The following is a 54,158-nucleotide window of genomic DNA, read 5'->3' on the forward strand; positions in this document are numbered from 1 at the left end:
CCAGCCGGGCCCGTGCCCACAATCAGGGGCTTTTCTTTCGGGATCGCGATTTTTTCTAAATTGAATTCAGGAATGTTAAGGGTTTCGCCCTTTTCAGCGACCTCAACGGAATAAACGAAATGCGGGGAGTGAGCGCGTCGGGCGTCGACGCTTTGTCTCAGGATGCGGTAGGGGCCATGTTCTGGCATCATCCACTGAAGTTTTTCTTCCAGGTCCTGATCAATAGGAATTTCGATATTGTTGAATATCTTCGCCATTTTTACCTCGCGGGCACCTGTTAAGCGCCAAGCCGATGAATTATTTGAGGACCAACGTATAACAGATTGTTCCGCCCGTGACAAAGGGGGCAGGGTCAGATAGATAATTTATATATGTCAGCAATCACTCGTATTTTACCTAAAAGAAGCCTCAGCCGACTTGTCGGAAAAATCATGCACTTTCAAGGGCCTAAATGGTGGGCACACCTCTCAGTTAAAGCCTTCGCCGGGTGGTATAATATCGCTCTGGATGAGGCTGAAAAGGCTTATACCGAATACCCAAGCATTGGGGAGTTCTTCATCCGTAAATTAAAACCCGGGATTCGCCCGATCGCTAACACCTGGGCCGTACATCCGGCCGACAGTGTGATCACCCAGGCTCAGACAATTGAGAAGGGAACTCTGATTCAGGCAAAGGGCCATACCTATGAGCTTAAAGAGTTCACCATGGATCCAGACGCCTATAAAAAATGGGATGGCGGGTTCTTTATGACCTATTACCTTTGCCCGACGGACTATCACCGCATGCACTCGCCAGTGGATGGTGGCATCAGCGACGTTCGTTATATGCCGGGTGAGTTGTGGCCGGTGAACGAATGGTCCACGACAAATGTAAAAGATTTGTTTTCGATCAATGAGCGTGTTTTGGTGGAAATCCAAACGGACATGGGACCTGTGGGAGTGGTTTTTGTTGGAGCCACCAACGTCGGTCACATTGTTCTTAGTTTCGATGAAACGATCCGCGGAAACCAAGCCGGAGTTCCTGAATATCAACACAAAAAATACTCGCCAGCATTGACGGTCAAGCGCGGTGATGAACTGGGAATGTTCCGCATGGGTTCCACAGTTGTGATGTTGTATCCGCCATCATTCAATCAAAAATTCAAAGGCCAGATGAATCTCGGCCCAACTGTGCGAGTGAACGCTGCACTGACACAAAATTAGTAGTATTAAAAGCGCGAGCTGATGTTTCGCGCTAAAAGCGCGAGCCCACATACAGACCGGCGGCTTGCGAAAAGAACGACATATCCATCGTACGCAGATCCACATTCACGGGCTGCGTGTGACCGATGATCGTCATGTACCAAGGGCCCCAGTCATAACCGACAGCCATCTTCGCCTGCACCCACCACGTGTACTTTAAATTATCCCAGCGAGTAGTGGTGGTTTCGTAGAGTTGCTTTTGTGGACCTGCCTGGGCACTGCCAAACATCGCAATATAAAAACGTTTCCACTGCCACACGTAAGAGGTTCCCAGTCCCAGCGCCATACTCTGATAGTTGCCTTTTACCAAAGTCGCATCCTCGCCGTAATCCGAAGGATTTCCCTGTGGTAAAAACGGCGTGGGATTTTCAATTTCGACCTGTGACAGACCCAGTAAAGTGTAAAATGCAAGTCCGTCAGAGGAAGGCTTTTTCCAATTCGGTCCAAAGGCTTCCAAGGCACTGACGCCATAATAAGCCCACTCGAACTGCGCCTGCACCATGGAAATTTTTAAATCCGGCAAAGAGTACTCATCGGTGGTGATGAAGCCATCGTTGTTGGCACTGGCTGTGGGGCCCTGATTGAAACCCTTGTAGCGTTGATAAATAAATTCAGCACCGAAGCGGCCGTTGAAGTAGCGCAACTGATAGTCTTCGGCAGAGGTGGCTACCTTATCGTTCTTGGCCGCCCCGTTGGCAACGTTTGCCTCAAGAGAAATCCCTAAAGGACGATTGGACCAACCCAAGGCAAAACCGGGAGGTGTGTTGGGCTCCAAAGCCACGTTGTGATCATTGCCCGCACCCGACGTGGTGGCTTTCAATGTTTTGATGATCATCCCGGCTTGGATGGAGTTTTCGTACTCTTCTTTTTCGATTTTTCTGGGAGTTTTTTCAGTGGGTGTTGTTGCTACAGGGGAAGGCTTTGGTTGAGGGCGTGCGCGGCGGTTGGCTTGGGCCGACACCGGGCCTGCGGCAAGGAGAATCAAGGTAAAGGCTGTAAAGAAAAGCGATATCTTAATAAGCAAAAACTCACTCCGTTAAGACCTTATTCTACAAGGTGAGCGGAGTGAGTTTAAAGATAAAATCTGTCAACAGTCGTAACTGGACCAGTCTTTATGCGGGGTAAGCGCATTCCGTCAGTGGAGTCTCTGCCACGGAAACGCGGGTTAGGATCGGTAGTACTTTCTTGGCATGATCATAAAGCCATTTTGCCAGAAGCTCAGAGGTTGGATTCTCAAGGCCCGGCACTTCATTCAGCACGCGATGGTCGATCTGTTGAAGGATCGGTTTCATGGCGGCTTGGATGTCGTTGTAGTCTATGACCCAACCGACTTTTCCATCCAAGGGGCCCACCAATGTCAGCACGATTTTAAAGCTGTGCCCATGCATGCGAGAGCACGGATGGCTTTCTGGCAAATGGGGCAGGAAACGGGCGGATTCGATTTGAAAATGCTGCTTCAGTTCAAAATTCATGTTATGGATATTACCACTAGGGAGAAATATGTCCACGACCACCTTGCATTTGGCCAAACAAAATTTCAAATTTTCAGCCGCGCATTTTCTTATCTTTGATGAAAAGCATGCTGAAAAGCTCCATGGCCACAACTATCAGGTCAAAGTGGATATCAAGGCTCCTGCGGACGAGGCTCAGCATTCAGAAGGCTACTTTATGGACTTTAATGTATTTAAAAAATACATCAAGGCGGCCTTGGATCGCTGGGATGAAATCGTTTTGCTGCCTGCGAAACATCCCGACATGAAGTTTAAAAAAAACGATAAATCGCTGGAAGTGACTTTCCGCGATCGTTTTTATGTTTTCCCATTAAATGAAGTGATTCTTTTGCCGGTCACCAATACCAGCGTGGAAAACCTGTCACGTCTTCTGGCAGAGGATTTTCATAAGGAATTTACCAAGTACGGTGTGCAAGCTGTGTCGGTGACGGTTGAAGAAACTGCGGGGCAGGGTGCCTCAACAACAGTTCCCCGTTAAGGGTTCAGCAGGCCTGAACTTACTTCCAATGGCGTGAGTTCACGCACCACTCGGTAACGCCAAAAACAAATACGTCCACCTTCACTCAGGCGCTGTTGCAGGCGCTCCTCGACCAGATCCGGATTGCCGTCGCAGTCCAAATGGGCAAAGTCCCCAAAAGAATCCACGTGTGTCACATTCCAGGAGTAAGGTGATTTGTCGCGGGCTTGGAAGTTTCGGTTTACACTCAGACCCGGGCTCAAAGCGATTCGCGCCACGACGATTTTCTCAAGGTCGGGGTTTTGAATTTGCTCGCGGGCGGTCGCGATCGTTTCGCTGTCGTCGAGGCCAATAACATAAGAACCGTTCTCGCTCGGGGACTTGGTCGAAATCATGAAGTACTTTTTGCCCGCATCCACTTCCAGAGGTATCGGCGTCAGGGCCAGGGGCGGACTTTGTTTAAGATCATCACCATAAAAGACTTCACTGTGCAGTCGGCCCGATGAAGCAATCTCGATGCGAGCAACGCTGCGGTTAAAGCTCCACTTTAAGTTTGCAGTGTCATAGTGAGTGCTGATGCGCAGGGATTTTTCTTCAAGTTGAACACCGGCAAGGTCATAAGACTTCAATGTTACATCAATGGACTTCAAGTAAAGGTTTAACAGGGACATTTTGACTGAGGTTTGTCCCGCAGGAAGGTAATGTGTAACTTGAGGTGAGGTGACGGAACTGAGCAATATCTTTTGTTCTTCGCAAATCGCCGTGAACTTAAGAGCTCCGGCCGTGGCTGCCTTGAGCGAGAAACCCCGGTCGTCCGACAAGAACGCAGAGCCCGCGATTTTCATTTCAGAGTGGGCTTCTATTTCCTGATAGCGTTCTTTGACCCCGCCGTTCATATGAACTTGAGTCCACCATTTTTCAGGTTCCTGGGATTTATTTTGCACCAAAATTTTTATGTCTTCGCGAGGGCAGAATCCCGGCACATAAAACGTTTCCGCAGCAAGGGCTGCGTGGTTGAAAAGCAAGGCTCCGATGATGAGGCTCAGTGGTTTGATTTGCATCTAAAATTAGATCGGAGTTAGGGGTCTAAACTTGATCTAACCTATTAAAATCACGACCATTGTCTTCGATTTCGCCTCACGTTTGTGAAAACCATTATCAACTGGTTTTCAATGGTCTGGGTCGGGGGTAAAGAGCTTCCTTTTACGCCTCTAAAAACTTAACTAATAAAGCACCATTTCAGAGGGAAAAGATGACTTTGTTAGATGCCAAATTGAAGCCCGGTCAGACCGTTGAAATCCTAAAGATCGCGGGAGAGGACTCTTTGCGCGAACGCCTTCATGAAATGGGTTTGTCTGCGGGGATGGAAGTCACGATTTTAGGGCGAGCACCGTTTGGTGGCCCGTTGTTGATCCGATTCAAAACCAGTTTTATGGCTCTACGAAGTGAGGAGGCCGCATGCGCCCAAGTAACGCTGAAGCCATAGATTCCACCACAACCAACCGCGAACAACGCATTGTCGCCTTGGTCGGAGCTCCCAATTCCGGCAAAACAACTCTGTACAACTGGCTGACTGGATCACGTTTTAAAACTGTGAACTATCCAGGAGCCACGGTCGAGTACTCGCTGGGTAAACTTGCGCCTCACTTGGGGCAAGGTGTGTTGGCGATGGATACGCCGGGCACGTACAGTCTGCATCCAAAAAGTGCCGACGAAATCGTAACGATTAAATCCATCTATGAAAATCCTGAATTCGGTGAAGCCACCGGCGTGATTGTGGTTCTGGACGGAACTCAGTTGTCCCGTCATTTGCAACTGGCATTACAGGTGAAAGAAACCGGCTTCCCAATGATCGTGGTTATTACCATGTCAGATCTGCTTCGTCGTGAAGGCATTGAGCTTGATCTGGAATACTTGCGCAAAACTCTGGGTTGTCCAGTATTGCAGTTTGATGGTTTGTTGGCTGGCGGCTTGTTGGAAGTTGTTGCAGAGGTGCAAAAGCTTCCGTTGAATGTGAAGCCACAGCGTCCGCAAGTTTGGAATTTTGATCTTATGGATCAAAAAATGAAAGAGTGCGATCGCATCGCCAAAGAGGCTCTTTCTCATAAAACAGAAAAACCCGAGGTTCGACTGAACCGCATTGTGGCCACGACTGAGAAGCTGGATCGTGTGCTTTTGCATCCATGGTTTGGTTTGTTAATTTTTATCGCTGTGATGAGTACTCTGTTTTCTTCGATCTTCTGGGCGGCGGCACCGTTCATGGATTGGATCGATGGCGGATTTAGCTTTGTAAATGAATGGGTGGCAGGCTTGGGGCCTGGGACATTGTGGGCGGACTTCCTGGCAAACGGCGTGGTTTCCAGTTTCGCAGCTTTCATGGTTTTCGTGCCGCAGATTTTTATTTTGTTTCTGGGGATCGGATTGCTGGAAAGCTCCGGTTATCTGGCCCGTGCAGCGACTTTGATTGATCGTCCGTTTTCAGCACTGGGTATGAGTGGTCGTTCGTTTGTTCCGATTTTGTCAGGTTTTGCCTGTGCGATTCCGGCCATTATCGCGACTCGCAATATCTCCTCCAGTCGGGATCGTTGGATTACGTCCTTCATCATTCCACTGATGACGTGTTCCGCGCGTCTTCCGGTGTATGCGTTGTTGATTGCCTTCCTATTTCACGGGGAGTCTCCGTGGCTCGCGGGATTGACTCTGGCCCTGCTTTATCTGGGCTCCATCATTGTCGGTGGTATCGCTGCGGGAATTGTGAATAAGTTCCTGCCTAAAAAAGACAACTCGTTCTTTATGATGGAACTGCCGATTTATCGTCGTCCAAAAATGCGTGTGCTTGTGCATCACGCCGTCACGCGCACGTTGAACTATGTGAAGCGTGCCGGGCCGATTATTTTCGTATTTGCCGTGCTTATCTGGTTTGGAACGAATTTCCCGAATTACCAAATGGAAGACGCCCATCAAAAGCTTGAGCAGTCCTACGTGGGGCAGCTGGGGAAAGTGATTGAACCCGTGGTTCATCCGATGGGTGTGGACTGGCGCGTGGGTGTGGGGATGATTTCTGCCTTCGCAGCCCGTGAGGTGTTTGTTTCTTCGTTGGCGGTGACTTTTAATATTACCGATGAAAACGAAGACTCCATGCAGGATTCCTTGCTGACTCAGATGAGTACGGCGGTGAACAGTGCCGGGGAGAAAATATTTACGGTCAGCAGTTCGATAGGTTTGATGATCTTCTTTATGATCGCTTTACAATGTATGACCACTGTTGCCGTGCAAATGCGCGAAAGTGGTTCTGCTAAAATGGCCATCGGGCAATTGATTGTATTTAACGTTGCCGCCTATGTGTTAGTCGTTATTGTCGTTCAAGGGTTGCGCGCTCTCGGAGTTCCGTAACGATTCAAACTCTGCCTGTTGCGTGCTTTGTTGGTGCGCAATAGGTACAGAACGTCTTGTCAAAATCTTAAATTGCGCTATCGTTTAGATATGAAAAAATCAAATCTACTTCTGTGTGCATTAGCTTTTTGTATGTTCGGTTGTTCTACGTTTAAGCCTAAGGTGAACGAGGCGGATATCAATGCGGAAGCTGCCAAATCCTATGCTGAAGTCAAAGCCAAATCAAAAATATCCACCAATAAAGAATGGACAGCGATGGTGCAACGAGTGGCAGATCGTATCGCAAAAGCTTCCGGAGAAAACTTCCAATGGGAAGTGGTCTTGATTGAAAGCCCCGAGGTGAATGCATGGTGTATGCCGGGGGGGAAGATGGCCGTTTATACGGGAATCATGCCAGTCCTAAAAACAGAAGGGGCTTTGGCCGCTGTCATGGGCCATGAGGTTGCGCATGCAACTCTTCGCCATGGAATGGAAGGCTATATTCGTGCAAAACAACAAAGCTACGCCGGTGTGATTATCGCAGGAGCAACTGTTATCGGTGGTCAGATGATGTGTAAAACAGATGATTGCCGCCGTACGACTGCTCTTGCTGGTGTCGCCGCCGGTTTTGCATTGACGTTCCTAGAAAGAAAATTCAGTCGGGGAGATGAATCGGAAGCCGATAAGCAAGGTCAGATCTACATGGCCAAAGCAGGCTATGATCCTGCTGAAAACCTGCAACTCTGGGATCGTATGAATGCCGCACAAAAAGGCTCCGCACCGCCGGAATTTATGTCGACGCATCCTTCAGATCAGACTCGCAAAGGAAATCTGACAAAATGGCTGCCTGAGGCAGAGTCTGTCTATGCGCAGTCGCCACAAAAATACGGCGTCGGCGCCTCGATCCGCTAGATTCGTTGATATAAGTCAGTGAAGTGTTTCAAGGTGTTGGGCCAATTGTGATTATGCAGGGCCCAGTCACGGCCTTTGTCGCCGTGTTTTTTCGCCTTATCCGGATTCTTTAAGTAATAGCGAATGCAATCAGCCAGGGCCTGGCCAGAACGTGGTTCTGCCAGAATGCCGCGCTCAGTACCGCCGACTTGTTCAGGGGTGCCGCCCGCATTGGTGCCGATCACAGCTTTTCCCATCATCATCGCATCAATCACACTCAATGAATAAGTCTCGTTATAGGAAGCCAAAGAGAACACATCCAAGGCGTCGATGTAGGGAATGTATTCGCGCTGAAAAGGAATCTGCTGCAAGTGTCCCTGCAAGCGACCGCTGGAAGAGCGGGACTGAATCCATTCATAAAGTGCCTGGGATTCTTCTTCGTAAGTGGTTTCGCCACTTTCATTGTGGCCCACGATGGTGCGATCCCCAATGATCCAAATTTGCACCTTCTTAAGTTCTTCATCTGACAGATAGTCCAAGGCCTCAGCCAATTCGCGCACGCCTTTTTGGGCGTCAATACGGCAGAGAGTGCCGACCACCATCTGGTCCGCTTGCACGCCATACTGGGCGCGAATAGCATCACGCTTTTCCGGGTGTGGAATGAATTTTTCGGTGTCCCGGCCATAGCGAATCAGTTTTAACTTCTTCGGATCAATCGGAAAATTCTTTTTAACGTCCTTCAGAATGTCCTCTGAGGAACTGCATAAAGCATCAACGCGCTTAAAAAGAGCGCGGTGAACGAAGTCCCTTTTGGGAAGGGCATTCATATACAGATTATAAATATGTCGGACGTCCTGATTAAACCAGCGAGCCAGGCACGAGGACCACATGTCCAGACGTGTGTGCGAGTGCAGGTGAGTGATCTCGTGCTCACGCATTGCCTTGCGAATAAGTTTTGCTTTCGCAAGTTTGGAAAGTTTTGCCTGAGAAACGGGGAGCACGCGAACGCCTGCAGCCCGCAGTTCCTTGATGATCCGGGAGTCCTCAAAGCATAACACCCATTGCTCCACCGATGTTTTTTGCAGTTTGCAAATCAGCTCTGTGGAGTAGAGTTCAAGTCCACCCCAGGAATATGAATGTATAACGTGCAAAAGACGAATCGGTTTCATGGCAGAGCTCTTTGCTTACAGGTTTTTGTAAAATGCGTGCACTTTATCCAAAACGAAAGAAACTTCTTCCTTGGTCAGATCCGCATACATCGGCATGCGTAGCAGGCGATTGGCCAAATCATCAGTGACCTTCATGGAGCCCGCCACGCGACCGAATTTCATTCCCGCCGGAGCAGAGTGCAAAGGCACGTAGTGAGTCGTTGACTGGATTTCATTTTCTTTCAAATAAGCCCACAGTTTCCCGCGCTCTTCAGGTGATTTACAAATGAAATAGTAAATATGTGCATTGCCTTGGCAATCAGCCGGTACATGCATGCGAGTCAAATGACCTTGTTTTTCCAGATCGGCCAAGCCCTGATGGTACTGATTCCAGTGGGCCAGGCGCTGAGCTGTGATTTTTTCGCCATCTTCAAGTTGCGAATACAGGAAAGCCACAGCCAATTCAGATTGCAGGTAAGATGAACCCTTATCCTGCCAGGTGTATTTATCCACTTGGCCGTTTAAGAACTGCTGACGGTTGGTGCCTTTGTCGCGCACGACTTCGGCGCGGGCTACGAAGCGCTTGTCATTGATGACCAAAGCTCCGCCTTCGCCGCAAACGATATTCTTGGTTTCATGGAAGCTGTAGGCGGCCATGTGCCCCCAGGCTCCTGTGGGTTTTCCCTTAAAAGAGGAAAAGATCGCCTGTGCGGCATCCGCCACCACGATGAAACCGTGCTTTTCAGACAAAGCCATGATGCGATCCATTTCGCAGGCAACACCTGCGTAGTGAACCGGCATTACCACTTTGGTTTTTGCGGTGATGGCTTTTTCCATGGCATCGACATCCATATTCAAAGTCTTAGGATCGACATCCACGAAAACGGGTGTAGCTCCATAGAGTGCGATTACGTTGGCCGTGGAAGTAAATGTAAATGAAGGCAGTATCACTTCGTCGCCAGGACCGATGTCGGTCAAAACCATGGCCATCTCCAAAGCGGATGTGCAGCTTGGCGTGATGACGGCCATTTCGCATTTCAGGTGATTTTTAAACCATTCGACAACTTTTTTGTTGAAAGCGCCTTCGCCGGAAAGTTTGCGATTGGCAATGGCTTGCGCGATGTATTTTTCTTCGTTGTGACTATGTGGGGGCAGATTAAATGGAATTTTCATGCCCCACAATATTAGTACTAATTCTAAACGGACGGCAACCGATTAAAAGCCGTCCGTGGTGCCTACTTTGCGTGGACCATCGTCATCAAAAGGAATCATGTCAGCTGCGGTGCTGCTCTGCGCCTTTTTTGCGACAACCGGAGTGGCTGCTTTCGTCACATGTTTCTGAGCAGGTTTTGCCTTGAATGCCACCACATTGTTGACCGGTTTCTGAGGGCGATCGTCGAAGCGGGTTGGAGCCTCGGATTGTTCTTCATGGGCGCCGGTGACAACCTGATTCAGGTTATCCACCAGACGACGCATCAGTTCCGCTTGCGCCGAAATCTCTTCTGAAGAGGCTGCGATTTCTTCAGAAGAAGCCGCATTGCCTTGAACGCTGGCATCCAGTTGGTTCATGGCCTGGGAGATCTGGGAAATGCCTGTGGTTTGCTCAGAGCTTGCCGCAGATATTTCGGTATTCAGATCAGAGACCTTCTTAACTGATGTCACGATAGTGTTTAGAACTTCGGCAGAGCGGTCGGCGACTTTGGCACCGTTTTCCACTTGTCCAACGCTCTCCTTGATTAATGAGGAGATGTCTTTTGCTGCCACCGCAGAACGTTGTGCCAGGGCACGAACGGCCTCAGCCACCACGGCGAAACCTTTACCTTGTTCTCCGGCGCGGGCTGCTTCAACAGCCGCATTCAATGCCAAAAGATTCGTTTGGAAGGCGATATCGTCGATCACACCAATGATCTCTTCGATCTTTTTTGAAGACTGAGAGATGCCTTGCATGGATTGAATAAGCGCGGCCATTTCTTTTTGACCGTCTTCAGCAGAGTCTTTTGATGTTTGCGACAAAGTGGCTGCCTGTTTTGCGTTGTCGGAATTCATTTTGACCATGGAAGACATTTCCTCCAGGGACGCAACAGTTTCCTCAAGTGAAGCTGCAGATTCAGTGGAAGCCGTGGAGAGTGTTTGACCCGCCATGGAAAGCTGGGAAATCGCTGACACCACCTGGCCACCGGATTCTGTCAATTTCGACGCAATATCACTGACAGTGTTGGAAACACGGTAGGCGATCCACATTAGAATACCAAAAAGGGCAAAGGCACTGAACGCGGAGATTAAGATCAACATCTGAGTGAGCGCTTTGCGATCCTTCATCTGTTGTTCATTTTGTGCGGTGGCTTGTTCCTGGTAGTGCTTGAAGTTCTTTTCAGACATCTTTTGAACTTCCTGAGCCATGATGTGCCACTCGCCACCATTTAAAGAGGTGCGGGCTTTTTCGTCATCTTCGGGAGTTTGCTTTGTCAGCAAGCCCATCAAAGTCTCAGTGGTTGCATAGAACTTGTCTTTGTTGGATTTTACGCCTGAATAGTTTTTTGCTTCAGTTTCATCGAATGGAGTTTTTTCGTAGTAGGCTTGCGCCTCTTTAAAGTCATCCCAGGCTGCGGTGGTTTTTTTGATAAACACTTCGCGCGAAGGGCCATGGGTACCAAGTGATGCCCAGAAGAAGTAACCCACGCGTGCTCTTTGCATCGCAAGCTGTCCTAGTGAATCCATATTAGGAACCATGTCTGTATATGCAGAGTTCAACATTGTTCCCAATTTGTTTGTACTATTGAGTGCGATCACAGTGATCACTGCAAATGCGGCGACAGGTAAAAATGCTGAGAACAACAATTTTCCACGCAGACCACGAAACCAAGATTTCAAACTATTCATAAACTAGGCTCTCCATCGATACTTCTTTATCGAATTTTTACTGGATTCACTTAACTCGTGTTTTTGTGAGACGAAGGATTCAGACTTTGGTGTTGCGGTGTGACTAACAAAAGTTACTGCCGTGCGACAGGACTAAAGTTTTATATTTGTAATTGTCCCCAAAGTAAGGGTAGCATTTTTTTCAACGTCTAGACTCAAGGAGGGGAGTAGTCATGACAAATAAGGTATTGCTACGCGGTTTGGCTGCAGTTGCATTGATCGCAACAGTTGGTTTCACGACTCAGCATTCACATTCAGAAGGTTGCCACGGATTCGTTCCTGAAAACAGCATGTACATTCCAGTTGGAATGTTCGCTACAGGTGGTATCACTCAAGAACAATTTAACGATGTGATGGATCGTATTGAAAAGATCTACACTCCAGAAGTAGAAGCTGCCGGTGATAAACTGCGCGTTAATCGCTTGTGGACTGATGGAACTGTAAATGCGTCTGCGCAACGTTCTGGTAACACACGCATCCTTAATATGTACGGCGGTTTGGCTCGTCACCAAGCAATTGGTTACGAAGGTATGGCTTTGGTTGCCTGCCACGAAATGGGTCACCACAATGCTGGCGCTCCAAAAATCGACAGCTGGTACGGTGGTTCATGGGCGTCTAACGAAGGTGCTTCTGACTATTTCGCATCTTTGAAATGTCTACGTTTGTTGTTCGCACAAGACGACAACGCAGCTATCGTTTCTACTATGACTATTCACCCAACGGCTAAAGCTGGTTGTGAAGCTCAATACAGCAACATCAACGATCAGTTGATCTGCATGAGAATCACTGAAGCTGGTCAACAAGTTGCAAACTTGTTCGCGGCTCTTGGTAAAGACAAAGTTCCAGCGCAATTCGATACTCCAGATAAAACTGTAGTTCGTCGCACTGACAACGCTCACCCGAAAACTCAATGCCGCTTGGATACATACTTCCAAGGTGCTTTGTGCCCGGTTGCGATTGGCGACAAATTGTCTGACACTGACTACAAAGCGGGTTCTTGCTATAGCCCACGCGATGCAGTTGGTACACGTCCACTTTGCTGGTTCGCACCAAACTAGTTGTTAATAACAGCTTAGTTAAACGAAGCCGATGTTCTTGTAACATCGGCTTTTTTTATTTCTTTCATTGAGTTCATATGCAGAGCTGCTAGCCTTTTGATATGAACAAAAAGAAGATTCTTCCAGTCGTAGTCATTCTTATTCTTCTCGTCGCAGCCTTTTTGATTCGCCAATATTTATTTGCCAATAGTTTTCGTTATGCGGGGACAGTCGAAGTCACCAAAGTCGATATTCCAGCCCGGGTACAGGCCGTGATTGATTCTCTTCCGGTCAAGGAAGGTATGATCGTCGAAAAAGGACAGAAGATCATGTCTCTGTCCTGTGAGGAATTAAAAATCAGCTACAATCTGGCGCTGAGTACATTCAACCGCAGTTCCAGTCTTTATCGCGGCGGAAATATTTCGGCAGAGGCTTACGACCAATCCCGCAGTAAAAAAGAAGATCTTCAAACCCGGGTTTCCTGGTGTGAAGTCGTTTCTCCACTAAAGGGCACGGTGCTGACCAAATATTTCGAGCAAGGCGAGATGGTGAATCCGGGGGCAAAGCTGGTCACGGTCGGGAATCTGGAAGAGGTCTATGCTTACTTCTATCTTCCCCATGACGAGATCGCTTCGTTGAAAATAGAACAGAAAGTTGAAGCCACACTGCCGGAGATGGATAACAAATCCTTTCCAGGCATTATTGAATTTATTAATCCCGATGCGGAATTCACACCAAAAAATGTTCAGACCCGCGAAGAAAGAACGCGCCTGGTTTATGGCGTAAAAATCAGATTTGCAAATCCCGAAGGCATTCTTAAGCCGGGAATGACTCTGGAATGGAAATAGTCGTCCGCGAACTTTTTAAAAGAATGAAAAAGGTGGAGGCTTTAAAGGGTCTCTCCATGCAGTTCGCCGATGGCAAAGTTCACGGTATTATCGGTCCCGAAGGCGCTGGCAAAACCACATTAATGCGACACCTAATGGGGTTGCTGAAGGCCGATCAGGGCTCAATTCAGTACTTCAAGGAAGGCCAGGAGCAGAACTTTACTGATGTTCGCCGGGGGTTGGCATATATGCCGCAGACACAAAGTCTGTACGGCGAACTGAGCATTCACGAACATCTGGAGTTCTTTAAAACTTTGTACGGCCTTCAGGATGCAGACTACAAAATCCGCCGGCAAAAGTTGCTGGAGATGACACGTCTGGATCGATTTCAGGATCGTCTGGCTTCGCAGTTATCCGGTGGAATGTACAAAAAACTGGGGCTGATTTGCGCGCTGCTGGCTTCACCGGAGGTTTTATTTCTGGATGAGCCGACAAATGGCGTGGACCCATTAAGTCGTCGTGATTTCTGGAAACTTTTGTATGAGTTTCGCGAACAGGAAAATATCACGATTCTGGTGACGACCTCTTATATGGACGAAGCCCTTAAATGCGAGGACGTTCATCTGCTCTTTGATGGGAAAACATTGCTGGAGGGACCTCCAGATGAAATTCTAAAAAAAGAAAAATGCGAAACCTTTGATGAGGTTTTCCTGCGCTATGACTCCTCGCTGGATGCCCATGCGGAGGTGTTGTGAGTTCATCAGTTGAGGTGAAAGCCCTTTCCGTCAAATTTGGAGAATTCTACGCTGTAAAAAATGTTTCCTTCGCAGTGAGTCCCGGAGAGATCTTTGGTTTTCTGGGAGCCAATGGCGCAGGCAAAACAACCACCATTCGTGTACTGTGTGGATTGCTGACGCCGTCAGAGGGTGATGCCCACGTTTGCGGAATTGATGTGCGCACCCATGCACTGGATGTAAAAAAGATCGTGGGCTACATGTCACAAAAGTTCACGCTTTATGACGATATGACCGTGGCCGAGAACCTGTCCTTCACGGCCTCTTTGCGCAAGCTGGATGAAGCTCATTTCAAGTCGCAAAAAGAAAAGCTTCTGCATTTTATTAAATTCCAACGCAGTGAAAGCACCATGGTTCGTGACTTGCCCGGGGGAATCAAACAACAGGTCAGTCTGGTGGCATCTGTACTTCATGACCCCCAGGTGGTTTTTCTGGATGAGCCCACGGCAGGGGTAAGTCCCGCATTTCGGCAGCGCTTTTGGGGTTTGATTCGGGAACTAGCTGCAGATGGAAAAACCGTTTTTGTCACGACCCATTACATGGACGAAGCCGAACAGTGCGGGCGCATTGCCTTGATGAAAGACGGCCAACTGATTGCCCTGGATTCACCACTGCAACTTAAGAAGCATTCCTTTCCCCATAAGAACCCCAAGCATGTCAGTCTGGAGGATGTTTTCATCGCCCAGGTTGAAGGCGGTGCTTCGTGAAAATGAAGGGTTCTGTTTGGGCTGTGGCGGTAAAAGAAGTGTTTCAGATCGTTCGGGATCCATTCACCATGGCGGTCGCAATCGTGATGCCGATTGTGATGGTTCTTTTTTTTGGTTTTGCGATTGAATTTAACATGGATAAAATTCCCTTGGCTATTTTCGATGGCAGTAAGACGACTGAATCACGGGTCTTGATGGATTCATTCGTAAGCTCCAGGTATTTTATTCCGGTTTCTGTTTACAGTCCCTCGCACGCTATTGACACTTTGGATGGAGGACGTTCCAAAACGGCGCTGATTATCAAACCGGAATTTGCGCGCGATCTGACGCCTTATCGTCAGGCCAAAGTACAAATACTGATTGATGGCGCGGATAATTCCTCGGCGGCTTCAGTGGTCGGTTACCTGGCGGGTGTGCAGCAGTTGGCGATGGCAAGACTTTTTCCTGAAATGACTTTTAGAACGCCTGTGGAAATTCATTCGCGGTTTTTATTCAATCCCGAATTGAACAGTCAGTGGTTCGTGGTTCCGGGGCTGGCGGCGGTGATCATCGCAGTTCTTTCCATACTTTTAACGGCACTGACAGTGGCCCGTGAGTGGGAAAATGGTTCCATGGAATTGCTTTTGGGGACGCCCGTGCGGCCATTTGATATTATTCTGGGTAAGCTTTTGCCCTATGCCGTGATGGGTGTCGTATCCATTGTCTTTGTGTTCATGATGTCAAAGCTGGTTTTCAATGTTCCGTTTCGGGGAAGCTTTATCCTTTACATGCTTTCGGCTTTGATTTTTCTGTGCACTTATCTGGCGCAAGGCTTGTTGATATCAGTTCTGACCCGCAGCCAGCAGCTCAGCATGCAGTTTGCGATGCTATCCGGGCTTTTGCCTTCGATGCTGCTTTCCGGATTTATTTTTCCGACCGAGCACATGCCTCCGTTTTTTTATTATTTCACCATGATACTTCCGGCCAGATGGTTTATCGAAATCAGTCGCCAGTTGTTTTTGCAGGGCAGTGGTTTCATGCAGATTCTACCGTCCTTTGGAATGCTCTGTTTGCTGCTGTTGGTGCTGCTGGGGATTGCGACCAAAAAATTTAAAAAGGATGTGGAACCGTGAAGACACTTTGGGGTTTCATGAAAAAAGAAATGCGCCAGACTCTGCGCGATCCACGCATGAGAATCCTGTTATTTCTGGCTCCTTGTATTCAGCTCACCATTTTTGCCACAGCTCTGTCGACAGAGGCCCGTAACATAAGACTTAGTGTGTTTGGTTCCCCCACGGATTCCGCCTTGATGAATTTGTACCGGGATTGTCTGGCGTCAGGATGGTTTATTCCGGCCAAGGTGAGCTCTTCCGATCCGTTCACGCAAGTGCAAGGGGGCGAGGCTGATGCGGTCCTGGTGGCGCCCGAGGGCGGTTTGGATAAGAGTATCGGGCGTGGCGAGGGGAGGTTGCAGCTTTTGATTAACGCGACCAATGTCACCCGTGGGCAAAGTATTGAACGCTACGTGAATACTATCCAGCTTAAACGCTCACAAAGCGACATCCAGATTCAAATGCCTTTGCAGTTTGACGTGCGGGTTCTTTACAACCCGGCGATGCGTACGGCTTTGTTTTTGGTGCCCGGGGTGATGAGTATGCTTGTGTGTTTGATCACAGTTCTACTGACCAGCATGTCTATCACCAAGGAAAAGGAACTGGGGACCTTTGAAACCCTGATCGCAGCACCGGTGGAGCCCGAGGAAGTGATCATGGGTAAAACCATTCCTTATGTGTTGCTGGGGATGAGTAATATTCCTTTGATTCTGGCGGTGGCCGTCTTTGTCTTTGGGGTTCCGATGCGTGGCAATTTATTGGTACTGATGTTTGCTTCTATGATGTTTGTGTTTTGCACGGTGGGCATCGGTTTGTTGATTTCGACGCTGGCGAAAAATCAGCAGCAATCAATGATGGGTGGGTTTTTATTTTTGCTGCCCGCCATGTTGCTATCGGGGCTCGCGTTTCCGATTGAAAACATGCCTTGGGCAATGCGGGTGTTTTCGTACTTCAATCCCATCACGTACTACATTGACCTGCTTAGAAATATCATGTTGAAAGGCGGCGACACCAGTTTGATTTTATTCAATGTTCTGATTCTCGCAGCCATGGCCATTGCGGCGATCGGATTTAGCTGGCAGCGATTTAAAACGACGCTCTAATAAAAAAAGGCAGACTTTTAAGGTCTGCCTTTTCGTTTCACCATTTAGTGGTGGTGATGACCTTCATCTTTTTTCTCTTCTTTTTTAGTCTCTTTCGTCAAGCGACTGATCACCGGGAAATTCACAGTTTGTTCTTTATCATTAACCATCAACTTGATGGCGATTGTTTGTTTTTCTTCAACCGGCTTGGTTGCATCGAAAAGCATGATGTGGTTGCCACCTGGTTTTAGTTCCAAAGCTTGACCCGCAGGGATTTTGTACATGTCCATTTTAGACATCGTCATGCGGCCATTCTTTTCAGACGACTCGTGCAGTTCAACTGCTTTAAATGGTTTTGCTTCAACGATTTTAACTGTCACTTCGTTTTTGGAAGTGTTTTTGATTGTACCAAAACCCGCCGTCGTGTTCGTGCCTTTTAGTGGAACGAATACATGGGGATTGGAAATTTCAATGTCCGCTGCCAAAGCTGCAGAGGAAACCAAAACCATCATTGCTGACAAGATCATAGACTTCATAGGTTCTCCTTGATTTTTTCAATAATAGATTCTGCGGAACGGGGATTGGGCAAAGTATCCAGTACAATGCCTTTTTTATTCAAGAAATAAATACGGTCGGTGTGGGAGATGGAATAGCCCAGATACGACTTCGGATCTTTTTCTTCGATATAGGAAGCGGCAAACTGATGAACGGCGGTGTCTATGTTTTCCTTGGTGCCACTAAGGCCCACGAATGAAGGATCAAACTGTTGGGCATATACGGCGACGTTTGCTGGCGTGTCGTTGGCAACATCGACGCTGACGAAAATCAGACGGATATTCTGGCGCTCCTGGTCAGTCAGTGATTTCATGGCCTGGCTTGCATACGTCAGCGCCATCGGGCAGACGTCGGGGCACTTGGCATAACCGAAATAAAGCAGGTTCAATTTTTTAGCGTCGTCCGAGAATTTCCAGGAAGTGCCGTTGTGGTTGGCTTGAAAGTCTCCGCCCAATTCGGGTTGCAGATTTTGATAGTAGTTCAGCGCAAACAGCAAGCCGACGGCCAGTGCAGCAGAAATAATCGATGCAATAAGAATGTGCTTTTTTATAAGAGCCCCCAGGATGCTATGAGTTAAACTTATAGCACCCGGGGAGTCACGAACCAACGCAACAAAACGCTGCTGTTTGCTAGTTAACGTTGCTGAAGGCTTCTAAATAAGGCGCTGGCAGGCGGCGCGTGAGTTCCGGGTTGGATTGGATATCTTTGCGCACGGCTTTTCTGAACTCAGCAAATATCTCCGGCATGGCATTCAAGGAGCGTCCCAGGTCATGACGAACCACGTGTGTGGCTTTGACCAAAGGAATATCCCGGAAAAATGAATTCACGAAATCCATTTTGCTCATATGCTGGTATTCAGCTGAAAACTTCACGTGAAAAGGAATATCTGTGCTAAAGGGAACCAGCCAAGTGGCTGCGAAGATTCCTTTTGGCGCCTGTCCATAGAGTGCAGCAAACAGAACCTCTTTAACGGATTCGCGAACAGCGTTTTCGGGTTGCAGTCGCACTGGGTCCAGCGGATTCGAATCGATATGGAGGTGTCCATCTCCACGAGTCATCCAGATATGCCCATAAGAGTTGGCCACCGGAAGACCTATTTCGCGACCTGTGCGCAAGTCAATACTTTCATTGTCATGCAAAAGCATCGTGACCAGGTCGCCGCGGTTCTTTTTTAGCAAACCTTTAAAATTCGCTTTTCCCCACATCGCCGTTTGCACACGTGGTACGCGCACATGTCCCGATGAAAAGGCATCCGTCAGATAGTGATCGGCGAAAGCATTCAGAATCATAGCCTGTTGATACAGTTGCAGACTTTTTTGTGGGGCTGAGTCGCGAAGTTCAAAAGACTTCAATGCCTTGTCAATCGCCTCTTGGTGGTAGCGGACATAGTCTTTCATGTTGTACCAACCGAAGTGATTGTAGTTTTTCGTTACAACACCCAGATATTTTGGCATCGAGAAAAATGTCGCAATACTGTTGCAGGTTTTTGGTTTGTTGCCGTGAATTTCGGCATGCGTGCATTTGATGACATGCTTGATGCCTTTGCGTTTGTCGGCATACAGCTCGCCGGGACCATTGTAAAAGTCAGCGGCCATAAGAATTTCGCCGTAAGCAAATTTGATTTTGCCATCACCACGCGGGATATTTGAAATCGGACAATCCGCTTTGCTGATTCCCAAATCACGACATGCATTCAGTGCACCGCTTTCACCCAGAGACAGATGCTCGCTGCCTGCCCACAAGATTTCAACGGTTTGATTTTCAGTGCTGTGATCATGAGCTTGTGCTGGCGGCACCAAAGCCGTCATAGAAGCGGAAAATACCAGAGCTGTCATCCAAAAGCCGATTTTCATAACGTCCTACCTTTTGAAAGATTCAGGTAGAAGATCGGCTTTTCAGAGGAGTGGATAAAATTTTGGGGTAAAAATTAGACTTAGAGCTAAAAGACCTTCGAACAGCTCATCGGCATCATGCGCACCTTTTGTTCGACTACGCGCTTTAGGATGCGGGAGCCCAGTTCGTTCTCCATCAGTTCCGGATGAAACTGCAACAGCAGTCCACGGCCATTCTTGAATTCCGTGGCTTCGGTGACTCCGTCTGCCGCTGTGGCAGCCAATTCCAGCATTCCGCCAGGTTTGAATTGAACGGCCTGATGGTGCAGGGAGTTTACAAAAAGTTTATTCGAATCCACCGGCAAAAGGGACGCTAAGATTCCATGTGAAGTTTTTTTGACCTCGATGTCATGCCAGTCATCGCCATGAGGCAGCTCTGGTCCCACTTGAATGGGTACGTCCTGTATCATTTTGTAACCCAGGGCTACGGAGGAGATTTGTGATCCTCTACAAACTCCCAATAAGAATCCGCGCTCGCTTGCAACATAATTCTTGATCAGCGAGATCTCGAATTGATCGCGAGTGGGGATGGTGTTGCGGGAGTGATAGTTTTCCTTTTTATAGAATGACGGATCCACGTCATCGCCACCCATGGCCACGAGCAGTGGAAACTGTGCAGAGATTTTCTCAAATAGAATTCTGGTCTCACTCAATGTCAGACCAAGATCCGCGCTGATAGGCAGTATGTAGGACTGGTGGCCGGCTCTGGAAAGAAGTTTCTTAAAATTATGAACCCGCGCTGAATCGGGACCGTAATCCTTTGGAAGATTTGCGATTAACAAAGCACGGGTTTCGCGGTCACCCTTCAGGAGTTCAAATTTTCCTGTCGCGGTAGTGGGGCGCTGTCCTTTGAACAGCTCCATCAGATCCGGTTTGTGCTCCAGGTTCTGTAGATATCTTTCAGCCGCAGCCTCGGGTGTTTCTCCGGATTTAACCGGTAAAATCAAAGGGGCTATGGCCTGGGATCGGGGAATCCATTGATAGAGCTGAATGTCTGCTGCATGGCTAGCGGCAGAGCTTAGAATACCCCAAAAAATAATTAGAAAAAGTCGGACGTTTTTCATCACTTGCGTATGATTCAAATAAAGTACCAGATGGAGCGGGCTTCGGAATCAATAGAATTGAGATAAAGTCGGATGAGTGTCTCATTTTGAGACGATGGCGCAGAATCGTCGTTCACTGTAAAAAAAAGACCGGGTGCACTCCCGGTCTTTTGGAATCAATAAATTTAGAGATCGTTAGAACATACTTGGTTTTGCGCCATTCGATTTTTGCACGAACGGGTAATGCCAAGGCAAAGGTTTGCCGTTTTCCTCAACCACACTTGATGGTGTACGTGGCTCTTCCTGGACCGGAACATAAGCACATGCTCCCATACCCAACATTGCTAGTACTAGTGTCATCTTTGCTGTGAATTTCAACATACTGAACTCCTTGGTGTGGGTTCCTTTTAGGAACCGATGACTACCTATCGGAGTATTTCAGGACTTAAGAAGTGCAAAAGGGGAAAAAATCAAACTTTCCGTGATTAGAAACACTATCGTCCCACTTGGAGACAACAACCAGAAAAAGTATCGTGAAATCAGGCCAGGGAGGTTCTGATGACAACGCTTGGATTGTACATTCATCTGGAAGCGAAGCCGGGGCGGGAATTTGAACTCGAAAACTTTCTAAGGGATGCATTGCCGTTTGTGCAAGAGGAGATGGGAACCACCGTGTGGTTCGCCTGCAGAATCGGGCCTTCAACATTTGCTATCTTCGATGCTTTTGCTGACGAATATGCCCGTCGTGCGCATCTGGAAGGTAAAGTGGCGGCAGCATTGATCGCGCGGGCGCCGGATCTTCTGGCAAGACCTCCGATTGTGGAGCGACTGGATGTGCTGGCGGATAAAATCCCGGGTTCCATGACTTCCACAGAAGATCAGGATCTGGAGCGCCCAGACGCGGACTATCGCAGTCATCTGTGACGTTATGGATGTGAGGTAATATGAAGATGCAACACTTTTCCTAGAGCGAAAGTCGGGAATTGAATCTCTGAACGCCGCTGCCAGCAAGGGTTTGGTAGTCTGTTGTAAAGAGGTTGCATGAAAAGTATAGTATTTATATTTCTCGCAGGGATATTGGTTTGTTCGGGTTGCAGTCGTTTGGATATCGCATATCGCTGGGCGGATACCTATATCGCGTCCAAGGTGGATGACTATTTCGATATCTCTTCGGAGCAAAGCAAGGCTCTTAAAAAAGACATTAAAAAAGACCTGATTAGCATGAAAGAAACCCTGCTGCCCATCTGGATGGATCGTCTGAATAAGATCCAGCAGGATGTCGATGACGGCTCACTGAACGATAAAAAAGTCGCGGTGTACTTTGGCGATTTCTTTAAGGATGTCGACCAGATCAATTCACATTTTGCGACGACGGCGGTGGATTTTATCAGCTCCACGGATGCGAAACAAATCGAGTACTTTAAAAAGTCTTTCTATAAAAAGAATCAAGAAGACCTGGAAAAATCCCAGGACTCGGCAAAGCTGGAAAAGAAGTATCGTGGTAAGTACGAAGACGTTTTTGAGATGTTTGTGGGTTCGCTGACGGATCAACAAAAACAGCTGATCGCTGATAATGTAAAAGCAGCACCCTATCCGGCAGAGCTTCGCGCGAAAAACAAGGCCTTCGTATTTAAAGAATTCATAGCACATCAAAACTCCAAAGAGGAGATGAAGGCCTTTGTTCAAGAGTACACAACTCAGACTGATAAATTTGATCTGCCCGAATACCGCGCAGCTTATCAGCAGTATCAAGATGGTCTGCAGACGCTGATCACACGGGTGATGACGAACCTGACTCCAAAACAGAAGATCGCTCTGAAAGAGAACATTCAGCAGAAATCCGAGCAACTAAGAACGATTTCAGCTCTTTAAAATTCCAGCACCCAAATTGCAAAGTAAGCCAGTGAGTTATTCTTACTGGCTTATTTTCGTATAAGGGAGATCTTATGAAAAAAATGGTGACAGCTTTTGGCATGATGATGATGGCTTTGACAGTTTCCGTTTCCCAGGCAGGCATGCTGACTCAGACGCAGGCCATGAGTAAAGAGCAGGCTAAAAACGTGGCCATCGTGCACGCCCGCGTGATTGGTGCGGAGGCAGACATCCAGGCGGCTTCACGTTTGGGTTATCTTCCGAAATACACGGTCTCTTACGTTTCTCAGCTAAGATATGACGGTGAGGCTGCGGGTAGCTATCAAGTAGTGGTGGATCGTGCAGAGATGTTCCGTGCGTGCAAAATCACGATCACTATGAATGATGTTACGGGCGCGCTGGAGAACAAGCAGGTTGCCTGCAGGTAGCGCTAAGAATCCGAATACAGTTCCTTATCGAGGATTTTGAATTTCAGGAGGCGTCGTTACCGGCGCCTTTTGTGCGTCTTGCCCCAAAATATAGCCTACAAAATATGCAGAACAGCCTATTAGGGCCAAAATCATCCATTTTTTCGCGCGGCTCATCAAAATTGCTTTCATTTTTTTAGTTTTAGCCGTTGACAAGGGACAGTGGCAACTGTAATTTTGGCTTCTCTTCGAGCGCGGGAGTAGCTCAGTTGATAGAGCGATGCCTTGCCAAGGCATAGGTCGCGGGTTTGAGCCCCGTCTCCCGCTCCAATTTTTCTTCAAGAAAAATGGATCAGAAGAATCAAAACAACCGAAGTTCATCTTCGGTTTTTTTATGCCCAAAATCTGGGCTACCCCAATAAAGTAACTTTTTTAGTAGACGTCTTTGAAGGCTAGAATCTCTTTGAACTTAGTTTCGTGATCATTTGGAAATCCACATCTTTCGGAAAAATCATCGGCGTCTTTGAATGTTCCAAACATTCGGTCCCACAAAGTGAGATCAGCATAGTTGTATTTGTGAACACCTAATTCATGATGAATAGAATGATGTTCGGGCCTTTGAATGATGTAACCAACCCACTTTGGCGTTCTAATGTTGGCGTGATAGAAGTATTCTCCGGTCGCCGCATAGAGTGCATACCAGGCGCCAGCCTCCGCACTTCCACCAAAAACGCAGTAAATGATAAATCCAATTAAAATTGAATCAGCCGCGATTTCTACTGGATGTTTGTAGAAAGAGGTTAGTACTTCGATTCTAGCCGGACTGTGATGTAGTTGATGGAAGATCAACCACCAGCCATTGGCATGGCGAAGTCGGTGCCACCAATAAAAAACAAAAGTTCCGATAAACCAAAAAAAGAATCCTTCCAAAGCGGGGGAGTTCCAGTTCCCAATAGGAAGTAATGTGTAGTCTCTAAAGAACTTATTCCAAGTAAGGCCAGCGAAACCTACCATGAGCAGTTGGACAAGATTGATTAAAATCGCTCTGCCGTACCATCCTTTGGAATGAGGTAGTTTGCGGCCTGGCTTTACACGTTCCAAGGTGAAGAAGAAGACCGTAGAAATTATGAGCAAGACCGAAGGAAGTGCTTGAGACGTAATTGTGTTGTTCATATACAAATTAAACCGAATAAACACCTTGGTGTATATAAGATTGTTGGATAGTATCGAATCATGTCACAGAGTCTTGGTGGAATCATAGGTGTTAGTGCTGTTTTTCTCATGTCCTGTGCTTCAGTCACAACCAAAGCCACCTATGAGGGCATCGCCGCCCCCGAAGTTACCGATCAAATACCTAAGTGCGTGGTAAGAGTTGGAACCCTTATCTCCTTACGGAGTTTCAATAGATCGGGAAAGAATCTGGTCTGACGGGGCTTTGGAAGAAGTGCCCCGGAACCCGCATTTCACCGGCATCGCATGGATGCGATCTCCGGAGCGTTAGCCCACAGGGCCGAGGGCAGGAGTCTGAGGCATCACACACGAAGTGATCGGCAACAAGTTTGAAACCTAGATAAAATAATATTGAACGTTTTTACCAAATCAACTCGTCTCAGTGTGAGACAAATATCTTCGCAGAACAAATAAACAAAAAATAATATCTAATCATATTTAACTTTTGTGGAGTCGGCCGAAAAGCTGGGTGTCTAGTTGTACGTGGGCGGGGGACATGAAATACAAAATCATCATTCCGATTCTATTATTCTCCATTCCTTGGGTATTTAATGCTGCAACAGTCGCTGATGTGATCGTGCCTGCAAAAGCAATCACTGGTGGCTTTAGAGTTGATTTCACTGATCCAGCTCTGTGGCAAAACTATGTGAGAAGCCCAAATCCAAACTTAGCTAACTTAATCAATGCCAATTTCGGTGTTAGCACATTACATGGCCTTGGAACTCTCATCGAATGTATGCCAAGGACAATCCGCGAAGGTAAAGTAAACCCTTTTAAGAGTTGTGCAGGTATTGGGGGGCAGAAGGGTGCTCGGTCACTTACAATTAGTGGAAAAAACTCAAATATATACGGAATTTCAGTTACGCTGGCCTCTCCTGCGGCAAACAATCCACATTTTACTGCGCCCTATAGCACAGGTTTTGGATTTAAAGTCTTCTACGACTACCAAACTGAAACCAACATCAATCAAAGACCGAAGTGTGTAACCAAGGGCGGTTTTCTGAGCATGCTTGACGACACCGTTGGTTCCGTGGAGGCCACTCCGGCAGCCAAACAGGTGATCACCTTGCAATGCACTCATCCGATCATTGTGTTTACATTCAAAGAGGAGGGGTATTACTTTCATGAACTAAGTCATCCTCAATTCAACGGATACTATGAGACTGAAAACGTTGGACCATTGATTCAATCAATTGATTTCGCGACCAAGAATCCATATTCCGTTTCACTCAAACTAAACACACTAAGTAGAGATAGTAAGTCAATAAAAGCTACCAACATTTTGGCTAATCCAGATGGCTATACCGTCAAGGTGCCTCTTGGCAGCTATTCCTCATTTGCACTTGTTGATTCCGCAACTGGATCGAGTCTTTCTGCTAAATACTCATATTCAACAGGGGCAGTGTTATCTCCGTCAATTTCAGCTGCGGATCGTATGTCGACCATGTTCGCAGACCGAGTTGCATTTTTGTTCGGAAGTTCGACTACAGCTGCTCAAACCCTGATTGCAGTGCATATGGGTCAACAAAAATTGCTCATTACCCCAGACGACTCTCGCTTTAGTCCTGTTACAGTAGTACTCAGTGTGGTGAAACCAGTGATTGCCGCAGATGAAGTGGATCCGAACTGCACATATGTCTACAATAAAATTTGTCTATGATCCTCAGTGGGCGTCATGCCATGAGCTGATTTATTCAGTGGCGCATAAAACGGGTATTCCGGTTCCAATGATTAAAGCCCAGATGGAGCAAGAAACCGGCTTCTCTTTTAAAAAGAAGGAAAAAAGTATTCTAAAAAAGGACTATTACAGGTATGAGCCTGTTTTTGATCGTACTTACTTTTATGGAATGAGTTCCAGGGTTAATTATGCAGATGCATACACCAATGCGCCAGCTTATAAGCCTTGGCTCTACTTTTTAACCTCAAATAAAGTTTATACGAAGCTTTTGCATCTACGTTCAAAATATAAAGTTGGCATTGATGGTAAGTATGTCGCTGTCCCAGACAATTACGAAAAACGCACCAAAACCTACAGTCCATTACGTGCTTGGGATCTTGTTGATGCGGATATCAATCATCTGGGGGATTCTCAACGATGGTTCGATACTAAAACTACTGATGCTGGAGTGGTTGTGTACACACCTGCTCCAACACTAGCAAATTTTAATTTTGTTGCTCAAACTACCGTTTCTGCTAGTTATGGAATGATGCAAGTGATGTACCCTACGGCGGTTGGTCAGGGATTCACAGTGAACGGCGTGGGGGATGATCCATGGAAGCTTTTTCGTCCAAGTGTTGGTCTTGAACTTGGTGCAAAACATATGCTGGCAAAGTATAAAGCTGCAAATACCTCGAGAAACACTAGTACAATGATATCTTTGGATTATTATATGACTAATCTGCGACTTGGATACGTTAGGTATAATGGATCACCCAAGAACGCCAGAGCAAGAGACTATGGGGTTAATGTTCTGAAGCGATCTGATCAGTACTTTACGGTGGAGAAAATCGTTTATGCAAGGTAATCAAATAATTACTGTGGTTCTGACTTTGTTTGTCTTTGCTTGGTGTGAAGTGGGTGGCGGGCAAACTGCGGCTGACGCCAATCTTGTTAAAGCCAATATTCCGGCATCTTTTAAGTCGATGAAGGATTCAACCGGTGCTGTCGTTTCAGTTGGCAATGGAATTGGATATCAATTTGAAGTAGCTGAGTTTGATGGCGCTGGAAAAGGAAGGTTTTTGGTTGTCCTTTATAAAGGCGGTTTGGAAATTGGTAACAACCTTTGCGAGCTATCGGTAATAAAAGTTGTTGGGACTAAAGGCACGGTAATGCCCAAAGCGACGCTTAATTTCAGCGAAGAGTTAACTGGATGTGCTGAAATTGAATTGAAAGATATAGACGGAGATGGGCGAGTCGAGGTTCTCGTTAAGAACGCAAATTCTAAGGGTCAGTTCGATTCTCCACTTATTTTTAAGTGGAACGGTAAAAATCTTGTAGATCTCACTCCGGTTGTAACTGAAGATGGAATGGCTCTCAGTGCTTTTCGCAATATGAGTATATCTGGCGGCAAAGAAGGGAAAAGTAGTCTTTTGATCGACAGTCCAATGGCGTCGAGTTTAGATCGGAATACGAGGGTACTTGCGGTTATAAATGGTAAAGTTACCCTTCTTGGGACCTATTCATTCTATAAATTGTATCCAAAAATTAAAACAATTGCAGAATTGCGAAGTGAAACACTTGCACTCCCTGCTGGGACATACAATCTCGAAATCAAAAATCGTTCCGCAGATCTCACAAAAGCTGTTCGCGCCCAGGTTCAGGTCGGAGCTAACATTGTCATTAAACCAAACGCAATGTGCGCAGGACCTGCTCCAAAGGGTTATAAGCCGCCCAATGATGGAGACGGCAATGATGATAAAAACAAAGGCTGTGTTCCTCGTAAAAGTACCTATGTGACCATCATTCTTAAAGGGAATGAGGTTGTGAAGGTGACGGGGTATGGGGCTACCGGCTCCTATCTCGAAATCTCCCTCCTCAAGAAGTGAGGAGCTATAAGGGCTCATCTGCTTCGTTGGATCAAAGCCACCGTCACTGCGACATACTGACCAGTATGCCTCGCTTTGGCGGCTTCGCTCCGCCTCGCATCTGAGCCCTTCTAACTCCTCACGGGATATTCAATACATCGGAAAAGAAAATGGTCTGAAGGGGCTCTGTAAGAGGTGTCCCGGAACCCGTATATCATCACGAAGTGATCGCCAACAGTTATCCCGCAACCCCGCGTCTCAAATTGATACTTTGGTGACAGAAAACGCGATATTTTATCGTCGTTTACAGTTACCTACAGTTCATAGCTTTTTTATTGGTTTCCATCTGGTTTCGCGATGGTCATAGTTTTGCAATTTGAAACTCTGAATTGATTTAAAATCGGAGTATCAGATGAGTAAGGTGTGGTGGTTTTTGGCAGCATTGTTCATTGTTAGCCACGGATATGCGGTGGATGACTATTTTCCTTCAAGTGCAACAGATTCTTTCGGTTGTCGATTTGCGACCCCTGAAGTTGGTTCGGAAGTAATCCGGTATCATTGGGAAGGTGATTGCAGTGGTGGTTTCGCAAATGGATCTGGTCAAGTTCGATACTTCAAGGGCACTCCACAAGGTGGACGCGAACTAGTTTATATCATCAAAGGTGTCATGAAAAAGGGTAGATTTACGGGCAAAAAATTTGGCTCAAAATAGTTCAGTTGCAACTATGGATTTTCAAACACAATACGCGGTTTTACGCGAGCTTCTGGCTGTTCTGTAAATACAACACCTGTCCTGAATAGATACGGGTGGCTGGTTTTTTATGGAGCGGCCATGAACGGGCGTATAATTTCAGTTGAGAGCCACAACTGGAATGAACACAAGGAGTGTTGTATGAACAAAAGAATAATGGCTATTGCAGTTCTGTTGGCAGGAAGCATGCTGGGTGCGCAAGTAAACGCCAAACCATCCAGCGGGGTTATGTCCTCTTTGAATGTCTATTCATACTCGAAGGAAGTTAGTGATTCGCCAGGCGGGGACAGCAAGATGAGCACCCGAGTTTACGACATTAAAGTTGGTTATATAGGTGCAAGTGGTCTTTATCTGGGTGGGATGTACACCACGAGAAGTGATGAGTCAGGGTCCTCCACCACAGACGGAAATGCACTCGCTGCTTCGATTGGGTACGTTGGCGAAGCAGGTGTTTATATCATGGGTCACTACATCGTTTCGGCAAAATTTGGGGACTACAAGGAAGGCACAGGCTTTAAAGCGGATTTGGGTTATCTATATATGGTGAACAATGTGGTGTTCGTCGGGGCAGAGCTCACTTACCGCAGTATCGATTACAAAAAGAATGATTCCATTCCAAACCTTGATAGTCACAAGGTCTCTGAAACCTTCCCGATGTTGTCAGTGGGTGTGGTGTTCTAAGCGCGAACCTTTTTCAGAATATAAAATCCAAAGTACATGCTGTTAAATAGAATCAGCGCAAGCAAGTCCTCAATCACAATGGGGGCTTGGCGTGTGATCAATAAAAAGATCAGGAATGAGTTGATCGCAACAACACCCACGGCAATCAATGCCGTTCTTATCGTCAGGTGTTTTAGAATAAACTCAGTAGTCACAAATCCGCCTTTAAATGCGTTAATGTGAAAAGCCTATAAATTGGTTTCGATTTAATGGCACCTTATTCTCAAGAAATTATCAATACGATGAAGCAGGGCGGCTCGAAATAGGGGCCTAAAGCCGGACAAAGAAAGCTTTGTCCGGTACCGGTTTGGACAAAGTCTGGTCTGTCCAGGATTGTGAATATCGCCCTTTATTTAAAATTTACAAATGCCGCCAAAAAGTAGAAACACCATCTCGTTCGAAACGATTTAAGTTTAAAAACAAAAACACTTATTACCTTAAAGGGGAATAAAATGAAAAAATTCGTAGCAATGATCGCTCTATTGGCTGGTTCTACTGCAATGGCTCACACTGCAGACACTTCTTGGGAAGTTCTTGAGAACGATCCAACAATCAAAATCGAAGCTGGCACTGTATTCATGGGTTCTGCAATTGACTACACTTTCGTGTGTGTTGATGGCGCTAACCTACGTACTAAAAAACCAGTAGCTCAATACGATGTTATCACTATCGGTAAAAACCAACGTAAAGAAATCTACAAAGGTTCTAAATACCTTTCTACTCCAATCAACTACACTCGCACTGCTTGGGAATGTGACTGGAACGTTAACGGTAAACACCGCACTTGCGCAGACAAAGTTGTTTCTGGCACTTACGCGTTGACTGTAACTGCTAAAGTTTCCAAAGTTCTTAACACTAAGAACGGTTACGAGAAATTCTTGTTCAACAAGCAATTGTCTGTTCCAAACTGCCGTTAATTTGCAGTAGGAGCTAATTTGGGGTCTAACGCTAGGCCCCAAACTTGTTTGTCTCGTTGCATTGTACCCCTTCTTGCGATAGTGAAAGCCATCAAAATTGAAGGGGATCAATGGAGATTCAAAGCGCCGAACTTAAACCTGCTGTAAGCACAATACCGGATCAAGTATCCCAGGATATTGAAGCTTACTTGTTGCGTTTTAAGGACCCAAAAAAGGGTCTGAGCATGCTTGCGACGAAGTCCCGGATCCACGTAAAGACTCTGAATAGATTGCGAGAAAAAACTCACAATCCCAATTACTCTACTCTTTACAAACTGTACTCCTGCTTGTTGGAAACCAGTGATTTACATCACTTGGTCGAAAAAACGCCTCCTTTGGTTCGCGAAAAGCTTGAGAAAACAGATCCTCAATTAAAGTCTTCGCCTCTTCATCGCTTCAGTTTTGATCTTGAAGCAGATTTGCAGAAAGATCCTTGTTTCACTGAACTTTATGTTTTGTCTGAAACCCGCCCTTTCGACGCCAGTTTCGTTCAACAGAGATTCGGTTCTTATGGTCTTAGCGTGCTCGAACGCATGATTGACCTTAAGGTTCTCCGACCCCTCGGGAATGGACTTTATGGCCAAGGTGAGGTGAGAGCACCATTTTCATCCCAAACGATCAAATCAGTAGGGGTGAGACTCACAGAGCGATACTTAAAGCCGGAGAATTCCGACGTTAACTTCGCAAACTTTATGTCCTTGTACTTCGAAAATGTAAGCGAAGAGACATATCGTGAATGGATTTTGATTGAAGAGCGCGCATTCAAAGAACGCGTCGCACTTCTGGAAAAGCCGCAGGCAAAAGGGAATATCCCGGTATTTGCTTTTACGGCGATTGATACACTTTTGGAGACTGAATAATGAAACTGTTTATCGCACTACTTATTGCTTCTGTTTTAGTTGTTGGCGCAAGCCAAAGTGCATACGCTGGTGGCGGATCTTCCGGTGGTTCTGGCAACCAACCTCCCCACGGTACAGGTCGCTAGTCGATTCTGAAAAATTTTGATTTAAAAACTAAAAAACCCGGTACAGCAATGTACCGGGTTTTTCTTTTTTGGCTAGTAGATGCCTAAGATCTTCCACCAAGCGGCGCCTAGGCCCATGAAAATCAGAAGGTAGACAACAGAGAAGATGAATCCGATTCTCCACCAGTCCTTCAATTCCACATAGCCGACACCGTACAAGATCGGAGCTGGTCCGTGCGCGTAGTGAGTCAGTACGCCGGAAAGTGAGCCCGTAAAGCCCAGCATCAATGCCAAGAGCTTGCCTTCAATGCCGACCGCAATACCGACTGCCAACATGGCAGAGTACATGGCTGCCACGTGGGCCGTAGCACTGGCAAACAGGTAGCGCGTATAGAAGTAAACCAGGATCACCGCGGGGAATGCCCAATACCATGGCAAGTGACCCAGTTCGGATTTAACGATGGCGCTAAACCAGCTGACAAAGCCCAGTTGATTTAAGCCCTCTGCCATCATGACCAGGGCAGAGAACCAAACCATGGTGTCCCATGCGCCCTTTTCGCCTTTAACGTCTTCCCAAGTAAGGACTCCGCTTAGCAACAGGAATCCCAAACCAATCATCGCGCCCACAGTGGCATCAATTTTTAACTGTGGTCCAAAAATCCACATCACCAAAAGCATGACGAAGGCGACCACCATCAACCACTCGTTGCGAGTAACTGCTCCCAGATCTGTAAGCTTTTTCTTCGTGTCCTGCTGAACAGCTTTGGTGTCTTTAAGTTCCGGTGGATAGATTTTAAATAGCAACCATGGCGTTAGAATCAAACACACAAGACCAGGAACGATGGCAGCCGTGGCCCAGCCTCCCCAGGAGATTTCCACTCCCAGGTCTTTTGCAAATTTTTGGCACATGGAGTTTGATGCCGTTCCGGTGATAAACATCGCAGCACCCAGCAAATTGGCATAATAAGAATTCAAAGTCAGATAAGCGCCCATTTTTCGGTGAGTTTTTGGGTCTGCTGGATCTGAGCCAAAACCCATGGAAATGGATTTCATAATGGGCATCAGAATACCGCCAGCACGAGCCGTATTACTTGGTGTGGCCGGCGCCAGAACCAAGTCTGAAAAAGCCAGGCCATAGGCGATTCCCAATGGGGATCCACCCAGTTTGACGATAAACCAATAAGCGATTCGTCTGCCCAGTCCTGTTTTGATGAATCCACGCGAAATAAAAAACGCGATGGTAATCATCCAAATGGTGCCATTGCCAAAACCACTTAAGGCCAGCTTAACTGATTGTGACATGTCGCCAGGCGCGCGCAGTTGCAGTGCTGCGACCAAGGCGATGGAAATCATCGAGATGCTTCCCATGGTGGCCGCCTTGATGACGATTCCGAAAATCGCGGAAATAAATATTGCGAATAAATGCCAGGCATTTTCCTTTAATCCCTCGGGCGGGGGAGTTATCCAAAGAAGGACGCCAAGAATTAGTACGGCAATCCATGCTTTATAGTTCATTTCCTTTTCGTTGTTCATTTGAATCCTTTCAGTCGGCAAGTAAAAGGGTAGGGGTAAACCGATTCAGTGTAAAGAAGCTTTGGTTTGTTAATCTTTTTGAAATCAAAAAAATATTGTGAAGGCGTATTCAGTAGCTTGCGTTGGTAGGCAAGACAGGTATCATGGCTGTAATGCGAATCAGACAAGTTGGATTTTCCTCAAGACTCAAGGCTCATCGAAAACTTCTTACGTATGAAACTTTGAAATTCATCGTGGAGTATTTGCGAGATGGAAACGCACGTTTGGCGGCATTTCGCTCTGGCGTGCCAGAAAATTATGCCTCTAAACAAGGAGCCTGGCTTAAGAAACATCCCATTGTGTTGGCTGCGATGGAGTCCGAAGTGGACGAGCGGGACATGTTGCGTTTGCAAAAAGCAGTCGTGGAAATGGAACATCAGATGGACATTTGCAAAGACATTTTAGGTTTACAGGATTTTTAATGAATAGAATTTATAAGTTAGTCTTGTCTCTGATCGTGGGTTTTCCTGTTGTTTCACAGGCGCAACTTTTTTCAGCCATGGCTCCGCCCAGCCGGCAAAAAGGCGTGCTTTCCTATTCCGGTTCGATTCAGCCTGAAACTAGTTTGGCGGATGGTAGTGAAAATGCCAGCATGAATCGTGGTACAGTTGTTGCGACAGTTCCGGTCTATAAAACTGATCAGGAGGCCTGGGCGGTGACAACGCTGGGGAATTGGATAGATCTTTACCCCGATCAAAACAACATTATGCCGGATCTTTATCAGGTGGATGTGGGAGTGACCTACAGCCGTATGATTGATGAAAAGAAATATTGGGCGGCAAATGCGAATTTTGGTTCTGCCAGTGATAAGCCTTTTAAAGATCCCAGTGTGAATACGATTGGGGCGAATTTCTTTTATATCGATCCAGTGGATGAAACTGCCACTTGGATTTATCTGGTGAATTACTCGAACAATCGCCCGATTTTAAATAACATCCCGATTCCGGGCTTTGCCTACATGTACACTCCGTCCAAAACGTTCCGCGGAACTTTCGGGGCTCCCTTTGCACAAATATACTGGGAATTCGTCGATCAATGGTCGTTAAACTTTTTCACTTTGATTCCGTGGGTGATAAAAACGTCCGTGGACTATTCTATTGCGGGTCCGATGAAGGTTTCTTTGGGGCTCGATTTCTTTCAGTCGACTTACTATATTTTTGGTCGGGAAAATCGTCAGGATCGGTTGTTTTATGATGAGAAGCGCCTGTTCCTGGGCTTCAAGTCACCTCTTTCAAAAACCTTTATGTTTGAGGCCGAAGCTGGGTATTCCTTTGATCGCCGGTATTTCTCGGCCGAGAACTATGAGCCAAACCCAACTAATGCGGTGGCCTTGGGCAGTAGTCCCTACGTTAAATTGAATTTAACGGCATTCATGTTTTGATTTGTTTTAGCGGATCGCTGGAAGAAAGCGAGAAACGGAAGCATTAGCAAAAAACACCGGCTTCTGCGTTTTTGCAGAAGCGATTTTCAGGTAGCTGCTCAAAAGCAGCGCCAGGAAAATAAAGAACCAATTGCTTGGCGAAAGGTGTAAAAGCATACGTCCCTAGGAGCTTTTTTTGCTCTTCAAGTAACCTACATAGTATTCGATACCGCTGGTTATACTCAAAATGACGCTAACCCACAAGACCGCGTAGCCAACTTTGTCCAAATAGGGGATATATTCGTCCACGTTTCCAATAATTACACAGGGAATGGCCACCATTTGCATAGCGGTCTTCCATTTTCCAGCTGGCTTCGCGTCAATTATGATTTGATCTGCCGCAGCAACGGAGCGGATGCCGCCGATAAAGTTGTCCCGGGCCAGGATAATGATCACCATCCAGGCATCGATTTTACCCAAGGCCAGGAGCATCGCCAGGATGCTGGTGACTAAAATCTTGTCAGCTATGGGGTCCATGAATTTCCCGAAATTGCTGACAGCATTGTATTTGCGGGCGTAGTAGCCATCGAAATAGTCAGTGATGGATGCCAACATAAACAGCACAGCGGCGACGATATTCCAAGCAAGCTTGTCGGGCCACATTGCGCCCACCACCAATGGCACCATAAAAATGCGACTGACGGTGATTCTCATAGGAAGATTTTTTTGCCACTCAGTGACTGCCATGCGTTCTCCGAAAAAAAATAATGCGTAGACTTAAACTAACAATTTAGTCTAGAAATAATCAATGTTTATTCATCGTCACAAAGTGCAGTTTTACGAAACAGACCTCATGGGAATTGTTCATCACAGCAATTACCTGCGTTTTTACGAAGAAGCGCGGGTTGCGTGGGCCATTGGCAAAGGTTTGATCGATTACCAAAAACCGGAATCTGCCAGTTACTTTGCGGTGTATGAAACACAGGTGAAACACTTGAAGCCCACGTTTTTCGGGGACGATCTGGAAATTGAAGTGCAGGCCCGGGTTGAGGGCATGCGTTTGATTTTTCAGTACCGCATGCGAGGGCGTGGCGACAGCACGTGTTCGGTCGCACAAACTGTGCACGTGGCGTTGGGGAAAGATTTAAAACTTATGAGATTACCGGCCGAAATCAGGGCCGCAGTGGAGAAAGAATCATGGACAGAAACCTGGCTTTAGAATTTGTACGTGTAACCGAAGCAGCAGCACTTGAATCCGCTCGTTGGATGGGTCGTGGCGATGAAAAAGCCGCGGATGCAGCAGCGGTGGATGCCATGAGAAAAGCTTTCGACGTTCTTCGTATGGACGGAACTGTGGTTATCGGTGAAGGTGAGCGTGATGAAGCTCCGATGCTTTATATCGGGGAAAAAGTCGGGACTAAAACAGACGATGCTCCGGCATTGGATATCGCTTTGGATCCATTGGAAGGCACGACGATCTGTGCAACAGGTGGACCTGGTTCCATCTCTGTGATCGCGGTCGCTGAAAAAGGTAAATTCCTGCACGCGCCAGATACTTATATGGATAAAATTGCCTGTGGTCCCGGTGCCAAGGGTAAAATCGATATCGACAAAACTCCGACTGAAAATGTCATGGCTGTTGCCAAGGCTTTGGGTAAAGAAGTGAGCGACATGACTGTGGTGATTTTGAACCGCCCTCGTCATAAAGAGTTGATTGATGAAGTTCGTAAAACAGGTGCGCGTATTCAGCTGATCGGTGACGGCGACGTTTCTGCAGCTGTTTCTGCTGCATGGCCTGATTCTGGTATCGATTTGCTTATCGGTATCGGTGGAGCACCGGAAGGTGTGATCTCCGCAGCTGCAATGCAATGCCTGGGTGGGGACTTCCAAGGTCGTCTGAAATGGAGAAACGAGGAAGAGAAAACTCGTGCTTCTAAAATGGGTCTTAAAGATCTTGATAAGAAGTTTACCTGTGATGAACTTGCCAGCGGATCAGTTATGTTTGTGGCAACCGGAATCACAGATGGATCCTTGTTGAAGGGTGTTCGTTTCCTTCCAGACGGAAAAGCAAAAAGTCATTCGATCGTGATGCGTTCTCAGACGGGAACAATCCGTACAATCGAATCCTTCCACGATTTCACCTGGAAAAAGAGAAAATCCTAATCTATGAGTGGCAAACTTTTTTGTTTCAGCTGCAAAAAAGAAATGTCTTTCAGTGGGCAGATCGGCCGTCGTGAGGAATGCCCTCACTGTCGTGCCGATGTCCATGTTTGTAAGAACTGTGATTTTTGGGATCCGAAAGTTTATAACGAATGCCGCGAAACTCAGGCGGATGTTGTGCGCGAAAAAGATCGCGCTAATTTCTGTGACTACTTCACTCCCAGAAAAGGCGGAGCGGGTCAGGAAGATCAGGCAGCCAAGTTAAAAGCCGCTGCAGAGGCCCTGTTTAACTTTAACAAAAAGTAGAGTGCAGGACGTTCGTGCCCGGAATTCCCGGTCCTTGGGGATTCTTTATAATGAATTCGAAATTTAAATTGCGTCTTCGGTCGGTGGCTATGGGGCCCCTTTCTGGAGTATCATTTTTAATGTGACCTGTTTGGGAATTTCGAAGGAGGGCTCAAATGCCTAACAAAGAAACGACTCCAAAAAACGGTGCAAGAACCAGTGGTAAAGCGGATTCCCCTCCACGGTTTTCCGAGGATACGCACAAACATCTATCTGGCGATACGCAGAAGCGTATACGGGCATCAGAAGAGCTGCCTGCCGAGGAAGGTGCAGAGATCCGGGAAGGCAAAAATGAGGTGACTCCAAAACTGGATCATGAAGTTAGAAGGGATTCAAAATACGCCACCAATGCTGAATCTTTGCGTAACAGTGAAGTAAATCAGCCCAAAGGTGGTCATGAGAGTGGAAGAGATGGTAAAACTCGAACACATTAATTTGTAAGTTGGAGTAAATATCAAACTCAGAAACTCGAGTAAGAATGCGCAACATACGTGTTGCGCATTTTTTATTTGCGTACAAAGCGGACGGGCTGCAAAACTATAATATCTTCGCAATCATGGACTCCATAAGATGACTTCTTGTGACGCAGCTGATACCGTGAATTGACATGAAAACATTGAGCCCGGTGGTTGTCGATAATATCAATTTGGATTTCTGCCGTCGTAGCAAAGCTGCGGCCGTAGGCTTTACCGTCGTGTTTGGCATCTTGTTGATTAAACCCATTGCAACCTCTCCGGAGTTTTCCCTTCTCCATCAATTGGCCGCAGGAATCGGATTTCTCTGCAGTCTGACGCGTTTGTTTTTCGCCATTAAAATCAGCCGTGGTGGATTTAAAATCATGTATCGCTGGGGTAAGATACACGCCGGTATCATCGTTGTAGCTACGACCTGTATGAGTGTTTTATGTTCTTTGGGTTTTTGGGATCCGCAAAACTCTGATTCAAAAATATTTGTCACTTCGTTTATCGTCAGTGCCATTATGGCAGGTTCCGCCACTTCGCTGGCACTGAAACCACGCATCTCGTTTTATTTCCTTTTCATGGTTGGGATTGTTCCCGGAATGCTTTTGGCATTTTCCAATCATCAAGGGGAGCTTCCTTACGGCATCTGGACGATTTTCGTTTTCACTTTCGTTGTGTATGTTTACGGAAACTCCCGCGAGTTTTTCCAAAGCATGGTGGCCAGGTATGAAACAGAAGAAGCACTGAATATTGAAAAACAGAATCTGACTTTCGCAATCCAGCAGTTGAAAAGCACCCAGGATGAATTGTTGAATCAAAAGTCCCGTGCTGAATATTCGGCAAAGCTGGCTTCATTGGGTGAGATGGCCGGGGGCATAGCCCACGAAATCAACACACCTCTGAATGTGATATTACTCTCCGCTGAACAACAGATGGAGCTTATGGACGATTCGGAGATCAACAAACCGCTGATGAAAGAGTCGATTGAGAAAGTTCAGTCCACCACCAATCGTATTGCTGCCATTGTGCGCGGTCTTCGCACCTTTGCCCGGGATGGCGCCAAGGATCCTATTGAGCCGGTTCCGTTGCAGATGTTGATCGATAACACCTTGTCGCTATGCTATGAAAAATTCAAACTCAACAATGTGGATCTGCGTCTTCCACCAGTGACTGATCTGGTGTTGCATTGTCGACCGGTGCAAATATCACAGGTTCTTTTGAATTTATTGAATAATGCTTTTGAGGCGATTCGCGAACTTCCGGAAAAGTGGATTGCCATTGAAATTAAAGATCTTGGTGAAATCATTGAAATTCGTATTACTGACAGCGGCAGCGGAATTCCTGCTGAAATCCAAGCGGAAATCTTCAGACCCTTTTATACGACGAAAGAGATCGGTAAAGGGACGGGCCTGGGCCTTAGTATCTCAAGGGGTTTGATCGAAGCTCATCATGGGCAATTGTTTTTGGATACCAATCACCAGCAAACGAGTTTTGTGATTCATTTGCCAAAATAGTTTTGCAGGCCCAGCGTTTAAAGTTAATTAAGAGCGTGCTTAACCATATCCAAAAGTTCGGTCCGGTTGACGGGTTTTAATATAAAGCCCACGCAATTGGGATTTTTACGTAGTTCGTCCTCGTCGCCGCCAACATAGCCCGAGATAAACATGACGGGTGTCTTGGTTTCTGCTGTGGAGCTGATTCTTTTTAACAGTTCAAAGCCATCGCAAACGGGCATACGAATGTCACTGATGATTAAGTTCGGTTTCCAGGATTTGAGCTTCTCAAACCCAACGGAACCATTTTCCGCCAAGGCCACTTCGTAGTCCGCTTTGGTCAGGAAGTAAGAGATAAGGTCGCGCAGATCTTTTTCGTCATCAACGATGAGTATTTTTTGTTTCACTGACTCTGGGCTCCTTAGGATACTTTGTATAAAATAATACTCGCAGATTTGTCCAGCTAAGTCCCAGAGATGAACCCAACATTAAGGCGATGTAACATAAGTGTGTTTGGTGGTCTAGGCTAGCGTTGACTGTCTGTGAACTGAAAGTCACAGTGTTTGCATATGGCAAAAGCATCAACGACAGAAGTTTTCAACTGCACCCCAGAGCAATTCTTTAAAATCATTTCTGATTACGACAAATACCATGAGTTTTTAGCAGAAGTGAAACAATGCAAAGTCCTTAAAACCGAAGGCAATCGTAAATTGGTTGAATACAACGTTGCGGTTGTAAAAACCTTTAAATACTCCCTTTGGATGACAGAAACTGCTCCAAGCAGCATCACTTGGGAATTCGCCTCTGGAGACATGTTTAAAACTTCAGTGGGTTCCTGGAAACTTCAGGATGAAGCTGGTAAAACACGCGCCACATATTCTGTGGAAGCGACTTTCAATATGTTTGTGCCAGGTCCTATTGCCAACGCCTTGGTCAGTGTAAATCTGCCAAACATGATGAGCTCTTATCATAAGCGAGTGAAACAGTTGTATGGCGTCTGATTCCGGCTCCAAGAAAGATGACAAAGAATCTCCAGCGGACTTTAAAGGTCTTCTGGGTGACACGGTAAAAAAAGTTTTTACCGCGGGTGTCTCTGCCGCTTTTATGAGCGAAGAGGGGCTTAAATCTTATCTTTCTGAATTGAAGCTGCCGAAAGAGGCATTGAATCTGCTGATTCAAGGTGCAAACAAATCCAAAGATGAAATCACCCAGCGTGTGACCAAAGAGGTTGTGGGAATTATTCAGAAGATCGACTTTGTGAAGGAATTTTCCAAGTTCGCGGAAACGCATAAATTTAAAATCACTGCCGAGATCGATATCATTAAAAAAGACTCCGGCAAAAGTAAGCCCACTGACGAAGCCTAGACCTAAATCCGTCTCAAGTTGAGAAAAATCAGACCGATAAGAGTGTCATGATGGAAACAGAAATCCTGACATTCATATCGGTTTTGCTTTTTTGTTTTTGCTGCCGCCAACTGATTCATTCAGTGGTTCAGCCGATTCCTCTTTTGGCTTCCGAAAGACCTTACGCACATCGCGCCATGCAACTTGGCAAGGGCTATAAAATTATGGCTTGGGCTTTGATGACTTCGGTCTTTATGGTCGGTACCGCTGTGTCATTTTATCAGGTGTTTACAACAATCTGATTCCTGTGTTTGACTGGGTGAGGAGGTGTTTGTGAGCTCCTTTTCCACTGTCAATCCTGCTACGGGTGAGCAATTAAAAAAATTCGAACACGTCACCTGGGATCAGGCCGAGCTGATGATCCTGGATGCAAAAAATGATTTCAACCAATGGCGCAAATTCAGTTTCCTGGAGCGCTCGAAAGTCCTTAACAATCTTGCCGCAAGTCTACGTAATCACAGTGACGATCTGGCATTGCAGATGCATTTGGAGATGGGGAAGCTGATCCCGGAAGGAAAGGCCGAAGTTGAAAAATGCGCGGTCACCTGTGAGTACTATGCCAAAGAGGCGCCAGGGATGTTGCGCAATCAAAGCAGTGGTTCCCCCTATCAAAGTGCCGAAGTCAGTTTTCAACCCTTGGGTGTGATTTTTAGTATCATGCCGTGGAATTTTCCCTTGTGGCAGGTGATTCGCTTTGCAGCCCCGGCCTTGATGGCGGGGAATGTGATTATTTTAAAACACGCGGATTTAACCGCCGGGGTTTCAGAAAAGATCGGGCAGATTTTTAAAGATCTGGTTCCGGGTCTGGTGCTGCTGCGCAATTGTCAGGCGGATCACTCCGTCGCAGAAAAAATTATCTCTCACCCTCTGGTTCGCGGTGTGACTTTCACCGGCAGCACTGAAGGGGGCCGTTCTGTGGCAACCACTGCTGCAAGGAATCTGAAAAAAATCGTGCTGGAGCTGGGAGGCAGTGATGCCTACATCGTTTTGGATGATGCGGATGTTTCCTGGGCAGCGAAAACCTGCGCGAAAACGCGATTGCAAAACTGTGGACAAAGCTGTGTTGCTGGCAAACGCTTTATAGTCGTGGAAAAAAATCTGGCGGAGTTTTTAAACGCCATGGAGCACGAGATGAAAATTCTGCCCCTGGCTCCTTTGGCAAGTAAAAGATTTCAGGAAACCATCATCACCCAAGTTGAGAAACTTAAAAACTGGGGTGGTAAAGTGCTTATGGGGGGCACCGCACCTCAGGGGCCGGCGGCCTTTTATCCGGCGACCCTGGTGTTGTTTGAAAAAAACAATTCCGAGGTTCATCACGAAGAGGTCTTCGGGCCGGTGGCGCTGGTCTTTGTTGCGAAAGACGCTGCGGAAGCCATGGCGATCGCAAATGCCTCTCCGTTCGGTTTGGGCGGAGGCATCTTTACGAAGGATCTGCAAAAGGGCAAAGAGCTGATTGAAAAGGAAATGGAAGCGGGATTTGTGGTCGTGAATGACTTCGTAAAATCTGACCCGCGCGTGCCTTTTGGTGGAGTCAAAGAATCCGGATATGGCCGGGAGTTGGGACATTTTGGAATTATGGAATTTGTTAACGTCAAGACGGTCGGAGTGGGAGCGGTTCAGTGAAGCGATTGACCGCAAAGGTGCGTGCCAAGCAGGATTTGGATCATCAGGTTTGGAAGTTGATTAAGAAATTTGAAATTCAGGATAAAAAAATTCTGGTGGCCTTGTCTGGTGGCGTGGACTCGGTGGCGTTGCTGACTGTTCTGTCAAAACTGCTGCCCGGCGCTCAGCTGGGAGCGTGTTATTTTCATCACGGTGACGACAATAACCAGGAGTATCGCAGCGACGCTTTGGAGTACTGTGAAAAGCTTTGTAAAAAGCTGAGCGTGTCTTTTTTTGCACTAAAATCAAAAGCTCTGGCAAAGTCAGAGGCCCAATATCGTGAACAGCGGTATGAGGCGCTGGCGCGTCTGCAGCGAGATGAAAACTTTGAGGTCCTTGCCACAGGACACCATGCCGACGACCTGCTGGAAACACGTTTGATGCGCATTGTGCGTGGGACAGGGGGCCAAGGTTTGGTTGCAATGTCCTATTTCAGTGGCGGTGTCTTCAGGCCCTTTCTTGAGACGCCCAAGGTCGAGTTGCGAAAGTACCTGCGTGCTGAAAAAATACGCGCCTTTGAGGATCCCTCCAATAGACTGCTGGACCCATTTCGTAACTGGATTCGTGAAGACTGGTTGAAGTCCCTGGAGAAACGTCAAAAAGGGGCAGTGAAGAGTCTGGCAAGGTCCCTGGAGATCCTTGCTCAGGAGCTGCAATCCGTTGATCACAAGCCGGGAAGTGATTTGTTGGCCCTCAATGAGGCTTATAAGTCACAGAAAACGCAGGGGCTTTCACGGGCCTATTATCTAACGTTAACTCCTTTTGAACAAAGAAGACTTTTGGCTCAATACCTGTTTTCCCTCGGAAAACGAGATTTTTCACAATCTCAACTTGAAGAAGTTCAAAAGCGCCTGGACAAATCGCAGAAAGTGATCAGCTTTAAGGTCAGCGGTTGTCAGTGGGAAATTAACGCAGAGCAAATCAAGGTCGAGTCCTGATTTCCCCTCTGAAAAACCTCTTAAAGTTGCTTTTATTAGCTCACAGCTTCTGTTAGTCTTAAATGGTTTCTATCTGGACGAGAGAAGTGAGCGAAAGGAATCGAAATGCGATCTACTCAGAAAACGCTGGCTCTATGGTTTTTCCTAATCATCATGGCTGTGTTTCTATTTCAAGCCTATGAGAGCAAGCATCAAAAACTAATTGGTGAATTCAATTACTCGAAATTCACCGAGGCGGTAAAAGCGAAGGAAGTCGCAACCGTTACATTCCGTCAGGAATCCAGTGAGATCCTGGGCGAAATGAAACCGGAGTTCGAGAAAAAGTACAACGGCCTTCATTTCCAAATCGTGGGTAACACCCAGGATGAGGGATTTAAATTTCTTGAAGCCAACGGCATCACGCCAAACTACGAGCGTGCTGACAACGGTGGGTTCTTCCAATCATTCATCGTGAACTGGTTGCCATTGATTTTGATCGTGGCGATGTTCCTGTTCATCATGCGCCAGATTCAAGTCGGCGGTGGTAAGGCGATGTCCTTTGGTAAATCCCGTGCGCGTCTTTTGACGGAGCATAAGAACCGTGTGACTTTCAAAGAAGTTGCGGGTGTGGATGAGGCGAAAGACGATCTTCAGGAAATCGTAAGTTTCCTGAAGGATCCAAAAAAATACACAAAACTGGGTGGCCGTATTCCAAAGGGTGTTCTTTTGGTGGGTTCTCCGGGTACAGGTAAAACCTTGCTTGCGCGCGCGGTAGCGGGTGAAGCGGGTGTGCCGTTCTTTACAATTTCCGGTTCTGACTTCGTTGAGATGTTCGTGGGTGTGGGCGCTTCCCGTGTCCGTGACTTGTTTGAACAAGGTAAGAAAAATGCTCCGTGCTTGATCTTTATTGACGAGATCGATGCTGTAGGTCGCCATCGTGGTGCCGGCATGGGTGGTGGTCATGACGAGCGTGAGCAAACTCTGAATCAGCTTCTGGTTGAGATGGACGGTTTTGAATCCTCTGAAGGTGTGATCATGATCGCAGCGACGAATCGTCCTGACGTTCTGGATCCTGCACTTCTGCGCCCAGGTCGTTTCGACCGTCGCGTGGTTGTGAACAAACCAGATCTTAAAGGCCGTGAGCAAATCCTGGGCGTACATACTCGCAAGACTCCACTGGGTCCTGACGTGGATACTTCTAAAATCGCTCGTGGTACTCCGGGCTTCTCGGGTGCAGACCTTGAGAACCTGGTGAATGAGGCAGCCCTGGTGGCCGCTCGTTCTGACAAAAAGTATCTTGAGATGGAAGACTTTGAAAAAGCCAAAGACAAAGTGATCATGGGTTCTGAAAGAAAATCCATGGTGATTTCTGAGGAAGACAAGCGTGTGACTGCGTACCATGAAGCAGGCCATACACTGGTAAATAAAAAACTTCCAGGTTTGGATCCGATCCACAAAGTGACGATCATTCCTCGCGGCATGGCTTTGGGTGTGACTCAGACTCTTCCAGAAAAAGAATCTGTGTCGTTGTCCAAGTCCACAGCTGAAAACATGATCGCCTTCTTGTTCGGTGGTCGTGCAGCTGAAGAAGTGATCTTTAAAGATGTAACGACAGGTGCGGGTAACGATATTGAACGCGCCACTTCCATCGCTCGCCGCATGGTGTGTGAATGGGGTATGTCGAAACTGGGTCCTTTGGCGTTTGAGAAATCAGGCGGGGAAGTGTTCCTGGGTATGCAATATGGACATCAAGGCCACAAAGAATACTCTGAAGCAAAAGCGGAAGAGATCGATGCGGAAGTTTCTAAAATCATCAACACAGGTTACGCAATTGCGGTTCGTATCCTGACTGATAACAAGCAGGCTTTGGAATCTTTAACTCAAGCATTGCTTGAATACGAAACGATCGACGGTCACGAAGTGGACATGATGATCAATGGTGCTGCGGTTTCTGAAATTGAAAAATACAGAAATAACCGCCGCGATACGAACCTGGCTCTGGCAGAGGCCTCCGGGATCGGCAAGAAGGACGACTCGGGTTCTGATCCGGTCGGTAACACAGGGCCAGTGACTATATAGTGAAAATTTGGAAGCTCCGGGGAAACTCGGAGCTTTTTGTGCTTTAACCCCATTACTTTTTTTGATTGGGCATCCGGATGTTGCAGCAGTTTTTAGACAACCTGATCTTTATCGTTCAGCATTTGCGCGTGCAAGATGCGATCGACATGATTTTGGTGTGGATGGTTGTTTATCGAATTCTGGTTTTGATCAAACGCACAGGTACAATTCAAATGCTCTCAGGATTGGGAGTTCTGGCAATCGGGTACATCCTGAGTATCTGGCTTGAGTTGTTCACGTTTAACTGGATTCTTGAAAAGTTCTTCTCAAATTTGTTTGTGATCGTGGTGGTTCTGTTCCAGGCCGAGATTCGTCGAGCCCTGGCACACATCGGTTCCAACCCGTTCTTCTCAGACGCTTCCACAGTGCAGGAAACCCAGGTGATCGAGGAGATCGCCAAGGGTGTGATTCAAACTGCGCAAAAGGGCTTTGGTGCCCTTGTCGTGGTGGAGCGTGAGATCGTGATCGATTATCATATTGAATTCGGCACCGAAATGGAATCCAAAGTCACTTCGGAGTTGCTGGTATCCATTTTCCACCCGGAAAGTCCTATGCATGATGGAGCAGTGCTGATTCGCAATGGTAAAATTCATTCTGCGGGCTGCTTTTTGCCTTTAAGCAAAAATCCGGTTTTGGATAAGAACTTGGGGACGCGTCACCGTGCCGCTATCGGGTTAACGGAAGAGACCGATGCCTTGGTGTTTGTGGTTTCTGAAGAAAATAAATCCATTGGTATCGTTCAAGGGGGGCACCTGAGTCCGAATGTGGAGCTGGGTGATATCCGTAAAGCGTTGTACGAAACGTTTGGTCTTAAGTACAAAGCCTTCTCACAGCAAGGAGATCTGTCATGAGACGTCGCTGGTCGGATGCTGTGACCGAAAATTTCAGTTACAAAGTGGTAGCCTTGTTTATATCCCTGATTCTGTGGTTGACCATTTTGGGGCGCCGGGATTTTGTATTAAGTAAAAACGTGGATATCGAACTCTCTACGGCTCCAGGAACCCATGTGGTAGCGCAGACTGCAGACCACATCAAGGTAAAGGTTTCAGGGCCACGGGCTGCTTTGAAGAAGTTTATGGAAAGCTCTTTGTCTCAGAATATCAATCTTGATATCTCTCATCGGGGCACAGGGGTCATTTATGTCGATATTCCGTTGAATAAGATCGATGTGCCACTAGGGGTGAAAATCCTGGGGGTTCGTCCTAATCAGATTCAAGCCGAAGTTTTGGAAATAAAGGACAGCGGAAATGACAAACAAAAAGGTCAGTAAAGTGGAAAAGAAAACAGCAAAACTTTTTGGAACAGACGGTATTCGCGGGACTGCCAATCAGTACCCAATGACAGCGGATATGGTTGTAAAAATCGGTCAGGCGATCGGTCATATTCTTCAAAAGCAAAAATACAATGCACATCCGTCTCTGCGTAAAGTGGTTATCGGTAAGGACACGCGTCTTTCCGGTTACATGATTGAACAGGCTCTGGCGAGCGGTTTGAACTCCATGGGTGTTCATGTGCAGCTGGTGGGACCACTTCCGACTCCAGGTATCGGTTACTTGACTCGCACAATGCGTGCGGTGGCGGGGATCGTGATTTCAGCTTCTCACAATCCGTTTCATGATAACGGGATCAAAGTGTTCGGAGCTGATGGATTTAAAATTTCAGAAGATATGGAGCGCGAAATCGAACGCCTGGTTTTGGAAGAGGATTTGAATGCTCTTCTGCCACCATCAAAAGAAATCGGTCGCACTCGTCGTATCGACGACTCCCAAGGTCGTTACATCGTTTATTGCAAAGGCACATTCCCCTTGGAATACACTTTGGATGGAATGCGTATCGTTCTGGATACTGCCAACGGTGCTTCCTATAAAGTCGCTCCGTCCATTTTCCAGGAGCTGGGAGCTGAAGTTATTCAAATGGGTGATGATCCCAATGGCACAAACATCAACGACAAAGTCGGTGCTTTGTATCCGCAAAAATTGGCGGAAGCTGTGGTTCAGTACCGCGCTGACGTGGGTATCAGTCTTGATGGTGATGCGGATCGCGTGATCATGGTGGACGAAAAAGGTGATATCGTAAACGGGGACCGTATTCTTGCAATCTGTGCTTTGCACATGAAAGAGCGTGGTCTTTTGAAAAAGAACACCTTGGTGGCAACACAAATGTCGAACTTCGGTCTGGAAAAAGCCATGAACGATGCGGGCATCAACGTGGTTAAAGTCGGCGTTGGTGACAAGTACGTTGTCGAAGAGATGCGTAAAAATGGTTACAACCTGGGTGGCGAACAATCCGGCCATATCATCTTCCTGGATCACACCACAACAGGTGACGGCTGTATCGCAGCCTTGGGTGTGTTGGCAGTTATGAAGCAAACCAATAAGCGTGTGAGTGAACTTGCGCGCGTGTTTGAAGACATGCCTCAAGTGTTGATCAATTGCCGCGTAAAACGTCGTCAAGAGCTTGATCAGCTTAAAGGCTACAACGAGTTGATTAAAGATATCGAAAGAAAATTGGCTGGCAACGGCCGCGTCTTTGTCCGCTTCTCAGGAACCGAACCAGTGATTCGTGTTTTGGTGGAAGGTAAGGATAAAGCCGAAATTTCCCATTTTGCAGAAGAGATCGCGTCCTTCCTTGAGAAAGAACTTAGCTAATGAAACATAAAATTCGTTTGGGCGTGAATGTTGATCACGTCGCTACACTTCGTCAGGTTCGTGGTGGCACTACGGCTTACCCGAACCTTCTGGATATGGTTAAAAAGTCCGTAAAGGGCGGCGCAGAGCAAATCACGATTCATTTGCGCGAAGACCGTCGTCACATTCAGTTGGAAGACGTAAAGCTCCTTTCCAAGGAGTGTCCGGTGATGCTGAATTTGGAAATGGCCGCGACTCCGCAGATGGTGGCTTATGCCAAAAAATACCGTCCGGACTGGGTGTGCTTTGTTCCTGAAAAGCGTGCGGAACTGACCACTGAAGGTGGATTGGACGTAAAAAAAGGTTTTAAAAAAATGGCTCCGATGGTTGAGAAGCTTCAACGCATGGGAATTGAAATCTCCATGTTTATCGAGCCTTCCATTGAACAAGTTGAAGCATCCTATGAAATCGGCGCGGACGCGGTAGAGTTCCATACGGGAAAATGGGTTCACTTGTCGGGTTCCAAAAAAACCAAAGAATGGAATCGCCTGGTTGATGCTGCCGAGTGGGCAAATTACCTGGGGTTGAATGTGCATGCGGGCCACGGTCTGGATTATGCACACTCCAAGGAAATCAATAAGTTGCCATACCTGCAGGAAGTGAACATCGGACACTCTTTGGTTTGTTATGCGCTTGAATACGGAATGGAAGAGTCCGTTCGTAAAATGCGCAAAATCTTAAAGTAATTCTTTATGTCCACGATTTTGAATTCCCAAACCCACATCAAATCCACAACAGAACTTAAAGTGTTTTGGCAGGAGTTCCTGCCACACTTGAGTGATCGCTGTGTTTTGTTGTTAAGTGGGGATGTCGGTGCTGGCAAGACAACGTCGGTGCAGGCCATCGCTGCTATTTTGGGAATGAAAGACGTGCAATCACCTTCGTTTGCGATCCATCTGCGCTATGAAAACGCCGAGGGCCGCGCTATGGATCACTTGGATTTGTACCGCCTGAACGATGACGACGATCTGGAGAGCTCCGGTTTTTGGGATCTGTTTGCTCCTAAACAGGGATTGGTGGTGATCGAATGGGCTCAGCGTCTGGATTACGACTACCTGCCTTTGAACTGGCAACGGGTCGAAGTCAGTATCACCAAAGGTCCTAACGAATCCGAGCGCATTATCAATTCACGCCTGCTCTAAAGGTACGGACTTACTTCATCCCGTAATGGTGTCTCTGTATTTCTTCAGGCTCTTCCTGCTTTTTCTCTCGAACTTGCAGGGCGGAGTAAAATTGATTGTATCAGGAGGTAAAACTCTATGAAGACCAACTCCCCTGAAAACCAATCTCCGCAAGACATTGCGTCGCCCAAGTCATCCATTAAGAATGCCCGGAAATTTGCCTGGAGGATATTCCTGCAGGCCGGGGAGATCGGTAAGGATTTTTTTAATTAAGCGGCTTGCAGGCCTTTGGTGAACTCACTGGAGATCTTCTCTGCCAATGTCAGCGACGTTTTGTTGTAAGCGGATTTTTCCGCAAAGCCCATCAACATGCCGACCAGTTTTTCCTCCATCACAATCGGAGTGAGAGTGACGTGATCCGGGATGGCGCCCTGATTCCATTGCTCAAAGAATTTTTCATTCAATTCATTCAATGAAATGTAACCATGGAAAGGCTTTTGAGTCGAAGCCACGATGTTAAAGATGCTTGGAGTTTTAAGCGGCACACGCAAGGACGTGTCTTTGATGTCCTGGAAGTTTTCATCCCATGCAAAAGCCGTCACTTGGGATTCTTGTTCATCCAAAGTCAGAATCATGGATTTTGCAAAGTGCGCTTTCATTTCGGAAAGAGCACGTTTGATTTTATCCGGCAGCACATTGCTGTTTTTCTTTTTGATTTTCTCCAATGAAAAGTGGCTGCTGGCCACAGGATTCATTGTTGGTTTTGCCACACCCGTTGGGCGAGCCACGATAGGTGCAATGGGTTTGTTACCAAAGCTGTCTTCGCTTAATTCAGGCAAATCATCCACCGGTGGCGGTGGAGGTGCTGATGAAGAAGGAATTTTAGCAGCAGGTGTTGCTTGTTTTTCCAAGACCGGTTCAACGCGCGCAAGGCTTGGACGAGCCTCCATCACCGTGTGCTCAAAAGTCTGTTGAATTTGTTCCTGGGAGGCATTTTTAGTGTTTAAAATTGCATCCACCGGAGTTTCTTCCGTCAGGGGAGCTGCGGGCTCACCATCAGCGGAAATGGATTGAAGCTTAACCACTGGAGTGTCAAAGAGACCTTCCAGTCCACCCATTTCCTCAGGGGAAGATTCAGAACCTTCTTCGGAAACTTCAATTTCCGGATTGGATTCCTCAGAGGAAGCCAGGTCGCCAAGATCATCAAAAGAAAAGCTGTCGCCGGATTTTTTCGCGGCTGGAGCTTTCAAAGAAACTTCAAAACCTTCCGGCATTTCGGATTCAGATTTTGCCGGAGACTGCCAGGAGTTCCAGCAATTTTCCAACACATCATGGGGAGCAAGTACGAAAACAGCACCAGGATTTAAAGGGAAATCCTGTGGCGGTTGCAGACATGCCACTACAAGAATGCCATCCCACTCCGCCACAGGCAGACACTCCGCCGTCCAGGAGTAATGCGTCGCCCACTTAGCTAACATTTCTTTGCGAGGAGGAGTTTCTGTAAAAAATCTTGCCTGAAGCCGAGGAAGTTTATAATGAGCCATCGCCCAAGGAAAATATTCGTCGGGTTGGATGTGGTTTTCCTTCAAGGCATACCCCAAAAGGCTCAATGGCGAACCAGCGGCCGCGTGAGAATCGGTAAGTCCTTGAAGTTTATGTTTAAAATGCTCAAACCATTCTAAAGTGCTCATTGTCTTGTTTATCGGCTTTTCCCAATGAAAACCTGAGTCTAGGTCTAGGAGGGCTGAATTTTTTGCAGCATTGCTTACTGAATAGGCGCTAAAAATATAGAGGTTTTCAATACTTAGCAAATGTGGTAGTCTCCCGCCCAATTATGCTTCAGACCAAAGTTCTTCACTATTTCGACCACAATGCGACCACTCCGGTGTGCGCAGAAGTGATTGCGGCGCTGCCTGAATTTGCAGCAGCCGGTGGCAATCCCAGCTCCATCCATTGGGGCGGAAGACAGCCTAAGAACTTAATCCGCGATGCGCGTAAAGCAATTTCAGAGGCCTTGCATATTTCCCCGCTGGAAATCATTTTCACCAGTGGTGGCAGTGAAGCGAACAACACTGTGATCAAAGGACTTTTTGATTACTATCACACAGCCCAGTTCCTGGCGCCGGAACAACGCCGTCGCACTCACTTCATGTGTTCTGCGGTGGAGCACCCAAGCATCATGAAAACCATGGCTCACCTGGAAGCTTTGGGTGCACGTGTAAGTTACATCCCGGTCAGTCGTGAAGGCGTGATCGATCTGAAGTTTTATGCAGAACACTTAAGTGAAGAAACTGCTTTGGTTTCTGTGATGTTTGCCAACAACGAAACCGGTACATTGTTTCCGATCAAGCAGATGGCCGAGATGGCTCACGCCAAAGGCGCTCTTTTTCACACGGATGCAGTTCAGGGATTTGGTAAAGCACCATTGAATTTTAAAGAGTTGAATGTCGATTTTGCGTCGATCTCAGGGCACAAGTTCTACTCTATCAAAGGCTCCGGCGTGCTTTATATGAAAAAAGGCATGTTTGTCAGTCCGTTGATTCACGGGGGTGGTCAGGAACGTCATCGTCGTGGTGGCACTGAGAACACTTTGGGTATTGCTTGTCTGGGGTTGATGGCACAACGTGCGCCACTGGTTCAGGATAAAGCGTTCGAAGTAAGTAAATTGCGCGATCACATGGAAGCTAGAATCTTAAACGAGATTTCTGATGTGACGATCACAGCCGTTGAGACTCCTCGCCTGGGTAATACCAGTTCTTTGGTTATCAAAGATGCGGATGGTGAGACGATGCTGATGTCCTTGGATATCAAGGGTTATGCAGTCAGTACTGGAGCGGCGTGCTCCAGCGGGAACCCGGAGCCAAGTCCGGTGTTGTTGGCGATGGGACTAAGTCGTCAAGAGGCGCAAAACAGTTTGCGTGTAAGTCTTGGTTGGGACACGACTTTGGAAGAAGTCGATGGATTTGTTGAAGCATTAAAAGCGGTCGTGACTCGTTTGCGATCCATTGAGCATGAAGAGGGAGAGACATATCATGTCTAAGGGAAGAGTTCTTGTTGCTATGAGCGGAGGCGTGGACAGTTCAGCCGCGGCTGCGCTGTTAGTGGAACAGGGCTATGAAGTTATTGGGGCAACGATGCAAGTCTGGGACTACTCGACTTGCGATATCGAAGAGGGCAACGGCACTTGCTGTTCCTCCATCGACGTTGATGATGCCCGTTCTGTGGCGGACCGTCTGGGGATTCCGTTTTACGTTTTGAACTGCGAGGCGAAGTTCCGCGCAGCGGTTATTGATCCTTTCTTGAAAGCATACTTGGAAGGCCAGACGCCACTTCCATGTGTGAACTGCAATACCTATTTGAAATTTGATCATCTGGTTAAAAAGATGAAAGAGCTTGAGTGTGATTACCTGGCAACAGGTCATTACGCAAAAATCGTAACCGATGAAAACGGCAAGTCCGCGATTCATACTTCGACGGATGATTGGAAAGACCAAACGTACTTCCTGTTCACGATTGATCCGGAACTGGTTCCAAAACTTTTGTTCCCGATTGGTGACATGAAGAAACCTCAAGTGCGTGAGTACTCTGAGAAAATGGGATTGGTCACAGCTAAGAAAAAAGACTCGCAAGGTATTTGTTTTGTGGGTGGCATTGGTTATCAAAACTTTATCAAAGGCCAAGTTCCAAAAGCAGTTTTGGATTCTAAAAAAGGTCTGTTGAAACGTTATCCAGATGGCACGGTGATGGCTAAGCATGAAGGTATTCATAACTACACTTACGGTCAAAGTAAGGGTCTGGGTATGGATCATCATGAAAAGCTGTTCGTGATCAAAATCGATTCATCTGACAACACGGTATGGGTGGGTGACGAGAAGTACTTGTTTGCTCATGAAGTGGATGTCGTGGATCCTCACATGCTGGGTGATCTGCAAGACGGTGAGCTGATGAATGTGAAAATCCGTTATCAGCACAAGGGCTCTCCGGCCTTGGTTTATAAAACCGACAAAGGATTCAAGCTTAAATTCCAGGAACCGCAGCGTGCAGTGACTCCGGGTCAGGCAGCGGTGTTTTATCGCGAGCGCGAACTTGTAGGGGGCGGATGGATCACTCTCTAAAGTATCAGGTTCATACGTTTGGTTGTAAGGTGAACACTTACGACGCGGGTTTGATTCAAAAGAATCTGAACTCCAATGGTTTTGCGCCGGTGATTCGCGGTGAAAAAGACGCGCGCATTCACGTGCTGAATACGTGCGCGGTGACTGCAGAGGCGACGAAAGAAGCTGTTCGCTACATTCGTCGTTTGAAGGTTAAAGATCCATTTTGCACGATCGTGGTGACGGGTTGTGCGGCTCAGGTGGATACGGGTTCGTTCTCGAATCTTCCGGGTGCTGATTTGGTTGTGGCAAACTCCCATAAAGGTAATTTGCCAGAGCTTTTAAATAAGCACTTCAAAGGCGAGCTGACCGAGAAGGTCTTCAAGTCCAATATCTTCAAAAAAGAAGACCTGGAAATGGGTGGTGGAATTGAAAAACACCACACGCGCACGTTCCTGAAAATTCAGGATGGCTGTAACAGCTTCTGCACTTACTGCATTATTCCTTATGCTCGCGGTAAATCGCGTTCAATTTCGATTGCGAATCTGGTTCAGCGTATCAATGATCTTTACGCGGAAGGTTCCCGCGAAGTCGTGCTGACCGGTGTGCATATCGGCGACTACGAAGACGAGATCAATGGCAAGACCATGGTGATGGAAGACCTGATCGAAAATCTTTTGGTCAGAACTAAAATGCCGCGTTTCCGTTTGTCCTCTTTGGAGCCGGTGGAAGTGTCAGAGCGCTTGTTGGATCTTTATTCTGATTCACGCCTTTGCCCGCATTTCCATATGAGCATTCAAAGTGCGAACACCGACGTGCTTCATCACATGAAGCGCAAATACACTCAGGACGATGTTCGTAAATCTTTGCTTGCGATTGAAAAACGCGTTCCAAACTCCTTTGTGGGGATGGACGTGATCACGGGTTTCCCAACAGAAACCAAAGAGCAGTTTGAAGACACAGCCAAGTGCTTGTCTGAGCTTCCTTGGACGAAGTTGCACGTTTTCCCATACAGTGAGCGCCAGGGCACCAGAGCTGCGGCTATGGACGTTTCCGTTTACCCGCACGTACGTGCGGAGCGTGCAGCGGTTTTACGTGAACTTAGCATTGCCCGTTACACGGAGCAGGCGAATCGCCAGATTGGAACCACAAAAAGGGTTCTGGTTTTGAAAAATGCCGCAAAAGGTGGTCAGGGTCTAAGTCATGACTACTGGCCAGTGGATATCGCAGGGGCGGAAAGCTTCCTTGCTCACTGGGCGGGTCAGGAAGTCGAAGTTAAAATCACAGGCTATGATCATTCCAATAAATCTCACATGGAAGGTCATTTGATCGGTGAGGTGTTGTCATGAATTCACTAGAACAACGCCTGGGGTATAAGTTTAAGAATATGTCCTTGCTGGCCCGTGCACTGACGCACAAAAGCTATGCAAATGAATTAAAGAATCACACCGAGCACAACGAGAAATTGGAATTTCTGGGGGATGCTGTTCTGGATTTGGTCGTCGGGGAGTTTTTGTACGAAAAATACCCGCAGGACAATGAAGGAGGCCTTTCCAAGAAACGTGCTTCCATTGTGAACGAAGAGGTTTTGTTTGAACTCGCTCGCGATATGGAGCTGAACAAAATTCTTCAACTGGGTAAAGGGGAGGCGCAAACCGGTGGCGCATTAAAACCCCGCTTGCTGGCCTCTTCGTTGGAAGCGGTGGTCGGGGCGATTTACCTGGATGGCGGCTTCGCCGCGGCTCAAACATTCATCCGCAAGGAGTTCTTGC

General features: G+C 47.0%; 65 protein-coding genes and 1 tRNA gene (2 of these 66 running past the window's edge). 46 read left to right on the forward strand and 20 right to left on the reverse strand.

What is annotated here, in order from left to right:
* Window positions 1–257 carry the 5' portion of an NAD(P)/FAD-dependent oxidoreductase gene (locus AAAA73_RS05960; RefSeq protein ID WP_340597275.1) on the reverse strand. 1,288 nt of this gene lie to the left of the window's left edge, so the window shows 257 of its 1,545 coding nt (coding positions 1–257); its start codon is at window positions 255–257; its stop codon lies off the left edge, out of view.
* A 114-nt stretch (window positions 258–371) separates the two neighbouring features.
* On the opposite strand from AAAA73_RS05960, the gene asd reads away from it, so the two are divergent.
* Window positions 372–1,202, forward strand: coding sequence for an archaetidylserine decarboxylase (gene asd, locus AAAA73_RS05965; protein WP_340597276.1), 831 nt, complete (start codon window positions 372–374; stop codon window positions 1,200–1,202).
* A 31-nt stretch (window positions 1,203–1,233) separates the two neighbouring features.
* On the opposite strand, the gene AAAA73_RS05970 is transcribed toward asd, so the two are convergent.
* Window positions 1,234–2,265 (reverse strand): DUF4421 family protein, encoded by a 1,032-nt coding sequence (locus AAAA73_RS05970; protein WP_340597277.1) that lies wholly within the window; start codon window positions 2,263–2,265, stop codon window positions 1,234–1,236.
* Between the two features lie 88 nt (window positions 2,266–2,353).
* Window positions 2,354–2,713, reverse strand: coding sequence for a 6-carboxytetrahydropterin synthase QueD (queD, locus tag AAAA73_RS05975; RefSeq protein ID WP_340597278.1), 360 nt, complete (start codon window positions 2,711–2,713; stop codon window positions 2,354–2,356).
* 28 nt (window positions 2,714–2,741) lie between these two features.
* On the opposite strand from queD, the gene AAAA73_RS05980 reads away from it, so the two are divergent.
* On the forward strand, window positions 2,742–3,230 hold the full coding sequence (locus AAAA73_RS05980; RefSeq protein WP_340597279.1) for a 6-pyruvoyl trahydropterin synthase family protein: 489 nt from the start codon (window positions 2,742–2,744) through the stop codon (window positions 3,228–3,230).
* Here AAAA73_RS05980 and AAAA73_RS05985 read toward each other — a convergent pair.
* Complete coding sequence (locus AAAA73_RS05985; protein WP_340597280.1) at window positions 3,227–4,270, reverse strand: BP74-related protein; 1,044 nt, start codon at window positions 4,268–4,270, stop codon at window positions 3,227–3,229. The genes AAAA73_RS05980 and AAAA73_RS05985 overlap by 4 nt on opposite strands.
* Window positions 4,271–4,461: 191 nt before the next feature.
* Between AAAA73_RS05985 and AAAA73_RS05990 the strand changes: the two genes are divergently transcribed.
* The 3 genes from AAAA73_RS05990 (at window position 4,462) to AAAA73_RS06000 (ending at window position 7,493) form a co-directional block, all read left to right on the forward strand.
* Complete coding sequence (locus AAAA73_RS05990) at window positions 4,462–4,695, forward strand: FeoA family protein (RefSeq protein ID WP_340597281.1); 234 nt, start codon at window positions 4,462–4,464, stop codon at window positions 4,693–4,695.
* Window positions 4,668–6,602, forward strand: coding sequence for a ferrous iron transporter B (feoB, locus tag AAAA73_RS05995; RefSeq protein WP_340597282.1), 1,935 nt, complete (start codon window positions 4,668–4,670; stop codon window positions 6,600–6,602). The genes AAAA73_RS05990 and feoB overlap by 28 nt, the downstream gene beginning before the upstream one ends.
* Window positions 6,603–6,692: 90 nt before the next feature.
* Window positions 6,693–7,493 carry a M48 family metallopeptidase gene (locus tag AAAA73_RS06000; protein ID WP_340597283.1) on the forward strand — a complete coding sequence of 267 codons (801 nt, stop codon included), beginning with the start codon at window positions 6,693–6,695 and terminating at the stop codon, window positions 7,491–7,493.
* On the opposite strand, the gene AAAA73_RS06005 is transcribed toward AAAA73_RS06000, so the two are convergent.
* Genes AAAA73_RS06005 through AAAA73_RS06015 form a run of 3 tightly spaced genes read right to left on the reverse strand, consistent with a single transcriptional unit; the run spans window position 7,490 to window position 11,500 of the window.
* Window positions 7,490–8,641, reverse strand: a complete 1,152-nt coding sequence (locus AAAA73_RS06005) for a glycosyltransferase family 4 protein (protein ID WP_340597284.1) — start codon at window positions 8,639–8,641, stop codon at window positions 7,490–7,492. The genes AAAA73_RS06000 and AAAA73_RS06005 overlap by 4 nt on opposite strands.
* A gap of 15 nt (window positions 8,642–8,656) precedes the next feature.
* Complete coding sequence (rffA, locus tag AAAA73_RS06010) at window positions 8,657–9,793, reverse strand: dTDP-4-amino-4,6-dideoxygalactose transaminase (protein WP_340597285.1); 1,137 nt, start codon at window positions 9,791–9,793, stop codon at window positions 8,657–8,659.
* Window positions 9,794–9,835: 42 nt separating this feature from the next.
* A complete protein-coding gene (locus AAAA73_RS06015) occupies window positions 9,836–11,500 on the reverse strand; it encodes a methyl-accepting chemotaxis protein (RefSeq protein ID WP_340597286.1) in 1,665 nt (554 codons plus the stop codon).
* A gap of 212 nt (window positions 11,501–11,712) precedes the next feature.
* Between AAAA73_RS06015 and AAAA73_RS06020 the strand changes: the two genes are divergently transcribed.
* The 6 genes from AAAA73_RS06020 (at window position 11,713) to AAAA73_RS06045 (ending at window position 17,098) form a co-directional block, all read left to right on the forward strand.
* Window positions 11,713–12,597 carry a hypothetical protein gene (locus tag AAAA73_RS06020; RefSeq protein WP_340597287.1) on the forward strand — a complete coding sequence of 295 codons (885 nt, stop codon included), beginning with the start codon at window positions 11,713–11,715 and terminating at the stop codon, window positions 12,595–12,597.
* Window positions 12,598–12,698: 101 nt separating this feature from the next.
* Window positions 12,699–13,424, forward strand: coding sequence for an efflux RND transporter periplasmic adaptor subunit (locus AAAA73_RS06025; RefSeq protein WP_340597288.1), 726 nt, complete (start codon window positions 12,699–12,701; stop codon window positions 13,422–13,424).
* Window positions 13,415–14,158: an ABC transporter ATP-binding protein gene (locus AAAA73_RS06030; protein ID WP_340597289.1), complete on the forward strand. Its 744-nt coding sequence runs from the start codon at window positions 13,415–13,417 to the stop codon at window positions 14,156–14,158. The genes AAAA73_RS06025 and AAAA73_RS06030 overlap by 10 nt, the downstream gene beginning before the upstream one ends.
* Complete coding sequence (locus tag AAAA73_RS06035) at window positions 14,155–14,904, forward strand: ABC transporter ATP-binding protein (protein WP_340597290.1); 750 nt, start codon at window positions 14,155–14,157, stop codon at window positions 14,902–14,904. Before AAAA73_RS06030 ends, AAAA73_RS06035 begins: the two co-directional genes overlap by 4 nt.
* A 2-nt stretch (window positions 14,905–14,906) precedes the next feature.
* Complete coding sequence (locus AAAA73_RS06040) at window positions 14,907–16,016, forward strand: ABC transporter permease (RefSeq protein WP_340597534.1); 1,110 nt, start codon at window positions 14,907–14,909, stop codon at window positions 16,014–16,016.
* Window positions 16,013–17,098 carry an ABC transporter permease gene (locus AAAA73_RS06045; RefSeq protein WP_340597291.1) on the forward strand — a complete coding sequence of 362 codons (1,086 nt, stop codon included), beginning with the start codon at window positions 16,013–16,015 and terminating at the stop codon, window positions 17,096–17,098. Before AAAA73_RS06040 ends, AAAA73_RS06045 begins: the two co-directional genes overlap by 4 nt.
* Window positions 17,099–17,142: 44 nt before the next feature.
* Here AAAA73_RS06045 and AAAA73_RS06050 read toward each other — a convergent pair whose 3' ends face one another.
* From AAAA73_RS06050 to AAAA73_RS06070, 5 genes are all read right to left on the reverse strand, one after another.
* On the reverse strand, window positions 17,143–17,613 hold the full coding sequence (locus AAAA73_RS06050; RefSeq protein WP_340597292.1) for a copper chaperone PCu(A)C: 471 nt from the start codon (window positions 17,611–17,613) through the stop codon (window positions 17,143–17,145).
* Window positions 17,610–18,239: an SCO family protein gene (locus AAAA73_RS06055; RefSeq protein ID WP_340597293.1), complete on the reverse strand. Its 630-nt coding sequence runs from the start codon at window positions 18,237–18,239 to the stop codon at window positions 17,610–17,612. The genes AAAA73_RS06050 and AAAA73_RS06055 overlap by 4 nt, the downstream gene beginning before the upstream one ends.
* 22 nt (window positions 18,240–18,261) lie before the next feature.
* Window positions 18,262–19,485, reverse strand: coding sequence for a hypothetical protein (locus AAAA73_RS06060; protein ID WP_340597294.1), 1,224 nt, complete (start codon window positions 19,483–19,485; stop codon window positions 18,262–18,264).
* Between the two features lie 86 nt (window positions 19,486–19,571).
* Window positions 19,572–20,588, reverse strand: a complete 1,017-nt coding sequence (locus AAAA73_RS06065) for a gamma-glutamyl-gamma-aminobutyrate hydrolase family protein (protein ID WP_340597535.1) — start codon at window positions 20,586–20,588, stop codon at window positions 19,572–19,574.
* Between the two features lie 174 nt (window positions 20,589–20,762).
* Window positions 20,763–20,948, reverse strand: coding sequence for a hypothetical protein (locus tag AAAA73_RS06070; RefSeq protein ID WP_340597295.1), 186 nt, complete (start codon window positions 20,946–20,948; stop codon window positions 20,763–20,765).
* Between the two features lie 177 nt (window positions 20,949–21,125).
* On the opposite strand from AAAA73_RS06070, the gene AAAA73_RS06075 reads away from it, so the two are divergent.
* The 3 genes from AAAA73_RS06075 (at window position 21,126) to AAAA73_RS06085 (ending at window position 22,867) form a co-directional block, all read left to right on the forward strand.
* A complete protein-coding gene (locus AAAA73_RS06075) occupies window positions 21,126–21,491 on the forward strand; it encodes a putative quinol monooxygenase (RefSeq protein ID WP_340597296.1) in 366 nt (121 codons plus the stop codon).
* Between the two features lie 117 nt (window positions 21,492–21,608).
* The gene (locus AAAA73_RS06080) at window positions 21,609–22,439 is read left to right on the forward strand and encodes a DUF6279 family lipoprotein (protein ID WP_340597297.1); all 831 of its coding nucleotides are present in this window, start codon (window positions 21,609–21,611) and stop codon (window positions 22,437–22,439) included.
* A gap of 74 nt (window positions 22,440–22,513) precedes the next feature.
* Entirely contained in the window at window positions 22,514–22,867 is a 354-nt protein-coding gene (locus AAAA73_RS06085) for a hypothetical protein (RefSeq protein ID WP_340597298.1), read from the forward strand.
* A gap of 24 nt (window positions 22,868–22,891) precedes the next feature.
* On the opposite strand, the gene AAAA73_RS06090 is transcribed toward AAAA73_RS06085, so the two are convergent.
* A complete protein-coding gene (locus tag AAAA73_RS06090; protein WP_340597299.1) occupies window positions 22,892–23,038 on the reverse strand; it encodes a hypothetical protein in 147 nt (48 codons plus the stop codon).
* Between the two features lie 62 nt (window positions 23,039–23,100).
* Here AAAA73_RS06090 and AAAA73_RS06095 point away from each other — a divergent pair.
* Window positions 23,101–23,176 (forward strand) — tRNA-Gly (locus AAAA73_RS06095).
* Between the two features lie 102 nt (window positions 23,177–23,278).
* On the opposite strand, the gene AAAA73_RS06100 is transcribed toward AAAA73_RS06095, so the two are convergent.
* Complete coding sequence (locus tag AAAA73_RS06100) at window positions 23,279–24,019, reverse strand: sterol desaturase family protein (RefSeq protein ID WP_340597300.1); 741 nt, start codon at window positions 24,017–24,019, stop codon at window positions 23,279–23,281.
* Between the two features lie 553 nt (window positions 24,020–24,572).
* Between AAAA73_RS06100 and AAAA73_RS06105 the strand changes: the two genes are divergently transcribed.
* The 5 genes from AAAA73_RS06105 (at window position 24,573) to AAAA73_RS06125 (ending at window position 29,033) form a co-directional block, all read left to right on the forward strand.
* Window positions 24,573–25,736 (forward strand): hypothetical protein, encoded by a 1,164-nt coding sequence (locus tag AAAA73_RS06105; RefSeq protein ID WP_340597301.1) that lies wholly within the window; start codon window positions 24,573–24,575, stop codon window positions 25,734–25,736.
* Entirely contained in the window at window positions 25,711–26,601 is an 891-nt protein-coding gene (locus tag AAAA73_RS06110; RefSeq protein ID WP_340597302.1) for a hypothetical protein, read from the forward strand. Before AAAA73_RS06105 ends, AAAA73_RS06110 begins: the two co-directional genes overlap by 26 nt.
* Window positions 26,591–27,622 (forward strand): hypothetical protein, encoded by a 1,032-nt coding sequence (locus AAAA73_RS06115; RefSeq protein ID WP_340597303.1) that lies wholly within the window; start codon window positions 26,591–26,593, stop codon window positions 27,620–27,622. The genes AAAA73_RS06110 and AAAA73_RS06115 overlap by 11 nt, the downstream gene beginning before the upstream one ends.
* A 391-nt stretch (window positions 27,623–28,013) precedes the next feature.
* The gene (locus AAAA73_RS06120; protein WP_340597304.1) at window positions 28,014–28,313 is read left to right on the forward strand and encodes a hypothetical protein; all 300 of its coding nucleotides are present in this window, start codon (window positions 28,014–28,016) and stop codon (window positions 28,311–28,313) included.
* Window positions 28,314–28,493: 180 nt separating this feature from the next.
* Window positions 28,494–29,033 (forward strand): hypothetical protein, encoded by a 540-nt coding sequence (locus AAAA73_RS06125; RefSeq protein ID WP_340597305.1) that lies wholly within the window; start codon window positions 28,494–28,496, stop codon window positions 29,031–29,033.
* Here the strand turns inward: AAAA73_RS06125 and AAAA73_RS06130 are convergent.
* The gene (locus tag AAAA73_RS06130) at window positions 29,030–29,227 is read right to left on the reverse strand and encodes a hypothetical protein (protein WP_340597306.1); all 198 of its coding nucleotides are present in this window, start codon (window positions 29,225–29,227) and stop codon (window positions 29,030–29,032) included. The two genes, AAAA73_RS06125 and AAAA73_RS06130, sit on opposite strands and share 4 nt — an antisense overlap.
* A 297-nt stretch (window positions 29,228–29,524) precedes the next feature.
* Between AAAA73_RS06130 and AAAA73_RS06135 the strand changes: the two genes are divergently transcribed.
* From AAAA73_RS06135 to AAAA73_RS06145, 3 genes are all read left to right on the forward strand, one after another.
* Window positions 29,525–29,989, forward strand: a complete 465-nt coding sequence (locus tag AAAA73_RS06135; RefSeq protein WP_340597307.1) for a hypothetical protein — start codon at window positions 29,525–29,527, stop codon at window positions 29,987–29,989.
* Between the two features lie 110 nt (window positions 29,990–30,099).
* Window positions 30,100–30,888, forward strand: coding sequence for a hypothetical protein (locus tag AAAA73_RS06140; RefSeq protein WP_340597308.1), 789 nt, complete (start codon window positions 30,100–30,102; stop codon window positions 30,886–30,888).
* A complete protein-coding gene (locus AAAA73_RS06145) occupies window positions 30,888–31,013 on the forward strand; it encodes a hypothetical protein (RefSeq protein ID WP_340597309.1) in 126 nt (41 codons plus the stop codon). The genes AAAA73_RS06140 and AAAA73_RS06145 overlap by 1 nt, the downstream gene beginning before the upstream one ends.
* Before the next feature lie 72 nt (window positions 31,014–31,085).
* Here the strand turns inward: AAAA73_RS06145 and AAAA73_RS06150 are convergent, their stop codons facing one another.
* Window positions 31,086–32,525 (reverse strand): anion permease, encoded by a 1,440-nt coding sequence (locus AAAA73_RS06150; protein WP_340597310.1) that lies wholly within the window; start codon window positions 32,523–32,525, stop codon window positions 31,086–31,088.
* Window positions 32,526–32,677: 152 nt separating this feature from the next.
* On the opposite strand from AAAA73_RS06150, the gene AAAA73_RS06155 reads away from it, so the two are divergent.
* Window positions 32,678–32,986, forward strand: coding sequence for a hypothetical protein (locus AAAA73_RS06155; protein ID WP_340597311.1), 309 nt, complete (start codon window positions 32,678–32,680; stop codon window positions 32,984–32,986).
* The gene (locus AAAA73_RS06160; RefSeq protein ID WP_340597312.1) at window positions 32,986–33,945 is read left to right on the forward strand and encodes a hypothetical protein; all 960 of its coding nucleotides are present in this window, start codon (window positions 32,986–32,988) and stop codon (window positions 33,943–33,945) included. The genes AAAA73_RS06155 and AAAA73_RS06160 overlap by 1 nt, the downstream gene beginning before the upstream one ends.
* A 6-nt stretch (window positions 33,946–33,951) precedes the next feature.
* On the opposite strand, the gene AAAA73_RS06165 is transcribed toward AAAA73_RS06160, so the two are convergent.
* Entirely contained in the window at window positions 33,952–34,101 is a 150-nt protein-coding gene (locus AAAA73_RS06165; protein ID WP_340597314.1) for a hypothetical protein, read from the reverse strand.
* A 6-nt stretch (window positions 34,102–34,107) separates the two neighbouring features.
* Window positions 34,108–34,671, reverse strand: a complete 564-nt coding sequence (gene pgsA / locus AAAA73_RS06170) for a CDP-diacylglycerol--glycerol-3-phosphate 3-phosphatidyltransferase (RefSeq protein ID WP_340597315.1) — start codon at window positions 34,669–34,671, stop codon at window positions 34,108–34,110.
* A 61-nt stretch (window positions 34,672–34,732) separates the two neighbouring features.
* Here pgsA and AAAA73_RS06175 point away from each other — a divergent pair, with 61 nt between their 5' ends.
* From AAAA73_RS06175 to AAAA73_RS06195, 5 genes are all read left to right on the forward strand, one after another.
* A complete protein-coding gene (locus tag AAAA73_RS06175; protein WP_340597316.1) occupies window positions 34,733–35,143 on the forward strand; it encodes an acyl-CoA thioesterase in 411 nt (136 codons plus the stop codon).
* The gene (gene glpX / locus AAAA73_RS06180) at window positions 35,122–36,087 is read left to right on the forward strand and encodes a class II fructose-bisphosphatase (RefSeq protein WP_340597317.1); all 966 of its coding nucleotides are present in this window, start codon (window positions 35,122–35,124) and stop codon (window positions 36,085–36,087) included. The genes AAAA73_RS06175 and glpX overlap by 22 nt, the downstream gene beginning before the upstream one ends.
* A 3-nt stretch (window positions 36,088–36,090) precedes the next feature.
* On the forward strand, window positions 36,091–36,390 hold the full coding sequence (locus AAAA73_RS06185) for a hypothetical protein (RefSeq protein ID WP_340597318.1): 300 nt from the start codon (window positions 36,091–36,093) through the stop codon (window positions 36,388–36,390).
* A 155-nt stretch (window positions 36,391–36,545) separates the two neighbouring features.
* Entirely contained in the window at window positions 36,546–36,863 is a 318-nt protein-coding gene (locus AAAA73_RS06190; RefSeq protein ID WP_340597319.1) for a hypothetical protein, read from the forward strand.
* Window positions 36,864–37,036: 173 nt separating this feature from the next.
* Window positions 37,037–38,404: a sensor histidine kinase gene (locus tag AAAA73_RS06195; protein WP_340597320.1), complete on the forward strand. Its 1,368-nt coding sequence runs from the start codon at window positions 37,037–37,039 to the stop codon at window positions 38,402–38,404.
* Between the two features lie 23 nt (window positions 38,405–38,427).
* On the opposite strand, the gene AAAA73_RS06200 is transcribed toward AAAA73_RS06195, so the two are convergent.
* Entirely contained in the window at window positions 38,428–38,790 is a 363-nt protein-coding gene (locus AAAA73_RS06200) for a response regulator (RefSeq protein WP_340597321.1), read from the reverse strand.
* A 162-nt stretch (window positions 38,791–38,952) separates the two neighbouring features.
* Here AAAA73_RS06200 and AAAA73_RS06205 point away from each other — a divergent pair, with 162 nt between their 5' ends.
* The 12 genes from AAAA73_RS06205 to AAAA73_RS06260 all read left to right on the forward strand — a co-directional run bounded on the left by AAAA73_RS06205 (window position 38,953) and on the right by AAAA73_RS06260 (window position 48,565).
* Entirely contained in the window at window positions 38,953–39,384 is a 432-nt protein-coding gene (locus tag AAAA73_RS06205) for a type II toxin-antitoxin system RatA family toxin (RefSeq protein ID WP_340597322.1), read from the forward strand.
* The gene (locus tag AAAA73_RS06210; protein ID WP_340597323.1) at window positions 39,374–39,748 is read left to right on the forward strand and encodes a hypothetical protein; all 375 of its coding nucleotides are present in this window, start codon (window positions 39,374–39,376) and stop codon (window positions 39,746–39,748) included. The genes AAAA73_RS06205 and AAAA73_RS06210 overlap by 11 nt, the downstream gene beginning before the upstream one ends.
* Window positions 39,749–39,795: 47 nt before the next feature.
* On the forward strand, window positions 39,796–40,029 hold the full coding sequence (locus AAAA73_RS06215) for a hypothetical protein (RefSeq protein ID WP_340597324.1): 234 nt from the start codon (window positions 39,796–39,798) through the stop codon (window positions 40,027–40,029).
* A 31-nt stretch (window positions 40,030–40,060) separates the two neighbouring features.
* Window positions 40,061–41,410: an aldehyde dehydrogenase family protein gene (locus AAAA73_RS06220; protein WP_340597325.1), complete on the forward strand. Its 1,350-nt coding sequence runs from the start codon at window positions 40,061–40,063 to the stop codon at window positions 41,408–41,410.
* Entirely contained in the window at window positions 41,407–42,387 is a 981-nt protein-coding gene (gene tilS, locus AAAA73_RS06225) for a tRNA lysidine(34) synthetase TilS (RefSeq protein ID WP_340597326.1), read from the forward strand. Before AAAA73_RS06220 ends, tilS begins: the two co-directional genes overlap by 4 nt.
* Before the next feature lie 105 nt (window positions 42,388–42,492).
* Window positions 42,493–44,445: an ATP-dependent zinc metalloprotease FtsH gene (ftsH, locus tag AAAA73_RS06230; RefSeq protein WP_340597327.1), complete on the forward strand. Its 1,953-nt coding sequence runs from the start codon at window positions 42,493–42,495 to the stop codon at window positions 44,443–44,445.
* 77 nt (window positions 44,446–44,522) lie between these two features.
* Window positions 44,523–45,335: a diadenylate cyclase CdaA gene (gene cdaA / locus AAAA73_RS06235; protein WP_340597328.1), complete on the forward strand. Its 813-nt coding sequence runs from the start codon at window positions 44,523–44,525 to the stop codon at window positions 45,333–45,335.
* Window positions 45,332–45,754 (forward strand): hypothetical protein, encoded by a 423-nt coding sequence (locus AAAA73_RS06240; RefSeq protein ID WP_340597329.1) that lies wholly within the window; start codon window positions 45,332–45,334, stop codon window positions 45,752–45,754. Before cdaA ends, AAAA73_RS06240 begins: the two co-directional genes overlap by 4 nt.
* 1 nt (window position 45,755) lies before the next feature.
* Window positions 45,756–47,132 carry a phosphoglucosamine mutase gene (gene glmM, locus AAAA73_RS06245; protein WP_340597536.1) on the forward strand — a complete coding sequence of 459 codons (1,377 nt, stop codon included), beginning with the start codon at window positions 45,756–45,758 and terminating at the stop codon, window positions 47,130–47,132.
* The gene (locus tag AAAA73_RS06250; RefSeq protein ID WP_340597330.1) at window positions 47,132–47,857 is read left to right on the forward strand and encodes a pyridoxine 5'-phosphate synthase; all 726 of its coding nucleotides are present in this window, start codon (window positions 47,132–47,134) and stop codon (window positions 47,855–47,857) included. The genes glmM and AAAA73_RS06250 overlap by 1 nt, the downstream gene beginning before the upstream one ends.
* A 6-nt stretch (window positions 47,858–47,863) precedes the next feature.
* Window positions 47,864–48,313 carry a tRNA (adenosine(37)-N6)-threonylcarbamoyltransferase complex ATPase subunit type 1 TsaE gene (gene tsaE / locus AAAA73_RS06255; RefSeq protein WP_340597331.1) on the forward strand — a complete coding sequence of 150 codons (450 nt, stop codon included), beginning with the start codon at window positions 47,864–47,866 and terminating at the stop codon, window positions 48,311–48,313.
* Between the two features lie 117 nt (window positions 48,314–48,430).
* Window positions 48,431–48,565, forward strand: a complete 135-nt coding sequence (locus tag AAAA73_RS06260; RefSeq protein ID WP_340597332.1) for a hypothetical protein — start codon at window positions 48,431–48,433, stop codon at window positions 48,563–48,565.
* Here the strand turns inward: AAAA73_RS06260 and AAAA73_RS06265 are convergent.
* The gene (locus AAAA73_RS06265; RefSeq protein ID WP_340597333.1) at window positions 48,562–49,983 is read right to left on the reverse strand and encodes a hypothetical protein; all 1,422 of its coding nucleotides are present in this window, start codon (window positions 49,981–49,983) and stop codon (window positions 48,562–48,564) included. The genes AAAA73_RS06260 and AAAA73_RS06265 overlap by 4 nt on opposite strands.
* 143 nt (window positions 49,984–50,126) lie before the next feature.
* Between AAAA73_RS06265 and AAAA73_RS06270 the strand changes: the two genes are divergently transcribed.
* The 4 genes in view from AAAA73_RS06270 to rnc are tightly spaced (each overlapping or abutting the next) and all read left to right on the forward strand, a layout consistent with a single transcriptional unit that may run on beyond the window.
* Entirely contained in the window at window positions 50,127–51,332 is a 1,206-nt protein-coding gene (locus AAAA73_RS06270) for a cysteine desulfurase family protein (protein WP_340597334.1), read from the forward strand.
* Window positions 51,325–52,407 (forward strand): tRNA 2-thiouridine(34) synthase MnmA, encoded by a 1,083-nt coding sequence (gene mnmA, locus AAAA73_RS06275; protein ID WP_340597335.1) that lies wholly within the window; start codon window positions 51,325–51,327, stop codon window positions 52,405–52,407. The genes AAAA73_RS06270 and mnmA overlap by 8 nt, the downstream gene beginning before the upstream one ends.
* Entirely contained in the window at window positions 52,392–53,735 is a 1,344-nt protein-coding gene (gene mtaB / locus AAAA73_RS06280) for a tRNA (N(6)-L-threonylcarbamoyladenosine(37)-C(2))-methylthiotransferase MtaB (RefSeq protein ID WP_340597336.1), read from the forward strand. The genes mnmA and mtaB overlap by 16 nt, the downstream gene beginning before the upstream one ends.
* On the forward strand, window positions 53,732–54,158 hold the 5' portion of the coding sequence (rnc, locus tag AAAA73_RS06285) for a ribonuclease III (RefSeq protein ID WP_340597337.1). Its footprint extends 263 nt past the window's final position; the window shows 427 of its 690 coding nt (coding positions 1–427); the start codon lies at window positions 53,732–53,734; its stop codon lies off the right edge, out of view. The genes mtaB and rnc overlap by 4 nt, the downstream gene beginning before the upstream one ends.

It is taken from the genome of Bdellovibrio sp. GT3 (assembly GCF_037996765.1).
Taxonomy (GTDB): Bacteria; Bdellovibrionota; Bdellovibrionia; order Bdellovibrionales; family Bdellovibrionaceae; genus Bdellovibrio.

Bases quoted from the DNA above. Each gene is read 5' to 3' on its own strand.
- mnmA (WP_340597335.1), top strand. From the start codon at position 51,325: ATGTCTAAGGGAAGAGTTCTTGTTGCTATGAGCGGAGGCGTGGACAGT.
- rffA (WP_340597285.1), bottom strand. From the start codon at position 9,793: ATGAAAATTCCATTTAATCTGCCCCCACATAGTCACAACGAAGAAAAA.
- AAAA73_RS06115 (WP_340597303.1), top strand. From the start codon at position 26,591: ATGCAAGGTAATCAAATAATTACTGTGGTTCTGACTTTGTTTGTCTTT.
- AAAA73_RS06165 (WP_340597314.1), bottom strand. From the start codon at position 34,101: ATGCTTTTACACCTTTCGCCAAGCAATTGGTTCTTTATTTTCCTGGCG.
- AAAA73_RS06015 (WP_340597286.1), bottom strand. From the start codon at position 11,500: ATGAATAGTTTGAAATCTTGGTTTCGTGGTCTGCGTGGAAAATTGTTG.
- feoB (WP_340597282.1), top strand. From the start codon at position 4,668: ATGCGCCCAAGTAACGCTGAAGCCATAGATTCCACCACAACCAACCGC.
- AAAA73_RS06210 (WP_340597323.1), top strand. From the start codon at position 39,374: ATGGCGTCTGATTCCGGCTCCAAGAAAGATGACAAAGAATCTCCAGCG.
- AAAA73_RS06145 (WP_340597309.1), top strand. From the start codon at position 30,888: ATGAAACTGTTTATCGCACTACTTATTGCTTCTGTTTTAGTTGTTGGC.
- AAAA73_RS06060 (WP_340597294.1), bottom strand. From the start codon at position 19,485: ATGAAAATCGGCTTTTGGATGACAGCTCTGGTATTTTCCGCTTCTATG.
- AAAA73_RS06025 (WP_340597288.1), top strand. From the start codon at position 12,699: ATGAACAAAAAGAAGATTCTTCCAGTCGTAGTCATTCTTATTCTTCTC.
- cdaA (WP_340597328.1), top strand. From the start codon at position 44,523: ATGTTGCAGCAGTTTTTAGACAACCTGATCTTTATCGTTCAGCATTTG.
- AAAA73_RS06085 (WP_340597298.1), top strand. From the start codon at position 22,514: ATGAAAAAAATGGTGACAGCTTTTGGCATGATGATGATGGCTTTGACA.
- ftsH (WP_340597327.1), top strand. From the start codon at position 42,493: ATGCGATCTACTCAGAAAACGCTGGCTCTATGGTTTTTCCTAATCATC.
- AAAA73_RS06040 (WP_340597534.1), top strand. From the start codon at position 14,907: ATGAAGGGTTCTGTTTGGGCTGTGGCGGTAAAAGAAGTGTTTCAGATC.
- pgsA (WP_340597315.1), bottom strand. From the start codon at position 34,671: ATGGCAGTCACTGAGTGGCAAAAAAATCTTCCTATGAGAATCACCGTC.
- AAAA73_RS06050 (WP_340597292.1), bottom strand. From the start codon at position 17,613: ATGAAGTCTATGATCTTGTCAGCAATGATGGTTTTGGTTTCCTCTGCA.
- asd (WP_340597276.1), top strand. From the start codon at position 372: ATGTCAGCAATCACTCGTATTTTACCTAAAAGAAGCCTCAGCCGACTT.
- AAAA73_RS06135 (WP_340597307.1), top strand. From the start codon at position 29,525: ATGAAAAAATTCGTAGCAATGATCGCTCTATTGGCTGGTTCTACTGCA.
- glpX (WP_340597317.1), top strand. From the start codon at position 35,122: ATGGACAGAAACCTGGCTTTAGAATTTGTACGTGTAACCGAAGCAGCA.
- AAAA73_RS06260 (WP_340597332.1), top strand. From the start codon at position 48,431: ATGAAGACCAACTCCCCTGAAAACCAATCTCCGCAAGACATTGCGTCG.
- AAAA73_RS06120 (WP_340597304.1), top strand. From the start codon at position 28,014: ATGAGTAAGGTGTGGTGGTTTTTGGCAGCATTGTTCATTGTTAGCCAC.
- AAAA73_RS06140 (WP_340597308.1), top strand. From the start codon at position 30,100: ATGGAGATTCAAAGCGCCGAACTTAAACCTGCTGTAAGCACAATACCG.
- AAAA73_RS06030 (WP_340597289.1), top strand. From the start codon at position 13,415: ATGGAAATAGTCGTCCGCGAACTTTTTAAAAGAATGAAAAAGGTGGAG.
- AAAA73_RS06100 (WP_340597300.1), bottom strand. From the start codon at position 24,019: ATGAACAACACAATTACGTCTCAAGCACTTCCTTCGGTCTTGCTCATA.
- AAAA73_RS06265 (WP_340597333.1), bottom strand. From the start codon at position 49,983: ATGAGCACTTTAGAATGGTTTGAGCATTTTAAACATAAACTTCAAGGA.
- AAAA73_RS06175 (WP_340597316.1), top strand. From the start codon at position 34,733: ATGTTTATTCATCGTCACAAAGTGCAGTTTTACGAAACAGACCTCATG.
- AAAA73_RS05990 (WP_340597281.1), top strand. From the start codon at position 4,462: ATGACTTTGTTAGATGCCAAATTGAAGCCCGGTCAGACCGTTGAAATC.
- AAAA73_RS06150 (WP_340597310.1), bottom strand. From the start codon at position 32,525: ATGAACAACGAAAAGGAAATGAACTATAAAGCATGGATTGCCGTACTA.
- AAAA73_RS06160 (WP_340597312.1), top strand. From the start codon at position 32,986: ATGAATAGAATTTATAAGTTAGTCTTGTCTCTGATCGTGGGTTTTCCT.
- mtaB (WP_340597336.1), top strand. From the start codon at position 52,392: ATGGATCACTCTCTAAAGTATCAGGTTCATACGTTTGGTTGTAAGGTG.
- AAAA73_RS06240 (WP_340597329.1), top strand. From the start codon at position 45,332: ATGAGACGTCGCTGGTCGGATGCTGTGACCGAAAATTTCAGTTACAAA.
- AAAA73_RS06155 (WP_340597311.1), top strand. From the start codon at position 32,678: ATGCGAATCAGACAAGTTGGATTTTCCTCAAGACTCAAGGCTCATCGA.
- AAAA73_RS06270 (WP_340597334.1), top strand. From the start codon at position 50,127: ATGCTTCAGACCAAAGTTCTTCACTATTTCGACCACAATGCGACCACT.
- AAAA73_RS06215 (WP_340597324.1), top strand. From the start codon at position 39,796: ATGATGGAAACAGAAATCCTGACATTCATATCGGTTTTGCTTTTTTGT.
- queD (WP_340597278.1), bottom strand. From the start codon at position 2,713: ATGAATTTTGAACTGAAGCAGCATTTTCAAATCGAATCCGCCCGTTTC.
- AAAA73_RS06195 (WP_340597320.1), top strand. From the start codon at position 37,037: ATGAAAACATTGAGCCCGGTGGTTGTCGATAATATCAATTTGGATTTC.
- AAAA73_RS06105 (WP_340597301.1), top strand. From the start codon at position 24,573: ATGAAATACAAAATCATCATTCCGATTCTATTATTCTCCATTCCTTGG.
- AAAA73_RS05980 (WP_340597279.1), top strand. From the start codon at position 2,742: ATGTCCACGACCACCTTGCATTTGGCCAAACAAAATTTCAAATTTTCA.
- AAAA73_RS06070 (WP_340597295.1), bottom strand. From the start codon at position 20,948: ATGTTGAAATTCACAGCAAAGATGACACTAGTACTAGCAATGTTGGGT.
- AAAA73_RS06075 (WP_340597296.1), top strand. From the start codon at position 21,126: ATGACAACGCTTGGATTGTACATTCATCTGGAAGCGAAGCCGGGGCGG.
- AAAA73_RS06090 (WP_340597299.1), bottom strand. From the start codon at position 23,038: ATGAAAGCAATTTTGATGAGCCGCGCGAAAAAATGGATGATTTTGGCC.
- AAAA73_RS06005 (WP_340597284.1), bottom strand. From the start codon at position 8,641: ATGAAACCGATTCGTCTTTTGCACGTTATACATTCATATTCCTGGGGT.
- AAAA73_RS06125 (WP_340597305.1), top strand. From the start codon at position 28,494: ATGAACAAAAGAATAATGGCTATTGCAGTTCTGTTGGCAGGAAGCATG.
- AAAA73_RS06020 (WP_340597287.1), top strand. From the start codon at position 11,713: ATGACAAATAAGGTATTGCTACGCGGTTTGGCTGCAGTTGCATTGATC.
- tsaE (WP_340597331.1), top strand. From the start codon at position 47,864: ATGTCCACGATTTTGAATTCCCAAACCCACATCAAATCCACAACAGAA.
- AAAA73_RS06065 (WP_340597535.1), bottom strand. From the start codon at position 20,588: ATGAAAAACGTCCGACTTTTTCTAATTATTTTTTGGGGTATTCTAAGC.
- AAAA73_RS06000 (WP_340597283.1), top strand. From the start codon at position 6,693: ATGAAAAAATCAAATCTACTTCTGTGTGCATTAGCTTTTTGTATGTTC.
- AAAA73_RS06190 (WP_340597319.1), top strand. From the start codon at position 36,546: ATGCCTAACAAAGAAACGACTCCAAAAAACGGTGCAAGAACCAGTGGT.
- AAAA73_RS06110 (WP_340597302.1), top strand. From the start codon at position 25,711: ATGTCTACAATAAAATTTGTCTATGATCCTCAGTGGGCGTCATGCCAT.
- AAAA73_RS06250 (WP_340597330.1), top strand. From the start codon at position 47,132: ATGAAACATAAAATTCGTTTGGGCGTGAATGTTGATCACGTCGCTACA.
- AAAA73_RS06185 (WP_340597318.1), top strand. From the start codon at position 36,091: ATGAGTGGCAAACTTTTTTGTTTCAGCTGCAAAAAAGAAATGTCTTTC.
- AAAA73_RS06080 (WP_340597297.1), top strand. From the start codon at position 21,609: ATGAAAAGTATAGTATTTATATTTCTCGCAGGGATATTGGTTTGTTCG.
- AAAA73_RS05985 (WP_340597280.1), bottom strand. From the start codon at position 4,270: ATGCAAATCAAACCACTGAGCCTCATCATCGGAGCCTTGCTTTTCAAC.
- AAAA73_RS06205 (WP_340597322.1), top strand. From the start codon at position 38,953: ATGGCAAAAGCATCAACGACAGAAGTTTTCAACTGCACCCCAGAGCAA.